Below are 57,671 nucleotides of genomic sequence, written 5' to 3'. Positions count from 1 at the left end.
TGGAATAATTGTTGCACCTATACAATATGTAGATGCTATAGAAATAATCCCATCATTCTTCTTCTTCATATCTTGTATTTTTTCTATACCTCTTTCAATATCATTAAGTGCTGATTCAGCATACTTTAAAAATACATCTCCATACTTAGTTATTTTTATGTTGCGCCCTTCTCTTTCAAAAAGTGGCACATTTAATTCCTCTTCTAATTTTGAAATTGCTTTACTTAATGCTGGCTGAGTTACTAATAAAATATTTGATGCTGTAGTAAAGTTTTTTGTTTCTGATATAACTTTAAAATATTCTAATTGTTGCAAATTCATATTTTTCTCTCCTGCTAATAAATTTTATATAAATTCCTTATATCACTTAATTTTTAGTTGAGCTTGTAAAGTTCAAAATAAACCTATAACTTTTAGTTATATATTTATGAATATTATCAATTGGACTTATATTTTTAAGCGATGATATAATCACATTATTATTATCCAATTGCTTCTTTATTAATAAAGAAAATTATAAATTTTATGAATATAAAAGTCAAAAACAATGTTCAATTATAATTATTATTAATATAAAGTACAAAATAATATAAAGTATAATTTTAAATTTATAACTAAGGAGTGTGTGTTTAATGTTTAAAGTAGATAGAGAAAAATGTATAGCTTGTACACAATGTATTCAAGATTGTCCTGTTCGTGTTATTTCATTAAAAGATGGAAAAGCTGATATTAATAATGAAGGTTGCATCAAGTGTGCTCACTGTATTGCAGTCTGTCCTGTAGATGCCGTTTCAAGCGATGATTATAATATGGATGAAGTAAAACCTTATAATAAAGAAACTTTTACAGTTGAAGCTGAAAATCTTTTAAACTTCATTAAGTTTAGAAGAAGTGTTAGACGTTTTAAAAATAAACCTGTATAAAAAGAAAAACTTGAGCAAATTATTGAAGCAGGAAGATTTACTCAAACTTCAACTAACAGTCAAGATGTATCTTATACAGTAGTTACTGATAAATTAGATGAGTTAAAGGAATTAGCTTATTCTAGCCTAAAGAAAAAAGGAGAATATATATTAGCAAATTTAACTCCTGAAACAGAATATTTAAAAAGATATGCTAATATGTGGTTACATAGTTATTCTCAATTTAAAGAAGATCCTATAAAAAATGATAGATTATTCTTTAATGCTCCAGCAGTAATTTTTGTTACTTCTCCTTCACAAATTAATGGTGGATTAGCTTCTTCTAATATGGAGCTTATGACAGATGCTTTAGGCCTTGGTACTTTCTTTAGTGGCTTCTTATTAGTTGCTTCACAAGACAATAAAGAAATTTTAGATTTACTTGGAATAAAAGATGGCAAACAAATAATTTCATGTTTAGTAATTGGATATCCTGACGTTAAATATCAAAGAACTGTTCCAAGAAAGGAAGCTAATATAAACTGGCTTTAATTTTATATTACTTATGTTAACTTTCAAAAAAACTACGACATTTTTTGCCGTAGTTTTTTATTTTTAAATTAATCTTTAATTTTCTGCAAATTGGCTATTATATAATTCCTCATAGAAACCACCTTTAGCCATAAGTTCTTCATGATTGCCTTGCTCAATTATATTTCCGTCTTTAATTACTAAAATTAAATCAGCACTTCTTATAGTAGATAATCTATGAGCTATAACAAAGCTTGTTCTTCCTTTCATTACATTTTGCATTGCTTGTTGAAGCATAAGCTCTACTCTAGTATCAACTGAACTTGTTGCCTCATCTAATATAAGAATCTTAGGATCGGAAATTATTGCTCTTGCTATAGTTAATAATTGTTTTTCACCTTGAGATATATTTGATGCTTCTTCATTTAAGAACATATTATATCCATCAGGAAGTGTTTTTATAAAGTGATGTACATTTGCTATCTTAGCTGCAAGTATAACATCATTCTTTGTAGCCTCAAATCTACCATACTTTATATTATCTTCTATAGTACCATTAAATAACCATGTATCTTGAAGAACCATACCAAACATACTACGTAAATCTTCACGTTTCATATCTCTAGTATCTACTCCATCAATTTTAATTGCTCCACCTTTAAGCTCATAAAACCTCATAAGTAAATTAATTAATGTAGTTTTACCAGCACCTGTTGGTCCTACTATTGCTACCATTTGTCCTGATTTAACTTCTACATTTAAATCTTCAATTAAAATCTTATCATCACTATATCCAAATCTTACATGTTCAAAAGAAACATTTCCTTTTGGCTTATCTAACTTTATAGAATTTTCTTTATCTTCTAATTGTTCTTCTTCATTTAAGAATTCAAATACTCTATCAACAGCAGCAAAAGCTGATTGAATTGCTGATGATAATTGAGTTACTTGAGATAATGGTTGATTTATTTGCCATATATATCTTATAAATGCTTGAAGGTTACCAACTGTAATTCCTCCTGCAATTGATATAATAGCTCCAAATATCCCTATTGCAGCTATTCCTAAATAACATACTAATGAAACTAAAGGTCCCATAGTACTTGATATAAACTGCGCCTTAAAACCTGCAACTTGAAGTTCACCATTTATAGCAGTAAACTCCTCTATTGCATCCTCTTCCTTACCATATAGCTTTATTTCATTAAATCCTGTATACATTTCTTGAACTGTACCATTTAATTTACCTAAAGCATCTTGTTGAGTTTTAAAATATCCTTGCGACTTACTTACTACTACTCTTGAAACTATGTAGCTAAGTGGAATTATAAGTGTTCCTATTAATGCCATTTTAACATTTATAGAGTACATCATAATAAGAGCTAAGGTTACTGATAATACTGAATTTACAACTTGACTCAAACTTTGTTGAAGTGCATTTGAAATAGTATCTATATCATTTGTAATTCTACTTAATACATCACCATAACTATTTTTATCAAAATAACTAACTGGTAATCTTCTTATTTTATCTTGAACTGATCCTCTTAAATCTCTCATACTATTTTGAATAGCATTTGTAAGTAAAAAACTAGCTCCATAAGTTGCTAATGAATTTCCTAAATACACTACAAGCAATAAGATTAAAACTCCTGTAATATATTTAAAATTTACACTTGCCCCTTCTACACCTTTTATTAAATCAAAAGAATCATTAGTAAGTTGAGTTATAATTAAACCTTCAACTCTAGGTGCAAGTGCCGTAAATACAGCTGCTACTATTATAAGTAAAATAGCAGTCAAAAATCCTATTCTATATGGTTTAACAAAAGGAGTAATTTTTTTTATAGAATCTTTAATCTTTGTCATTATGCTAATTCCTCCTCTGTAAGTTGTGATAATGCTATTTCTTTATATATAGAGCATGTCTTTAATAGCTCCTTATGCTTTCCAATGCCAACTACTTCACCTTCATCTAAAACTATTATTTTATCTGCATCCATAATTGAACCTATTCTTTGAGCTACTATTAATACTATTGCATCAGTAGTTTCTTTCTTTAATTCAGCTCTTAAAATAGCATCTGTTTTGAAATCTAATGCTGAAAAACTATCATCAAAAATATAAATTTCTGGTTTTCTAACTAAAGCTCTTGCTATAGATAATCTTTGTTTTTGTCCCCCAGAAACATTTGATCCACCTTCACCTATTGGTTCATCAAATTCTTTTTCCTTCTTAGTTATAAAGTCATAAGCTTGTGCAACTTTTGCACTATGTACTACTTCCTCATGGCTTGCTTCATGTTTACCAAACTTAATATTACTTTTAATACTTCCTGTAAATAATAAAGTTTTTTGTCTTATAAATCCTATTTTTTTACGTAATGATTTTAACTTAAAATCTCTTACATCTACTCCATCTATTTTTATAGAACCACTAGTAACATCATAAAATCTTGGTATAAGATTTATAAGTGTAGATTTACCACTACCAGTACTTCCTATAAATGCTATTGTTTCTCCCTTTTTAGCTTTAAATGAAACATTTTTTATTACAGGTTCTTCTCCATCAGGATATACAAAAGTAACATCATTAAATTCTAATGTACCTTCATTATTTGTTTCTGTAACGCCATTTTCCGGATCTTTAATTAATGATTCTGAAGATAATATTTCTTCTATTCTTTCTGCTGAAACTTGTGCCTTTGGATACATAACAAATACATTAGAAAATAACATTAATGAAAACATTGCATGGAATAAATATTCTATAAATGCTACTAATTGTCCAATTTGTAATGTTCCTACATTAATCATTTTACTTGCTATCCAAAATAGTACTATTATTGCTAAATTAAGTAATAAGAAAAATGATGGTTGTGCTACTGACATTAACTTAAATAATTTCTTTGAAATACTTGCATATTTGTTATTTGCTTTATTAAATCTCTTGCTTTCATAATCATCATTACCAAAAGCTCTTATAACTCTTATACCTGTTAAATTTTCTCTTGATATTCTATTTAGTCTATCTAAGTTCTTTTGTTGAGTTTGTGACCATGGATGTGATGTTTTTGCTATTAGATATACACCCAATACTATAAGCGGTAATGTAACTACTAATATTATTGATAACTTAGCACTTGTTTTTAATATCATAAATAAGCTTATAACAAACATTACTGGACATATCATGGCCATTCTTAATATTGTATTTGTAAATTGCATTACTTGAAACGCATCGTTTGTTGTTCTTGTTATCATTGAAGATATACCAAACTTATCATATTCACTATGAGAAAAACTCTGTGCCTTTTTAAATATATCATTTCTTATATCTCTTACAACTTTTGTTGAAATATTTGCTGATGTATATCCTAAAAGTATACTTCCCATAACTCCTAATATTGAAATTGCTACAATTACAATTCCCATTCTCTTTATATAGCTTATATAATTATAAGCTATACCTTTGTCTATTACATTTGCCATTATTGTAGGTATTCCAAGTTCTACTAATGCAAAACCAAATACCCCTAATAAGTTTAATAAAATAAGACCTTTATAATTTTTTAAGTATCTTAATATTAATTTCACTTATTATCCCTCCTCTTGTAAATATAATCTTGTGTTTAATTTACTTATTTTAACATAATAAAGATTTTAATTTTACCCTCAAAAATATTTTATGTCAATAAAATATTTTCAATCCTCTTTTTTTATCTCTAATAATATAGAACTATATTTATTAATAAAATAAAATTAAATTAACTCTATGTCTAATTGACATAGAGCAGTTATAATTTATATATCTTCATCTTTATTAAGATAATTTATTATTAAATCTTAGAAAGAAGATTATTATATTCATTATATAATAGTGTTATTTCATCATTATATAGTGAATATAGCTGATTATTCATTTTTTCTAAATAATCATAATTTTCTATAACTTTTTTTACAACTTCTCCATCTATTTCACCTTTGTTTGTACAGTTACTTAATATTTCAATAACTTTATCTTTACTAAATCCATCCTTGTAAGACCTTTTTTGTATTAATGCTACAAATATATCCGCTACTGCAACAATTTTTTCACTTAATGTTAAATCTGAAAGTCCTCTAGGATATCCTTTACCATTCAATTTTTCATGATGGTTAGAGGCTATATTTAAAATATGTTCATGTTTTAAATTAGATAAAATTTCATATGTATATACAACATGCTGTTTCATAATTTCAAATTCAGCTTTTGTTAAAGGTCCTTCCTTTTTTAATATTTCATTTGGTATTGCTATTTTACCAATATCATGCAGTAGACTTCCTATTTTAAGATTATAGTATTCATTTTCGCTTAAATTAAAATATTTCCCTAGCATACAGCTAGTATTAGATACTGATAAAGAATGAAAATTTGTGATATCACATTTACAATCAATAATAAATGCTAAGCATAATATAATATCCTCTATAGTAATTACTTTATAGTTTAACAAATCCACTTCTTTCCAAAAATTCTCTTTATAACTTTCATTTAATACATTTTCTATTGCCATTTTAGCATTAGTATCCAAAAATCTATTTAAATAATTTGGGTTATACATATAAGATCTTTCATTTAAGAAGTCAATTACATCATTTACAGATGCTTGTTCATTAAATATATTGTAAATAGAAATATCATCAGCTAATTTAATAATATTACTTTCTAAAGGATTCTCAATATCATTAATTATATGATCCACATCATAGGTATTATGATGATATAAAATAAATTTACATATATCACTTTTGGGTAATAAAAATTTAAATAATAGATATCCTAATATACAATGCTCTTTTACCGCATTACCTTTTTCATATTTATCTAATGAATCACACATATTTGTTTTTTCTGCTGAAAAGTCATGAAAATATGCTGCTATAACTAATGAATTTTTAGTGTCTTCATCTATATCTAGATTTTTACATATCTTTAAAGTTAAATATGCTACTTGTAAACTATGTAAACAAGCATCTTTATCAAATCTTTCATATGCACTATTAACAGTTTTTAGTACATTAGTTATATTTAAACCTTTATTCACATTACCATCCTTCCCCTTTTTTAAACATATCTTTTTTATTATACACTAAACTATTCCATATTTCATCCTATTCAATAATAATTGACTACAAAAAAAAAGACATTCACAACTAAGCAAATGCCTTTTTACTTTGCTACTTATTACTTGTTACATATTCATTGTAAAAATTAGTTAGTATATCATATTCTTCTTGTGCTAAGAATTTACTATTATACTTTTCATCTAAATCTTTTTGTGTAAATCCTATGTATCTTATTTTGTTCTTATATAACTCAATAAGACCTAATCTTACATTATTATTTTCACTCATATATCATATCTCCTTGTCCTTTAATTTAATTTTCTCTATTATACACCACTTTTTTATTTTGTCGCAATTATTTTTAATTTCTAACCTCTTATTGTATCCATACATTAGCACTTTCTATATAGTTAGTGTATTTTATTAATATGGAAATTTTGTTGGAGGCTATTATAATGAAAAAACATATTAGTACTAGAGATATAACTAAAATTGCAATTATGGCTGCATTAGTTTTTGTAGCAACTTTTTTAATTAAAATCCCTTCATTAAATGGATATACACATATAGGTGATTCTATGGTTATTATATCTGCTTTAATTTTAGGAAAGAAAAAAGGAGCTTTAGCTGCTGGTTTAGGAGCTGCATTATGTGATTTGTTAAGTGGATATATGCAATATATCATTCCTACATTTTTAATTAAGGCTATTATGGTATTAATCATTGCTATAATTGCTGAAAATCTAATTAGTAAAACTAAATTTGCTTGGATTATTGGATCTATTATTGGATGTACTTTTCAAGTTATTGGTTACTGTTTAGTTGAAACTGTAATGTACGGATTTGCTGGTGCAATTGCTTCTGTTCCAGGTAACATTATTCAATCAATTGTTGGAATAGTATTAGCCCTTGTTTTAGCTACAGCACTTGAAAAATCTAATATATTAAAAATGTTAAGAAGTGCTTAATATAATAAAAATGCTGCATAAAAATTATGTGGCATTTTTATTATATTATATTTTTTATTTACACTAAAAAAATTCCCTAATAGCATTTTACTACTATTAAGGAATTTCTATATATTTTATTTATTAGAATCCAAATGGTATTCCGAATGCAAAGAATCCTAATAAAAGAATTGTCCAACCAACTAAAAAGCTTACTGAGTAAGGCATCATTAACCTTATCATATCACCAATTGTATATTCTGGCTTGTACTTTCTCATGTATACTAATATAATACCTGCATAAGACATTAATGGAGTTATTATGTTAGTTGATGAGTCAGCAACTCTATAAGCAGCAGCAACAACTTCTGGTGTCATGTTTGAATTTACTTGATATAACATTGGTAAGAATATTGGTCCAAGTAACATCCATTTTGAGGTTAATCCACCAACAAATAAGTTTATTACAGCTGTTATTAATATAAATCCTATTATTAAAAGTATTGGATACTCTGATAAATTCATAGATTTTAATAAGTTACCACCTAAGTAAGTAATATAAGTTCCAAGTCCACTCTTAGTTAATAATGCAAGGAAGTTATATGAGAAGAATGTTAAAACAAGTACTGATCCCATAGAACCCATTTGCTTAGACATACCTTTTACTACATCATTAGCATTTTTAAACTTTCCAACTTTTATACCATAGAATACACCAGGCATAAAGAATAAGAATGTTATTATTAATATAATGTTATCCATAAATGGAGTTACTTTTGAACCTGTTTCTGCATCTACAAATGTCTTTAATGGTCCAAAATATAATCCTACTACACAAGCAACTGAAATTAAAAATCCTAAACCTGCAAACTTAAGAGCTTTATTTTCTACAGGCTTAACTGTAAAATCATCTAAGTTCATATCTTTTGGAATTACATAGCTTTCTTTTTCAAGTCTTGGCTTGATTATTTTTATAGTTACAAAAGCACCTATAGCTGCTAGCATAAAAGTAGAAGCAACTACGAAGTAATAATGCATAGTAGCTGGATTTAATGCTTCTCCAGCAGCATTAGTAAAAGGTATTCCTTGTCCTTCTGCAAATATCTTTGCATTGTTACCAATTATTATATCAATTGGTGTAGCTGGAATTAAGTTAGCACTAAACCCTGCTGAAACCCCTGCAAAAGCTGCAGCCATACCTATAAGTGGATTTTTCTTTAATCCTGCATATAAAAGTCCTGCTAAAGGTATTAAAATTACATAACCTGCATCAGTAGCTATACTACTCATTATTCCTAAAAATACTAAAACTATTGGAAGCATTTTATCTGAAACTTTTAATCCTACTTTTTTAATTAATGTAGATAAAAGTCCTGATTCTTCTGCAAGACCAACTCCTAGCATAACAACTAGAATTGTACCTAGTACCCCTCCACCATATGCTAACCAGTTGTTAAGTAATGCATTTGAAAATATCCATTGAACATTTTCTGCATCAAACATATTTAAAATAGTATGTGTTGTATAAGATCCATCTCCATTCAGAACATCGAATGTTTTTCCCCCTAAGAAGAAAGTAGCAGCTAAAACAACAACATAAAATATTGCAAATATTATAACTGGATCTGGTATTTTCTTCCCTATCTTTTCAATTAAAGATACTTTTCGCTTTTCTTGTAAATCAATCACTTTTCTTTCGTTTCTCTGTTCCATCTTATCCCCCCGCATATAAGTTAATTATTACTATATAACTAAATTTATTATAATATTACTATATTTTTATTAATTTATCAACCTTTTTAATATATTTTTATACTTTTTATAACAAAACATTATTATTTTAAAATATCAATAAAAAAAATAAATTTTAGCAAAATAATTCTTGCATTAAAATATTACTTATATTAAATTGTGTCGATACATGCAAAAAACTAGATTTCAATACCAATGTATGACAAAACAAAAAAATTCTAGACTCAATGCGTCTAGAATTTATAATTAAACAATTGTATAATATATTAAAATATACTACTCTATATATCAAATATTCACTATTTTGCCTTAGTAAAATCTAACATTACTTCTCCATCACTAATAATTATTATTTTATTTTTATTTGTTATTACACCTGCATTACATTTTCTATTACAATTAATATTTTTATATACTATATCATCATTTTCATCTAGTACTATTATGGCTGACTCTTTATCTTTAGTAAGAAATTGATATTGTAGATTATATGACCCAGTATCTTCTTTATTAATCTGATAAATTCCTTCTTTATAAACTTCACTAATTGGGGATATAGGAGTGCTAGCATTTACTTTAACTGTAAAAATAATAAGACATAAAAATATTGAAGATAATAAAATTATAACTTTGTTCTTCATCCGTTTCACCTCAAGAAATATTATCTCCTATAATTTTATAATTATTAAAAAAATCACTTAAAACTTACTTTATTATTTTACATACCTTATCTATTTGTCCAGTTAAATAAAAAACTACATTTTCACAAGAAATTCTTTGTAAATCCTTAATTGAATCTTCTGAATAAAAAGCAGCATGCGGTGTTATTATTACATTTTCTCTATTTAATAACTTATTATTTTCTAAGTCCTGTCCCTCTCCTTTTAATACATCTAATCCAGCTCCACTAATTAAATTGTTATCTAAAGCATAAGCTAAATCATCTTCTATTACTGCATCGCCTCTACCTACATTTATGAAAATAGGCTTTCTCTTCATTTTTTTAAACTTCTCTATTGAAAAGAAGTATGTATTACTACTATTTTGACTCATATGATTACTTATTATATCTGCATTTTCATATATAAAGTCTTCATCAACTAATTTAACTCCTAACTTATCAGCTTCTTCTTTAGATGTATGATGATTAAAAACTAAAATATTTATTCCAAAAATTTGTGCCCTTTTAGCAACTGCCTTTCCTATTTTTCCAAAATCAAAAATACCTAAATTTAATCCACTAAGTCTTTTTAAACTCCCTATTGAATAATATTTCCAAACTCTTTTTTCTTCAATTTCTTTTCCATAATATTTTAAACCTCTAGCTAATGCTAAAATAAGCGCCATTGTATGGTCTGCAACTTCTTCTGTACAATATTCATCTATTGCACAAACTGCTATATTTCTTTTTTTAGCTTCTTCTAAATCTACTATATTATAACCTGTTGCATTTATTGATATTACTTTTAAATTCTTAGCTCTACTTAATACTTCCTTATATAATTTTATATAGGCAGTAATTATTGAATCTGCATCTTCTATTACACTAATAAACTCCTCTTTATTACCTGTATACTCATATATAACAACTTCAGCATCTTTAATTTTTTTCAATGTAGATATTTCATACTCTAAATCTCTATCCATTATATATGAATAATCACTTATTACAATTTTCATTATATTCTCCTTACCCCCAATCCTCATATTACTATACTTATAATCTTCTTTTATAATTAATGCTATTTCTCCCTTAAACACAAAATATAATTTATAATATAAAAATCTGTGCAAACTAAAATTTACACAGATTTCTTAAATTCTTTTAAACTATTAAATTTTTTTAATTCATTAAAGTTACTATCATTTCTTCTACGGTAAAAACATCATTAGTTTCAAATATCTCTGCTAAACTTTCAATATTTTCTTCTAAATGCTCTATATCCTTTGAATAAGTATGAGCTATATCAACTATATCAGCATCTGTGAAATCACCTTCTTCAGTAAATCTTGTTACTGCTAACTCTTTAATCATCAAATAACTTACTATAGCTGTTTTTACTTTTGCTGATACATCATAATCAAAAACAGCTTTCATAAAGTATCTAAATATAAAATAAACTAAAATATGCTCAAATTTATACATTGATTTTTCATAATATTTATTAAAGTCTTTATTCTTAGCTAAGTATATTTCTTTATCATCTTCATTTTGCCAAAAATATCTTATTGCATCATCTAAGCCTAAAGGATCATTTGGATGTATATGCTTTAAATTTTTAAATACTTTAAAATACTCATGCATATTATTATATTTATTATTTTCTTTATTCTTATATTTTTCTAAATCACATAAAAATTCCTTTATAAAACTTTCATTGCTATACTTTTCTCTAATAGATTTAATATCACCTATTTCACTTTCATCTATCTTATCTTGAATTTCTTTAGCAAAAGAAATCACTATTGATGCCCTAGCATTTAATTCTAGATTTCTATCTTGAAGAATATCAAAAACTATCTTTCTACATTGCATAAGCTCTATATAAAGTCTAGCATTAATATCATTATATCCACTAACTTCTTCATCATTTTCACTTAATTCAAATATAGCCTTCTTAGAATCTCTTAATATTATTCTAGCCGCCTCTGGACATGATAAAGAAATTCCCATTTCACGTAAGCTTCCAAACTCCTCTAAATACCTTGGATACTGCCTACATGTATAACAAAGCCCCTCTTCTCCAAGTTCATTATATATATCACATAACTTATTTTCATTTAAAAATGGACAGTCATTTCCTTTTAATACAAATATATTTTCTCCGGCATCATGTACTATTTCACTTTTTAATCTATCACCAAATACTCCATCTACCTTTTGATACTTGGAATAAGTTTCATCATCAATTACTATTCCCCAACCTGCACAACATGTATCTTCACATTCTGATGCTATACATTTAAAATCTTTAAAATATTCTGGTACTCTTATTTTCATTTTCTAACCTCACATCTTACGTTATTAAACCTAAATATCTTTCAGATTTCATTTTAATATTTATTAATTATAGTATCAAGTTTCTAAATTCATATATTTATTAACTAAATCTACTATTTATTTTCTACACTTATTAAACTCAACATAAATATTAGCAAGAGTTCTATTGATAAAATCATTTGTAACATAAGCATTATCTGAAAATAATAATCCATAATCACTATTAAACCTACTAAGCATAAGAATAATATAAAAATTAGTAATACTTATATCTATGGTACCAGTAAAAAGTGCAATTACTGCATTAGAATTTGAAATTACATATGTTAAAGCTGGAACAAAAGAACTGTCTAAATCATAATTATTCTCCATAACTTTTTTTATAAATTCATCTGCCTTTTCATCATCATGAATCTTTACATTGCTATCAAAATTTATATTTCCTTTTTCTACTTCATTAATATATAGACCTATAATAAAACAATATAAATCTATTTGTAAATTTGCATTTGCATTTACATTAAATGTGGCTGGATTTATAGGGTTATAATTTTGATTATTAAATTTTGAATAGTTATATGTTAAAAAGAAATATAATCTATTAAGATTTCTATATAAAATTTGACCATCTTTTACCAACGGATTAGGACTTCCTAAAAATTTAGCACATGGAGGAAGCTCAAAATTTTCTAATGGATCACAATTGCAATTATTTTTGCACTTTTTCCTTCTTTTTTTCTTCAATAATTTTTCCTCTTAAATTGCTATATATTATCCTATGATTCTTTATATTTCTATTCCACTTATTTTTAACTATTCAATTTTATTAAGAATAATTTATCTCTTAAATTTAAAATTTTCACTCTAATATCATAAAAATAAATACTCCCTTAGGTATAAAGAATCTATTTCCTTAACCTTACGGGAGCATCTATTTTCTAATTTCTATTTTCTCTTTTTAAATAAACTTGCTCCTATTGCAGATATTATTGCGCCGAAAACTCCAATTACTCCAGCTGAACTTCCACCTGTTTTAGGTAAATTTCCTTTATTAGTATTACCATTAGTCTTATCATTACTATTTCCACTACTATTGTTATCTTCATTACTACTATTACTTGAGCTATTATTATCATTGCTTGAATTATTATCCTCTGGCTTATTTGTACTATTTTCAACTAACCTTCCTAATGCTAACTCTAAAGCACCCTTAGCATTATGAACTTCCTCTTCAGTTGCCTCTTCATTAGCAAGTACTAATTTTGCCATTTCTAATGCATTAACTACATTACTAAAACTATCCTCTGTATACTTACTTGAATCCAAAGCTTCTGCTTTATTAATTAAGTCTTGTAATTTATCTTTATTTGGTTTTAATCTTAATTCAAGATAAGCTTTTATTAATTTATTATATCCTTCTTTTACTTCATTTTCTAAAGCATTTTCATCATCAATGATAATATTAACCTCTCCTAGAACGCTTTCTAAGTTATTCCAAGTTGATGGTATAAACTCATCTTTATTTAATTTACTAATTCTATCTCTTAGATTAATTAATTGCTCCTTATCGCCTTTATAGAATGATAATTTTTGCATTGCAGCAGCTAGTCTATCAAAGGCAGCATCGACTTCCTCTTGATTTGAATTAGAATTATTTAAAACCTCTATTGCTTTAGCTAGTGATTCTTTAAATTCTTCTACAACTATAGGAACAACATTTTCTAGCTCTTCATCAGTAATTTCATTTGCCATATCAATAGCTATTTGTAAATGCTCTTTAAATACATCTTCATCCACTTCAGTATTTTCATTTACTATTATTTCATAAATTTTTGGTGATGGATTATTAATATCAAATTCTATCTTAACTTCTAAAATATCATCATTAACTTCTATGTCACTTAATTGTTTTCCTAATATTCCAACTTTCTTCCAAACACCATTTGTATTTTTAACACTTACAGTAGCTTTACTTATATTATCTTTATCTTGCAAGAATAATATATCTCCTACATTTGTTACTCTTGTCATCTTATAAACTAATGATTGAGTAGTCTTATTAATTTCGGCTTCAAATGCAGTAGATAAATCACCGTCATATAAATAATCTACCCTACCTTCTAAATCACCTGTTACTAATTCTACATAATTATCACCAGCATCAGGAACTGTTTTATTAACTTCTACTTCAAATAATTGAACCCAATATCCTGAGTTATCTCCATTAGCTTGTATTCTAATATATCTTGCTATTTGACCATTAGCATTTATAGTTGCAACTTTCTTGTCTCCTTCAGAGGTATATTGTAATTCTCCTAATGAAGTCCAATTAATTCCATCTTCAGATATTAAATATTCTGAATTTCTCATATAATCTGTAGCACCAAAATATGCACTTACATCATAAAGAGGTACTTTATTACCTAAGTCTATTTGTATATAATGGCCTGAAGATGTTGCTTTATCTGACCAATATTTAGTTGATCTATCTCCATCTAATGCTTTGTCAATATTATAGCTTTGATAAGTTCCTATATTTTCAGATATAGTTGGTGTCATCTTATAAACAGGCTTTGCCTCAAAACTATTAATATCTATAGTCTTTTTATTATCACCTTTATTTACTATTCTAACAAATGTTGCAGCTATGCTGTTATTACTATTTATTACTCCATCAGTAATATTTGTTTCAGCTTCAGACCATTCTATTCCATTTAATGAGTATTCAAGCACTAGTCCTTCATAGTCACTTGCATTAATTATAACTTCTGATAATTTATTTGCCTTAGGAAGTGCTATTCCAATATATTCATCTTTATTGAGCTCTAAAGCTGTAATTTCACCTATAGAATATTCTCCATTTTCAAACTTTACATCAATATTTAAATCTTTTTTCGATGATATGACTTCAGGCTTTATTTCTTTAAATATAGTTTTAGAAATTATATCTCTTGAAACAGTTATAACTTCATTAATAATTGGTTTAAGTCTCTTTTCTCCTACAGCTACTGTATAAGGTGTTATAGTATCATTTTCTAATCTATCAACAGTAAATGTATTCATTAACTCTAACTTTTCATTAGCTAAATTACTATTATCAAGCCATTCTTCTATTTTTCCTTCTTCTGAGGCAATTAATGACTTCATTGCCGCTACTCCTGCTTCCCCTAAAGCTTTATATGAATTTAAAAACGGTTCAATTTCTGAAAGCAAATTATCATTATTTATATTCTCTTTAATAACATCATAATCTGATACAATAATATTAAACTCAGTTAATAAATCATTTGCTTTATCAACTAATGGTTCATTATTAGAAATTGCACTCTTTAATGCATCTATTTTTTCAGCCAAATACCAAGACTCATCATATTCAAAAGCACCACTTGCTCCACCATCATCCTTTAAGTAACATGTATTACTTGCAAATCTCATAAATTCTTCTTTTATCTCTGGAACAAGCTTTTCTATTGAAGTTTCCCAACTCTTCATATAATCAAATTCATCAGTATTCCAAGTATAATCAGCTATACTATATAAAGCAACCTTAGAAGCTTCAGCTTGATTCATAGGATTTGAGAAGAATCCACTAACATTATTTAAATCTGTACTTAAATTGTGTAATGGTGCCATAAGAATTCTTGAATCACAGTAATCATTAACTGGATAGTTCCACCAAACTGCTAAATCTTTATATACTCCAGTTTGTGTCTTTGGCCATTCCATTACACCCTTAGATATATTAGACATTGTTGCATGCCCTGTCCACATTACTTGAATATCTGAATGTAAAGTTTCCATAAATGGCTTAAAGTATCTATCCATATTTGGTCCCCATGCAGAGTTATACCTTGCTGAAATAACTATCATAGGGGCAACATCACCTTTAGCCTTTACAAATTCAGTATCAATTCTATTTATCCATTCAGCTTGTTTTTTACCATTAGTCCAATCATCTGTATCATCAAATAATACACCAAATTGTCTTACTCCTAAGTCGTATAATTGTTCATATTTTGCTATAAGAGCATCAAAATCATCCTCAGTAAATTTCAATGTTGCCCCTGGATGGATTGTCCAACAGAAATTAATATTATTTTCAGTTCCTGCTTGGGCAAGCTCTTGTATTTGCTTAGCTTCTTCTTCTGGATATAAATCCTTCCAATTACTTCTGTGATAAGGATCATCTTTTGGTGCATAAATATAAGTGTTCATCTTATATTCACTAGTATCTTTCATAAGACTTATTCTATCTTCATGACTCCATGGTGTTCCATAGAATCCTTCAATAAATCCTCTAAATTCGATTTCTGGATAATCACTAATAACAACTTCTACAATCTTATTATTTGATTCTTTCTCTAAAATTTGTCCTAAAGTTAATACTCCATAATATGCCCCTTCACTATCAGATGCAACTATAGATATATTTCCTTTCTCATTTTCATCATTACTAGTTTTAATTACATATCCTTCTTTATTATTTAAAGCTTCATCTTCTAATAAATCACTATCTACGCAATTCTCGCAATGATTTTTATCTGATGTTAATACTATATTTGCCTTATCATTTGCAACCTCTTCTGAAATATTATATTTTATATTATTTTCTTTTAATATTTCTTCTAACTTTCCTACTGTTGCTTCTTCTTGATCACCATGAATTACAACATTAACCTCTCCTACCAGCTCCATACCATCATCTGATAAATAAGTAGTTTCTTGAGGTACTGGATAAACTATAGGCTCTTTTTCTTCACCTGGAACTACATATATAGGCGGTAATTCAATATCCCCTTCTACTCCCATTACTTCTACTTCATAAATTCTTGCTGCATTATCACTACCTTGAGTAGGCTTCTCTACAATCAACTTAACATATCTAGCTTTAGTTACAGGAATTTTATCTGTAGTAATACCAGCTGTATTGTTAGTAACATTTATTATCTCTTTATAATTTTCTCCATCTGTACTAACCTCAATTCTATAAGCCTTGGTATTCATAGAGGCTGCTTCTCCACCTGCTTCTGAATGCTTTATAACCACATCTGTTATTGTATCTACTTTTCCTAAATCTATAGTTAAAGTATGAGTATTTCCCTTATTAGCACACCATTTAGTATTTGTTTTTCCATCAACAGCCATTTCTGCTGCTTCTGATGTAGCTACTGAACTTGATGCAGTTACTGATTTTCCTAAAGCAAGATTAGTCTTTTCAGTATTTGCAGAATTTGAAACTGTAATTAACCCCTCTTTAACAATAACATCATTACCTAATGTATTTTTAGCCTTTAATGTTACTGAATATATTCCTTCTTTTTCATAAACTACTGTTGGATTTTCCTCAGTACTACTTTCAATATTAGCTCCTTTAAATGTCCACTCAAATTCTGATGATGCCATTGAGCTTAAATTTGTAAATTTAACTTCTTCTCCTGGTGCTACAAAAGTACTTGAAACATCAAAGTTTGCTTTTGCATTAAAATCACTTTCTAAAGCTTCAGTTATAAATGCTAATGCAGTTTTTTCTGAAAGTTTCTTACCACTATTTAAACTTGATAAATTGTCATTTAATAAAGCTTCTAATCTTTCTATCTCTTCAGTATTTTTATCTCTCTTAGCTATTAAATAATCTAAAGCTAACTTATCATTCTCCCCTAAAAGTTTTAACTTGTCTAAGTTTTCACTACAATGGGATAGAACATTATCAGGCAGCTTTTCCTTTAATACATCAGCAGCCTCAATCATATCGTTAAATTCTTTATTTAATATTTCAATTTCAGCAGTAACATCTTGTCCCTTAACTATTTTTCTAAGTAAGTCATCCATAGTTTGTCTTACTTCTGGTGCATCTCCTCTACCAGTAGAAGCCCAACTTGCTTCCATCCTTGATGAATGATTTGCAAAAGTTATCATATATGGAGCTAAGTCTCCATACATCATTTCTATAGCTTTCTTCCAAGATTCTTGATAATCATATTCAGATGTATTCCAAGAATAGTCAGCTCCTGTTGCTAATGTTATTTTTGAAAGTTCTGCATGTTCCATTGGGTTCATAGTAAAGAAATCTATATTTCCTTCTAAGGCCTTATCTGCATTATATATTGGACCTAAAGCTAGTTTTTCTTTCATATAATCAGTAACAGGATAATTCCACCATATACCCATTCTCTCTCCATACACTGAATTTACAAAGTTAGCATTTTCTAAATCTATTCCTTCTGATACAACTACAGGACCTGTCCACATAACCATTATGTCACTACTTAATGTACTTGAGAAATCCCTTGTATATTGACTTACTTCATCAATTGATCCTCCCATAGCATGAGTATCATATTCTGTTGGAACAGTTATAAGAGGTTTAACATCTCCTTTTACTTTAATAAATTCCTCATTAAATCTATTTAATAACTCTGCTTGTTTAACACCATCTTTATTACTTATATCATCAAATAATATGGCAAAACTTCTGACTCCCATATCATATAATGATTCACATTTACTTACTAAAGCCTTGAAATCTTCTTCCCCTTCTTCTCCATCAAATCTAATATCTATACCTGGTGAAATTGCAAAAACAAAATCAACTTTATTTTCATTTGAAGTTTGAATAAGCTCATTCATTCTTGCCATTTCACTTTCTGGATATGGTTCTCTCCAATTGTCTCTATGATATGGGTCATCCTTTGGTGCATAAATATAAGTGTTCATTTTATTTTCGCCATAAAATCTTATTTGATCTAATCTCTCTTCATGTGTCCATGGTGTTCCATAAAATCCTTCAACAATACCCCTTGTTTTCATAGTTGGCTCATCAGTTATAAGAACATCATTAGAATACACCTTACTTCCTGTATTAGTAACTAACTGAGTCAATGTTTTAACACCATAGAAAGTACCATCTTCATCTTTACCTTCAATTAAAATAGTTCCATTATTACCATCACTAGAATCAACAGCAAGTACATACCCCTCATCTTTTAATTCCTCAGCACCTGAAACTCCAATTCTTTCCTTAGCTTCATCCATTTCTTGTATATCATCTTCTACCTCACCAATTATTAACGTAGTTGATGATTCATCATATGATTCATTAATTACAATATTATTTTCACTAAAAAACTCTTTTAAAACTCTTATTGCATCTTCATCTGCTAAATCTTCTCCTTGTAGATTAACTGTTGATGTAATTGTTAATATCCCTTCATTAACTTCTATGTTTTCAGGAACTGGATTTAATTTAGGCAATGATATACTAACTTCATTATTTTTATCAGTAAATGCATCAACCTTAGTTATAGTTAAACCATTGATAATAAATACACTAGCCATTGTTGTTGCTAGCAACCTTTTTAACATCTCTCTTCTCATTTTTCCCCCTATTATTTTCACATAATAATTTAAAAGTTAACTTATAAATAATACTTTTTACCATATAATGTAATTATACGGTTTCTGGTAAACATTTACAACCATTTCTATATGTAAATCTTCTTAAATAAATTAATTTTTTTTTAATTTAATAGATTTTGATTTTCTAATACTTTAAATAAAAATAAATATTAATGCATAAAAAATAAAAACCACCACAAAACATAGCTTTGTGACAGTTTTTATATTAAAATTTTTAATCAATAGACTTTCTACATTTGTATTGTAAATCTACTATTCCATTATAATTTCTAGTATTAATTAATTCTAACTTAATTTCTTTATTATGTTCTTCAAATAGACGAATACCACTTCCTAAAATTGTAGGTATAATTGATATATAAAACTCATCTATTAAATTAAGTTCTAATAATTGATTTGCAATTGAAGCTCCCCCACAAATCCAAATATCTTTTCCTTCTTGATTCTTTAAATTAGAAATTAAGTCAACTAAATTTTCATTTGTAAAAATAATTTCATCTGTACTTTCTATCTTTTTACTTGTAACAACATAGCTTTTCATCCCAGAATAAACCCAAGAATCTGGCGATAATTCTGTTGTTACTTGATAATAAGTCTTATAACCCAATATAACAGTATCTACAGTTTTAATAAATTCTGGATAACTTCCTGGATCAGTATTTTCTTCATCCTGACCAGTTAACCAATCCACACCTCCATTAGAATCTGCTATATATCCATCTAAACTTTTTGCAATATATAATACTACTTTTCTCATTTGTACCTCACTTCCAAAGGCTTAACTATTTAGCCACTAAAGATAATGCTAATACTACAATTAATTATATACCATTTCTATCATTTTTCTTTTTAAGCAATTCACTAGTGTTAAGAGTTTTAGCCTTAGGCTTTTCTTCCTTCTTCTTTTTTATCTTAGGCTTTTTATCTTTTTTCTTAACTTTATCCTTTATATTATCATCATCGAATATATCAGTAGTCCTTATATCATTTCTTTCCTTTTCTACTATTATCTCTTCCTTAAGAAAACTCTTTTCATTAACCTTCTTTTTCTTATTTCTAGTATTTATCTTAATATACTTAGAAAAGTCTAAATTCAATCTTCTATAAGCTATATCAAATAAGAATAATATTAATGCTAATATAAGAAGTAAATTAGTTAAATTAATTTTCTTATATTCCTTTTCAAGTTTTCCTTCAAAAACTTCTTCAGGCTTATTTATAAAAGATCCATCAGTTTCATTTATAAGAGAATCTAACTTAACTGAATTAGTATTAAACTTATATTCATCAGAATATTTAAGTGCAAAGGCTCCTTTATAAGTACTAGTTATATTTTCTCCATCTTGTTGTCTAATATTAAAATTATAAAATCCTAGCTCACTTAGTGGAACATTAGCTTCAAATTTCCCTGGTTCACTTTGAGTTAATGTAAACTCTCCTTGTGTACCATCCTCTCCATTATAAACACCTGTTACTTTAGTGTTAGAATCAACATTATCATTATAGTACTCAACCTTAGCTTCATTTCCATCCTGAGTTATAGATAAATTCCCCTCTTCACCATAAGATGGTATTGCATAATAAACTATATTTTTAATTAATTGAGGTCCATATTCCCAAGTTAAATAATTTTTACTCCAACTTCCATCAATATCACTTGTAAAGCTTACAGTTTTCCCTATTCCATATTGTCTTACTGCAAGTATTGGCTCATCTCTATTAGAACTTAATATTTCAATTGCATCATCCTTTAAAGATGTACCTATATATCCAAGCAATGATGGAATTCCTTCTGAAGTTTGTACACCTGCTAATACTTCATTGTTACTTACTATACTTGGAGTAAATTCTTCATTTATTATATAAGTTCCTACAGACATTAAAACTTCTTGAGCAAATATTCTTGGAATATCTGTATAAATATCAGTATAATAGCTTCTACCATTTCCAGCTGTTGCTAAGTCACTTAAAAGATTTGAATTAGAATCATTTCCTACTGCAACTGTTGATAATGTTATATTTTCATTATTAAATTTACTTAAAAGTTCTTCATATGTTGAATAAGGAATTGAATCCTGTCCATCAGTTAGTAAAATAGTATGCTTTATTTTTGCATCACTTTCTAATTGAAGATTATATCCTTTTTCCAGTGCTGGATATATTGATGTTCCACCTCTTATTTGTATTCCTGATATAAGTTCCTTTATATAATCCTTATCAGTAACCTTTTGAGTTGGAACTACAACATCAAAAGTATCATCAAAAGCTATTACTGATATATAATCTATCTCTCTTAAATTATCTATAGCCTTCATTGCAGCTTCCTTTGCAAGAGTTAATTTACTAACCCCTCCACCTTCTGTACTCATACTTCCGGACTTGTCTATAATTAAATTAATACTTATAGAAGGTACTTCATTTTTGCCCTTCTTATCCATATTTACAGGAAGTATAGTTTCTAATGCTGTATCTTTATATCCTCCAAGAGCATAAGAATCTTCTCCTCCAAAGGTTACAACTCCACCACCATAGTCTTTAACATAACTTTCTATATTGTCCATAAATCCATTAGTTAGATCATCCTTATAAACATTATTTAAAACTATTGCCTTATATTCTAAAAGTTCATTTAATGTGCTTGGTGATGAATTTGGAGAAATAGTTTTTATATTAGCTCCACCATTTTTTAATATTTCTTCTAGAGCTGTTGCATCCCCCTTTACTCCATTTATTATTAAAATATTAGGTTTATCAACTACATTAGTATAAGCACTATATTCGTTATTTACCTTATTAGTATCCCCCTCTGCTTCTACTGTAACTCTATAACTTTTAAAACCTCCGCTATTTTGAACATCTCTAAATATAAATGAATTACTACCTTTTTTTACTTCAACTAATTGTTCTCCAACCTTTTCTCTTCCACTAAAAAGAGTAAGTTTTGCTGATGTAGAATAATTAGATTGTAAATCTATTTGTACAGAAAATTCTTCTCCAATGGCAATATTATCTGGAATAGTTACATTGTCCACATAAATTTCATTACCACTTTCTCCACTAACCTTATATACTTTTAAATCTATGTTTTCCGCATTAATTAATGGAATTGATTTTAATATATCACCTTTATTTTCTTCTCCATCAGTTATAAGAACTATCCTTTTAGATGTACCATCCTCAAATAATGTTATTGCTGTTTCTACTGCACTTTGAATATTTGTTGCTGTAGAAACTGGACTTGAATTTAAGCTCTTATAGGAAGCTTTGTTATCTATAATCTTATCTACTTTTGCATTATCACCAAATAATATTACTCCAGCTTTATTTCCTTTAGGCATTATCTCTAATGCACTATTTATAAAACTTTCCCCACTATCTTTAAAAGAACTAATACTTTCTGATACATCTAATAAAAATACTGTTGAAATATTTTTTCCCTTAATACTTATTGTTATATTTGCAAATGATAGCAATAATAAGGTGAAAATTACTATTCTACTTATTAATATTAAAGTATCATTTTTACTGCTACTTCTAAACTTTTTCACACTATAGTAAATAAAGAAGATAAGTATTGGAATTAATATTAAAAAGTATAAATTTCCTATATCTAATTTCATTTATTATCTCCTCCTAATTACCTTTCTTGTATAATATCCATTCAAAAGCAACTACTAACATAGCTAATAATATAAATATTGGTGTTAAATTAAATCCACTTTTTAAATTGCTTTTACCATGAACTATATTATCATTTTCTCCAATTGTTTCTACTGAAGTATCACTTTCACTTGAAGTTGGGAAGTTTACTGAGAAACTTTCATTATTATTATTTTGATTTATTTTATATATACCTAAAGCTAATTCCCCATTTACTTCTTCACCTGATTTTAAGCCTTTAATATCTCCATTTGGATAAGTTACATTTATTTCATTTTCAAAGTCTGAAGATTTAACTACTATTTTTTCTCCGGCCTTAAAGTTATTACTATATACCATTCCAGTAGAAATTAATTCTTCTCCAAGTTCATATATAAGAATTGGGAATTCCTTTTTAAGAGCAAAATCAGTTGAATGTAAATCAAAAGATAATGCTGCTATTTTTCTATCATTTATTTCACCTTTAAATCCAATAGAATTATCATCTATAGTAAGTATATTAGTACCATAGTATGGAGTTTCTATTATGTTATATTCTGATAATGTAAATTGTGTATCTTCTAAATAAGTAGAAACTGATCCTTTAACAGCTGTAGCCTGACCTATTTCTCCTCCTTCTAATACATTGAAAAATTCATTTGAATTAGGATTTATAAATAATATACTACCCTTTCTTGGCATAACTTCTGGCATTTTATTATCAAATACATAAAGATCATACTCATCACTATCTGTTATATTAGATACATCATTAGTTTTATAAACTTCTGTATTTTCAATACTTCCAAAAGCCTTTTCTAAAAATATATTTTCATCTGTAACTAATAATATTTTCTTCACTTTATTTTCGTTAACAACATGATAATAAGTATTATCCTCCATTAATATATCTTTTCTTGATAATTCACCTTTTAAATAATCAGAATTTAAAGAATCTAACTGGAAAGATAGAGTTTTGCTTTCTCCAACTTGTAAAGTTACTCCTTCTACTGCCACTAATTCTTCACCATTATATAAAGAGAAATCTCCTTCATATAAGCTATCTCCATTATTAGTTACATTAGCTATAACTTTAACTTTATCATCTACAAATTTATGAGAAACATTATCTACAGAAGCATTTAATCCACTATTACCTAAATAAACTATTCTCCCATTTATATCTGAAATAGCCACTTGTTTATCAGTAAAAATTAATGCTTCATACTCTTCTCCAATTCCATCACCTATAGCTTTAACAAATGACACTACATCACTTATATCACCACTGCCATAACTTTTAGTTATTTTATCAATAATAGAGGATGCATTAGACTTATTAAAATCTCCATTTAAAAGTAAATTTGAAGTCCCATCATAAGAAATAATATAAGTATTTGTACCTTCTTTAGTACTATTTAAATACTCTTTAGCAAGTGTTTTCCCTTGCTCTAATCTACTATTGCTATCATCATATATAGTATTCATACTAGCAGTATTATCTATTACCATTATTACATTTTTATAGCTCTTTCCTCCTATGCTAATAAAAGGGCTCATAAGAGCTAAAATAACACTTAAAATAATTATAATCTGTAGTAACAGCATTATATTCTTTTTAAACTTTTCCCACGGTGTATTGGCTCTAGTATTTTTATATACTTCCTTCCATAATAAAGATGAAGATATAACTTCTTCTTTATATTTACGCTTTAATATGTAAAGCATTATTACTGGAGGAATAGTTAATAGTAAAAATAACGGCCATAAATTAGTAAAGCCCATATTCTTTCCCCCTAATACAATACTTTTCGTTTACTAAATTCATTTAATATTATTTCTTCTATATTCATAGATGAATTAACAGTTATAAGCTTTCCACCATACTTTCTTGCTAAAGCTTCAATACTGTCATTGTATTTTTTTAATGTTTCTTTATAATCCTTTATTAATGATGGTGTAACACTAAGCTTTATATTTTCCCCAGTTTCACTATCAATTAAAGTTATTTCATTATTAAACTCTGGATTTATTTCCTCTTCACATAATACTTGTACTAAAATTATTTCTTGCTTTTTATAAGCCAAATATTTTAACCCAGCTTCTAAACTTTCTAATCCTGAATTATTTAAAAAATCTGATACTACAATAGATATTCCTCTTAAATTTAAAGGTCTTTTCTTTATACTTTCACTTAAATCAGTTGTTCCATCAAAAGTTATATTTTCTAAATCTCTTAATATTTTTTGAAAGCCCCTATTACCAGTACCAGTCTTTAAATTTTCTATTACTCCATTATTCATTGTACTTATATTTACTCTATCTAAATTATTTAAAGCAATATAACTTAAAGCTGCTACTATTTTTAAAGCTGTATCTTTTTTATTATTTTTTCCATAATCCATAGATTTGCTTTTATCAATAAAAAAGTTAAATACACCTTCTCTTTCTTCCATAAATACTTTTATAAAAAATTTATCGAATCTTCCATAGGCATTCCAATCTATTCTTCTAAAATCATCACCTGGTGCATATTCTCTATAGTCTGAGAACTCTACTGATACACCTTTTGCTTTTGATTTTCTTCCTCCTTGAGTTCCTCCAATAAGCTTAAAATTTATATACATATTAATTTTATTTAGCTTTTTAAAGAAGTCCTCATTAAACATCTTTTTACTCATTTTTTACACTACCTTTAAGTCTTCTAAAATTTTAGAAATTATAGCTTCTTCATTTAATCCTTCAGTTATAGCATCAAAGTTTAAAATAATTCTATGTCTTAATACTGGGTATGCAAGCTCTTTTATATCTTCAAAAGATACATTTAATCTTCCTTCCATAACTGCTCTTACCTTTGCCCCAGCAATAATACCTTGTGCAGCTCTTGGACCTGCTCCTGCTTCTACATACCTTTTAGCTATATCAGCTCCATTTTCTAGTTCTGGATGTGTTGCAAGTATTAACTTTAAGGCATATTCTTTTACTGGTTCTGCAATTTTAATTTCCTTAATAATATTTCTAAGTTCTATTATTTCATTTCCTTCTAAAACATTAGTAAGTTCAATACTTTTATTAGTTAATGTTAAATCCATGATTTCCTTTAGTTCATCTAAAGTAGGAAATTCTACATTAAGTTTAAATAAAAATCTATCAAGTTGAGCTTCTGGAAGAGGATAAGTACCTTCTTGCTCTATAGGATTTTGAGTTGCTAATACCATAAATGGCTTTGGCATTTCATATGTTGTTTTACCTACAGTTACTGTTTTTTCTCCCATTGCTTCCAAAAGTGCAGATTGAGTTTTTGGAGTAGCTCTATTAATTTCATCTGCTAATAAAAGATTTGTAAATACAGGTCCTTTTTCAAATTTAAATACTGTATTATCATTTTCCTTTACTACAATATTAGTTCCTACAACGTCTGCAGGCATTAAATCAGGAGTAAATTGAATTCTAGAAAAGTTTAAATCTAATACCTTTCCTATTGTTTTAACTAATTGTGTTTTACCCATACCTGGCATACCTTCTAAAAGTACATTTCCTTCTGCAAAAATAGCTATTAGAACATTTCTAATTGTATCTTTTTGACCAATTATTCCTTTACTTATTTCTTCTTCACATCTTTTTATCTTCTTTGAAACCTCTATAATTGATTGTTCATTAATTTCCATCTTTATCACCTCATAATTTTTTCAGTAATTTCTTCAATACTTTTTTAATTTAATCCTTCGAAATAGTTTTTTATAAGATCTTTTAAACTTTGTGGTAAATTGCTATTATTAGCACCTTCTAATGCACTATTGCTATAATCTCCAATTACCTTATCATAATCTACCTTTTCTCCGCCTATGTTAAGTCCATTTTGACTTTCTATTTCTTGTGAATTTCCATTATCATTTTTATTGCCAGTAAGATTTTCATCACTACCTTCATTTCTTCCTGGAATATATATTTGCTCTCCTGTAGAATTTTCTAAATCATTTTCTTTACCTACAGTACTACCAGTATTCCATCCAGACCCTGAACCTGCTCCTGAACCAGAACCTGTTCCTCCTGATCCACCTTGACCTTGACCACTTCCAGAACCAGACCCCTGTCCACTTCCTGAGCCTTGTCCTTGTCCACTACCTTGGCCCTGACTTTGATTTTGCCCAGAACCTGATGATTGTTGACTTGAACTACTAGTATTTTGTCCATTACTATTATTTATGGATTTTGAAATAGCCTTTGATAAACTTTCTCCATCAAGTTTTTTATCTAATACTGAATTTGATGCATTTTTTAAAGCTTCTGCTAATTCTTCATCACTCATATCCAAGGCAGCATTCTTTAAGGCTTCTGATAACTCACTTAATTCCGAGCTACTCATACTTCCTAACTTATTTTGAATCTCTGCTAACTCTTTATTTATAGCATCTTCATCTCCACTTAACATAGCTTCTGCTAAAGGTTTACTTTCTTCCTTCTTCATTAACTCATTTACTAACTTGTTTACATCCTTTTTAGCTGTAGCTTCTTTCTCCTTATTAAAGTCATCTAATAATTTCTTTTTAGACTTTTCTAATGCTTCTTTAGATTTCTCTGATGACAACTTTTCTTTTTTATCTTCTAGCTTTTTCTCTAAACGTTCTAAAGTCTTATTTATTTCAGATTTTTTTTCACTTTCCTTTAACTCTTTTGCTGCATCTTCTAAAAGCTTTTTAACTTCTTCCTTTTCCTCATCTGATAAATCTTCTGACTTTTCTATTTCCTTCTTTTCTTTTTCAACCTTTTCTATTACTGATTTTTGATATTTATCAAAGTCCCTTATTTTTTGTGCTTCCTTTCTTGCTGTACTAGGTACAAGCATTATTAAAATACACATTATTATTAAACCTAAAAATAATAAAACTTGCTTCTTGTCTACACTAATTTTTATTTTTTTAATATCAAACTTTTTAATACTCTCTACTGTATCTTTCTTTTGAGCTATTGATATATTATCTTCACATCCTATAAGTTCTAATGATGTAATAAGTCTTTCATGTAACCCTTTAGAATCTACCATAAGAGCAACTTTATCTTTTTTAGGAGCTTTTATAAAACCATAAACTAAAATAATTATTAATCCTATTACTAATATTCCTATACAAATTTCCTCAATATAAGGAATTGTTATAAAAAGTGATATTAATAGCAAACTAAAGATTAAGCATAGTAGAAGCTTTAATCCCACTATGCTTAAATTTAATAAGAAGTTTGCCTTAATTCTTTTAGAAGCTTTATTTATAAACTCTAATATAGCTTTATCTAAAGAATTCATCTCCCTACTCCTTTACCTTTTTAGATTTAAACCTACTTCTCTTATTTAATGGATTAAGTTTAACTGAAGCTAAGTATATAAATAATCCTGAAAGTACTAATTGTACTACTATTGAAATGTATTCAGAATGCATACTTATTCCAAACTCTGAAAACATACTACTAAACTCTATTCCTAAACCAACTTGATTTAATAATAAACTTACAAAGCCTACTACTGGACTTAAGTACACTATAGGAGATGCCTTAGGCACTGTTGTTAAAGTATTACCACTCATACTCATTTTGTAAACAGTTATCATAAGTATTGCCCAGGTAATAACAATTATTCCTATATAAATAAATAGTACTAATGCATAAGAAAGTGCAGTTGATACTTTTGAAGTCTTAATATATGTTGATACAAAAACACCTATAGAGCTTACAAATATTGTGTTAACAATGAAAAATACTATAAGTGATAAAATATTACTTATCTTAACCACACCAATTATGGCTCCAATTGCATAAAGAGGCATTGTTGAAATTATAAGTATAATTACTCTAAGTGATGAAGCCGAAACTTTTCCTATAATTATTTGAAGGGGAGTTAATTTTGATGATAATAATATATCTAAAGTTTGCTTTTCTCTTTCTGAGCATATTGCCGTTGAACTTAATGCTGGAACTATGAAAAGCAATAATATCGCTTGTCCTAATGCCATTACAACATAGAATAGTTTTGATGACTCTAAATATAATCCATTTGAAAAGATTGCTTCATTTACTGAACTATAGTAAATCATTACTGCTACTGATAAAACTGCTATATAAGCAAATATCATCAAAGTAAACTTAATACTTCTAACGGATATTTTACTTTCATTTCTTAAAACTGGATTCACTCTCATTTTTACGCCTCCTCTTCATCACTATCTGCTGTAATTTGAATAAATACATCTTCTAAGTTTCCAACAGCTCTGCTGTAATTTAACACTGGAATATCTTTTAATACTAAATATTTTAAAAGATTTGCTACATCTTCATCACTACCTATAACATTAGCTGTAATTTTACTTCCATCAATTTTTATATTATCTACATATGGTAACTCTTTTAACAATTTAATTGCTTCTTCTTCCTTTGTTAATACTGTAAATACTATAGGTGATGCCCCTGCAGCTCTTGTCATTATTTCATCTACAGTTCCTTGGCACACAATTACTCCATTTTTAATAATACCTATATTAGTACATACTTCTCCAAGTTCAGGTAATATATGTGAAGAAACTATAATTGTTTTTCCCATTTCCTTTAAGTTTCTTAGTATTCCCTTCATTTCATACCTAGCTCTAGGGTCCATTCCTGAAGCTGGCTCATCTAAAATTAAAAGATCAGGATTATGAACAAGACATCTTGCTAAACATAATCTTTGTTTCATCCCTCTTGATAAACCATCAACATATGCATCATATTTATCTTCTAAATTAACTAATTTAAGTAAATCCATAGATAAATCTCTAGCTTCTTTTCCTACAATTCCATATATTGAAGCATAAAACTCTAAATATTCAATTGCTTTTAAGTTATCATAAACTCCAAAAAAATCTGGCATATATCCAATTTTATCTTTTAATGCCCTATTGTTTTTTATAGCATCTATTCCATCTACATAAACTTCTCCACTATCTGGTGATAAAAGTCCAGAAATAATTTTCATTGTTGTACTTTTTCCAGCACCATTTGGACCTATAAACCCAAATATTTCACCTTTTTTTATTTCTAAGTTTAATCCCTTTACTGCTTTAAAATTTCCATATGATTTTTCAAGATTTTTTATAACTAACACTATTTCTCCACCCCTTTTATCCCTAATTTTGGAGCTGCATTATCTCTATTCTCGCTAGCTACAACTTTTATTTTTATTATGTTATCTAAACTATAGCTTCCATCATTTATTACTTTATAACTTCCTGATGTTAATTTAAACTCTTCATATTGATTAGTATTATAATTGTAAATATAGTAATCTCCATCAAGTCCATATTGATAACCCCACTGGTCTGTAAATGCCTCAATATTTATTTCTTTTATATCTACGTTATCATCAATTTTATAATCTAATACAATTTCACCTTCACCATAAATATAACCGTTATAATAATCGTAATCTACTCTATTATCTAATTCACTTACTGTATAGCTAAAGTATCCTTCTGGAAAACTAATATTTCCATTTTCATCTTTAAAGTCTATATTTGCTTCTTGTATTACTGCTGTTAAATTGTAATTTGAAATTGATTTACTTTCTAAACTTAAACTATAATCTACTGGTAAATCTGTAATTGCAATAATTTTTGTTGTAGTTCCTAAATAGTCTGTATATCCTAATAAATTAAGTAAAGATACATATCTTTGTATATTTTTAAACTTAGGATCTTTTGAATCTATTTCATCATCCCATCTTGATTGATAATATTCATCATTTAAAGAATTTGCATAACCTTGAAGTCCTGAAGAACCCTTACTTCTTAAATCAGTAATTGAAATTTCTTCACCTTTAGCTACTTGTCCTAAATCCCAAACGGTTTTTCCTGAAACTATTACAATCTTTTTAATATCTGCATCTAGGTTATTTTTAATAGTCCCTTCTAAATTTCCATTCTTAATTTTTAAAGTATTTTCTAATTTAGGCATTACAATTTCTTTTCCTGATATTTCAAATTTATTCACTTCTGCCACATTATTATTAGCAACTGTAAAATAAGAATTATCATTTGTATATGTTGTTTTAACTCTTAAAGTTTTAGCATCGTAATTTGTATCACCATAATAGTAGTAATCATTAGACAAGTATTGCATTTGTAAATCTTCTTCTTTTTCTATTTTTATATTTTCTTTATTTTTACTTGCTATACCTATATAGCTATTTATTTGACCTCTTCCATCTTCATCAACAGATATAATATTTGCACTATTTACTATTACATCTTTTATTTTCATTTTACTGCCTAATAAATAAATCATTACTGTGAACACAACTGCAGTTGCAGGTATAAGAACCCATGTTAAATCTCTTTTCTTCATTTTCTTTAATATAAGATATATAACTATTCCAACTAAAATTGCATAAACCCCAAGTACTATTCCTAAAGTTAATGGGCTTACTGCATTCTCTACGGGAATATTACCTAATATATTACTTATTTCATAGGAAGTTGAATAATATCCACCTTGATAATTTTCTTCATATATTTTGTCAAAAGTTTCTATTAATATATTTTGTAACATAATCGCTGCATCATTAGATGAAATAAATGGTTCTAATCCTAAATCAAAGGCAGTTATTAAAATCTTACCTTCTCCTCTATCTAAAGAATATACTAATTCATTTTCATTGCTATTAACTATAACTGTTGAATCCTCTAAACTAATTTGTGATAATATTAAATTTAAGTTTTCTGAACCAGTTTTAACACTTTGCTCCATAGTTCCATTTGAAGCTATATTTAAAAAACTTTTATTTATATTATTAATTGTTTTACTTTCATTAGCACCTGCACCTATTAGTAATGTTCCACCTGAATTAACCCAATTATTTAATGACTTGTACTGATTATCATTTAAATTAGCCATATTATAATTATTAATTATTATTACATCTAATCCATCTATGCTTAATCCATCTTCATCTAACATATCTTCAGTTAGATTAACACAATTCATTTTCCCTGTACTTGAATAATTTGAATCAAAATATGTTATATTTCCTAGATATCCTAATGCTGTAGGATCATCTGTTAATAAACCAGTAAAAGCATTTCCTTCATTAACTCTTCCTGATGAAATTAGTAATTTTTTTCATATAGTACTTTTCCATTTTCTATTATACAAACAGCTCCATTACTATTTCCGTCTAAAAATTTTACTGGTATTGTTACACTTATATTTTCTCCTTTACTTGCACTTACTTCTTTGGAATAGGCATTATAACCACCACTAGAATCACTTGTAACTCTTACCTCTACTTCTCCATTAAAGTCTTTCTCTAAATTATTTATTTGTACAGTAACTGGCATATATTTTAGAGCTTTATATTTACCATCTATACCATAACTTATAGTTAAGTCATACTTAGAGTCATTTTTACTTGCATTTACTTTTACATTTGGAATAACTAAACTCAAAATAAAAATACTTAAAATTACAGTAAATATTCTTTTACTTATTGTTTTTTTCATTAATCTTCCCCCTATTTTACATTATTTTCCCTATTCACTATACTATCATATTTTATCCTATTTATTTTCAAATTTCTTATATTTTACCTTAATAATTTCTTACAAATTCCTTAAAACAGCTTTTTTATAATTAAATATAGCAATAAAAAAGCTGTTACAAATCTCTAATATTTGTAACAGCTTTTAATTATTATAAGTTTTTAATGTTTTTCTATTTAAATTAAATAATTTGAACTAATTATTTTTCTCTCTCGTAAGTTTTAATATTATATCCTTATACTTTGGATATAAATTTAAAAGATATTCCCTTTCAAATAATTCAAATTCCTCATATTCAAATGCTGGTGCAACCATACAACCAACTAAAGAAAAGCCTTCTTTGTTCATGGCAGAACCAAATATATATCCCTTTGGAACTAAGACTTGTGGAGATTCTCCATTCTCTATATCTGTACCAAGTTGTTTTGTTATAAAATCTCCTTCTGGAGTTATCATATAGATTGTAAGTGCTTCACCATCATGATAATACCATAACTCATCAGATTTTAGTCTATGAAAATTAGATACTTCTCCTGTTCTTAAAAGAAAATATATACTGCTCCATAATTTTTTATTTTCTCTTACATTATCTTCTGATAAAAATGATTCTTTAAAATATCCCCCCTCTACATGAGGTATCATTTCTAAATTTTTTATGTAATACTCTGCATTTTTCATTGTATATCTCTCCCTTTAAATTGATTTTTTATTCCCCTATCAATGAATTCTTGTCCAACTCTTACATATCCATAGTTCATATTTTTCCATTCAAAAAAAAGGAATTCAAATTTGAATTCCTTTTTTATAAATAATTTTATTGGAGGCGCCACCCAGATTTGAACTGGGGAATAAAGGTTTTGCAGACCTCTGCCTTACCACTTGGCTATAGCGCCGTATATTTTTATTATATACAACCTATCTTAAAATGTCTACACTTTTTAAAATTTTTTTATATTATTATTTTTTAATACAAAGGAGCCATAAATATGGTCCTTTGAATTATCAATTTATTCTTAAAGAAAAGGTATGAGAAACCTCTTTTCTCATACCCATATTATTTTAATATTAGTCCTATTTTTATACTCTTTCTTTACATACTACCGGTAAATTTATTGTCTTATAATAACTTACCATTCTAACCAGTACTATAATTATTAAAGTTATAAATTGTGCTGATTCTATTCCAATTATAGGATATATAAACCAAAGTAAAGTTACCCCTATAATTCCAGCAACACAATAAACATCATGCTTAAAAATTTGTGGTTTTCTATTAGTTATTATATCTCTTAAAACTCCACCACCAACACCGGTAATACTAGCTGCAAATATAAATAACATAAAATTATAATTGCTATTAATTGCTTTAACTGCTGCTGATACAAAAAAGGCAGCTAGTCCAATTGCATCGATGAATGTAAATAAATTCTTATACTTTAAGTTTCCTTTTAAAAATATAGCTAATAAAGTTCCTGCAATAATAAATGGAATTGTCATATAGCTTGTAAAGAATACTGGTACACCTACATTAGTAACAATATCCCTAAGTACTCCTCCACCCATAGCTGTAATTATAGCTATTATATATATTCCAAAAACGTCAAACTCTTCTTCAATAGCTACTATTGCTCCTGATACGGAAAAAGCAAAAACACCGATATACTCTAAAATTGTAATGTAGTCCAAAAAAATCCTCCCTTTTCATTAATATATAAAGACTAATTATTAAAATAATTGCGCCTCTGTCTTTTTACCTGAAAGATTCTCTTACTACATTTAAGATTGCTTCGTCGGTGCCTTATAGGGCTTTCCAGAGTTTTCTCAAAATTTGGTCCTTTTGCCTGAGAGTTTGCCGCACTTTCCCCTTCGGCTCTGTATTTAAACAGCATCTCCCAAATTCCTCAACGAAATACTTGTAAATTATAATATATCCATTATAGTAATTCAATATCTATAATGGACATACTCTTATCTTTTTTTATTTTTATTGTAAATTTATTAATTCATTCATTGATAATACTCTATTATTACCTAAAATATATTTAGAAATATTAAATAATTCTTTATCTTCTGTTACTAAATTTAAGTCATCATTAATATAACAAGCATATAACTGTAATAAATCATTTTGAGATAAATTGTTACTATTAAACTTATCTTTAGTTTTATAATCAAATACCATATAAAAACCACTTATATTTTCTTTTTCAACTTCCATACTATATGGTAACAGCTTACAAAATCTTTCACTTAAAACTTCTTTTCTTCTATACTCTTTTGTTTCTTTTATAGATAATTCATTTAATACTTCTCTTAATATAAGAATCTTATTTTCTTTTAATAATTTATCTAAACTTTTATCATCTTTTTTATCCCAAAGTTTAATTATTATATTAGTATCTAATAAATATTTTTTCATTTGTCCTTCTCCTTTTATAACATAATCTTATTTTTATTATAATTAAGTATATATAAATATAAAATATGAAGTTTTGCATTCTATATAACTATTCTATTGCATGCTTCATCTCACTAACATACTTAAATAATTCTTCATTAACATTTTCTCCATTCTTTTCAATAATTTTAACTATAGCACTTCCAACAATTACTCCATCAGCTACTTCAGATATTTCCCTTACTTGATTAGGATTATTAATTCCAAAACCAACAGCACAAGGAACATCAGTAACTTCCTTAATAGACTGAACCATTTTCCCTATATCAGTATTAATTTCACTTCTTACACCTGTAACTCCCATTGATGATACAACATAAATAAATCCTTTAGCCTCTTTAGCTATCTTCTTAATTCTATCTTCTGAAGTAGGTGCAATTAATGATATAATATCAATTCCATATTTATTAGCTACATCTTCTATTTCATGTTTTTCTTCAAAAGGTACATCAGGCACTATAATCCCATCTATCCCAACCTCTCTACAACTTTCAAAAAAATTATAATATCCATATTTATAAACTGGATTTATATAAGTTAAAAACACTAAAGGTATATTACTTTTTTCTCTTACCTTTCTAACTATTTCAAAAACTTTATCAGTTGTCATTCCTTCATTTAAAGCTCTTATATTAGCATTTTGTATTACTACTCCTTCAGCAGTAGGATCTGAAAAAGGTATTCCTATCTCAATTAAATCTGCTCCTGCTCTCTCCATTTCTAAAATATACTCTACAGTTTTTTCTGCAGTTGGATCTCCTGCAGTTAAAAATCCTATAAAGGCTTTTTTATTTTCAAAAGCTTTATATATATTACTCATAAATCTCTTCCCCCTTATATCTAGCTATTGCTGCAACATCTTTATCTCCTCTTCCAGAAAGACAAATTATAATACTTTCATCCTTACTAAAATTCTTTGCTATCTTTTTTGCATAAGCTACAGCATGTGCACTTTCTATTGCACAAATAATTCCTTCTGTTTTAGCTAAATACTCAAAAGCATCAACTGCTTCATCATCAGTTATCGGTACATATTTTGCTCTTTTTATATCATTTAAATAAGCATGTTCTGGCCCTATCCCTGGGTAATCTAATCCTGCTGAAATTGAATATACTGGTGCTATTTGTCCATTTTCATCTTGACAGAAATAAGACTTCATTCCATGAAATATTCCAACAGTACCATTAGCTATTGTTGCTGCATTTAATGCTGTATCTACACCTTTTCCTGCTGCTTCACACCCAATAAGCTGTACATCTTTATCTTTTATAAAATTATAGAACATTCCCATAGCATTACTTCCACCCCCAACACAAGCAATAACAGCTGCAGGTAATTTATGTTCTACCTTAAGTATTTGCTCCCTAACCTCCTTACTTATTACACTTTGAAAATCTCTTACTATAGTTGGAAATGGATGTGGTCCCATTACTGAACCTAAAACATAATGAGTGTCTTCAATTCTGCTTACCCACTCTCTCATAGTTTCATTAACAGCATCTTTTAATGTCATGGTTCCACTAGTTACAGCATTAACCTTCGCTCCTAGTAGCTTCATCCTATATACATTTAAAGCTTGTCTATCTGTATCTTCCTTACCCATAAATATCTCACATTCTAATCCTAAAAGTGCTGCAGCTGTTGCTGTTGCCACTCCATGTTGGCCTGCTCCCGTTTCTGCAATTACTCTTGTTTTTCCTAGTTTTTTAGCTAATAACACCTGTCCAAGAACATTATTTATTTTATGAGATCCTGTATGATTTAAATCCTCTCTCTTTAAATAAATCTTTGCTCCACCTAAATCCTTAGTCATTTTTTCTGCATAATACAAAAGAGATGGCCTTCCTGCATATTTATTTAATAGTTTATTTAATTCATCATTAAATTCCTTGTCATTTTTATAATACTCATACTTTTCTTCAAGATTAATAAGTTCATTCATTAGTGTCTCTGATATATATTGACCTCCATACTCTCCAAATCTTCCTTTATTCATCCCTCTCTACCTACCTTTCTAGTATTTTCATTACTTCTTTCATTTTTTCATAATCTTTAACACCATTACTTTCAATTCCACTACTTATATCTATTGCCATAGGAGAAACTTTTTCAATTGCTTCTTTTATATTATCTATAGATAATCCTCCTGCTAAGAAAAATGTTCTATTAAGATTTTTAATATTATTCCAATCAAAGGTTTTTCCTGTTCCTTGTCCATTATCTAATAATAAAAAATCTGCACAAGAATTTTTCCAGCTTTCAATATCTTCATCTACAAATACACCAACAACTTTAATATTAGATTTTAATTTATTTTTTAAACCTATAGCTTTTTCTTTGGTTATTTGTCTTTTACTTTTAGCAAAAACAAAACCTATATAATCAGGATTTAATTTATTTACATATTCAATATCTTCTTCTCTAAATAAACCACAAAACTTTATTTTTATATTATTCATATTTATATCCTCTTAACTGATCTAGCTCTTGCTTTTTATTTTCACTTCTCATTAATGTTTCACCAATTAAAACTGCATCTACATTAAATTTTCTTAAGTCCTTAATATCATTTGCAGTTTTAATACCACTTTCTGATATGAAAATAATATCTTTTGGAACAAACTTTCTTAATCTAGCTGAATTATTAATATCTACTGTAAAATTTTTAAGATTTCTATTATTTACACCAATTATCCTAGCACCCCAACTTAATGCCATCTTGATTTCTTCTTCATCATGTGCTTCAACTAAGATAAATTCTTCTAGCTTCTTTATTGCTTTTCCACTATCAATTATTTCTTCAAAATAAAAACATTACTACTTATCCCTTTAAGAATCTTTAGAGTTTTAATAGGAGTTTTTATATCTGCATATAATTCCATACTTATAGGAACAACTTTATAATCATCATTTTTTATAATTTTTTTACTTCTTCTAAACTTGGATAAATCATATTTCCCTCCTAAAAATTTAATATCTCCTGCCAAAGAAAATAAAAAAGCCCGTCCTTGACAGTTTGATTTACTGTCAAGGACGGGCAGAATATACTACACCCGCGGTGCCACCTTGATTTACGAAATAATCGTACACTTTATTCGGATACTAACATATCCTAGACAACTAACGTATGTCAAACGTCATAGAATACTAAGAATTTAAAATTCTTTTCACCATGCCCTCAATGGTCCATTTAATAGGCTGCGTTCTGCTTGGCTCTCAGCTATCCAAACTCTCTGTAAGTGCACGATCTATTTTTATCTCCACTTCAACGGTTTTTATCTTTATTTTTATTTATATTACCATATATTGTAATATAAATCAATATTTTCCCATTTATTTTTATTAATGGATTTATTTTCATTTTTAATAATTTTAATGGATTTAAAGGTAAATAAAGTATAAAAATATTCATTTTTGATTAATATTCCATATTTGTTTACGTTTCCATAAATATTTAAAATGATATTTATTTAAACTTCTTAAAATAGTACATATATAAACTTAAATTATTATAATACAAAACCAACTCTATGTTTCTTTATTTTCCTTCTTTTTTCGAGTTAATGCATTAATATACTTTATAAAGCTTCAGGATTATAATTAATACGCTATATGAATATTTTATAAATATGGAGGTATTATTATGAAACACAAAATAGGAATATTATGTTTATCTATTATTGTAATGTCACTTGCTGTAGGCTGCTCTTCAAATAGAAGCTCATCTATAAGAACTTATACTACTACTGAAACATTAAAAGAAATGAAATCTGAAGAAGAAAGAAAAGGAAAAGAGGAAAATAATACTTCATCTGATGAGTTTTTATCAATTGGAGATAGTACTATAGTTTCTAAAAATATTATTGATACCAATGATAAAATATCACAAGATAAAGTTACAATTACTTTAGATAATGTTATTAGAGGAGAAAATGCTCAAAAGGTAGTTGATAATTATAATTCAACTAATCCTACATCTAAAATTCCTAAACTAGTAAATGATTCACTTGAATATGTAATCATAGAATATACAACAACACTACCTGATGGCATTAAATATACTAACCAAGGCCAATCATCTCATGTTGGAATTCAAATTTATAACCTAGATGGAAGCACTATTAACACTAGTGATGATAACTACCCTTTAAGAACTATGAACTTTGAACAATCTCAAGGTTTACAATCTAATGATTCTGGAACTACAAAAACAGTTATTACGTTGCCTAAAAATGTTACTGAATTTGTTGTTAAACTAGGGGATAGCTCTTCAGATACATGCTCTTATATCATAAAATAATTAATTTAAAGTATTAAGTAAAAAATAAAAGGTAACTCTATTCACTACTAAGAGTTACCTTTAAATATTAATTATTATGCACAAGAATCTGATTTTTTATCTACTTCTGAATAATAGTTTATTATATTTATTATAAAATTTCTTGTATCAAAATTTAATTTTTTTGTGCTTGAAATCTCCTTGACTGAAAATTGTTTTGTAAAAAAACTGTATGCTAATTCAACTAAAAACCTTGATGTACTTACTATTCTTGTATCATTTAATAGTTCTTTAAACATTATCTTTGTTCCTACTATATATTCCTTAGCCACTATATAAACTTCGTTAATACTTAATAATTTTAATACTATATATAAATCTTTGTTTAATTTTCCCATAAAATTTTGAACTAGTTCAATATAATTTTTCTCATGATATGAATCTACAAATTGTAAACTTTTTTCCATATTAAATCACCTCTATAAATATTTTAATTAATCAATTTGTCAATTTGGTTACAATCTTCTTAATTTATTCTTAAATATTATTAATTTTTCTATTAACATCATAATTTTTTCTAATTTATATTGTTTTTTTATTTTTATTGTACAATATCACCCGCCTCCCTTGTAAACCTTTACTGATTTTTCTTTATAAAACTCTATTCCTAATTAAAAATATTAATTAGGAAATAGAGTTCTAGTATATTTTTTATTTTTTTAACTTTAATCTAAACTTTCCTTTTAATCTTGTCCATATATTTGAATCATCTTCCTCTTCATCATCTATATAGTATTCATCATTTTTCTCATATTTCTCTTTAAGATTGTTAACTTTATAGTTTTCTTCTTGCTTATTATCAGAAATCTCCTCTGTTTTTTCTATGTTTTGAGTTTGAGATTCATCGTCCATTAAATATTTAATATTCAGACCCAATACATAGATAGAACTTTCTAACATATATAATTTTTCTGTATCCTTGCAATATAAACCTTCAACTAATTTATAGTTTTCCTTATCTCTTTCTTTAACCCATGCCTTTAAAGTTATACTTTCTTGGCCTTGCTTTATATCTTTAATAGAATATACTCCATCAAAAACCTTATATGAAACATTCTTAATTTTATCTATTATTCTACCTCTTAAAATTGTATCTAATCCATTGAATAATTTCTTATTATCTATTATTTTCATTAAAACTGTTTCTTTTACTTGCTGATATATAGAATACTCTTTTTCTTCTATTAACATAATTAATAAATTTATTTCATTAATATCCGAATAATAAAATTCATTTATTACTTCACTTTTTTTAAGTAGCTCCTCTAATTTATTGTAGAAATACCCTAAATACAACAGTAATATTTTTTCTTCATCTGTTATATTATTTTCTATAAACTTTATGTTACCTAATATTTCATTTAAAATCTCTATAGACTTATAATTATTATTTTCTATAAACACTAATTTTAAATTTTCTATTAATATTAACTTATCTTCAGTCTTTTCCTTGTCTTCAATACTATTCACTACTAATTCTTCAGCTAGTATTTCATTAGTATTCTGTTTCTCTTTATAATTTTCTACTTCATCCATGATCTTATTTATAGATTCTTCTAAAAATTTCTCTTCATCTATAGGATCATTTCCATATATCTGTTTATTTTCTTCTACTTCAACAAGCTCTATAGAAATATTATTCTCTTTTTCATTAATCCTTCTAAAAGTATTACTCTTTTTTTCTTCTAATTGATTATCAACTCTATCTATAATAGAAGCACTAATATCTTTTTTTAATTCTTTTAGCTCTATTTTTATTTTTTCTATTTCTTCATTAGCTAATTGTAGTTTTAGTTTTTGATCTTCTATCTGAATTTCTTTTTCTGCAATTATCTTTAACAATTCTTTTTTATTTCTTACTATTTCATCTAATTTAAACTTTTCTCTCTCCATGCTTTATCCTACTATCTTTTTTTAGATTAATATATTTATAAATATATTATACCACTAAACTCTGCTATAAAGTTACAAAATAGTTACATAATTCTTATATTTCTTTTAAGTAAATATTTTATATTATTTTTTCAAAAGCTATTCTTTCACTTCCATCTTCTAAATATATTATTCCACAATATTTAAAGTCATTTTTCTTAAGTAACTTTTGCATCGAAATATTATCTTTATGAGTATCTACCTTTATACTCTTTACTTTATTTTCTTTACATAAATTTTCTACTTTTTTAATTATCGTAGATGCAATCCCATTTCCTTTAGAACTTTCACTAACAGCGATTCTATGTATAACAGCATAATCTCCATTATTTAACCATTCTCCATTATATATATTCTTATATGTTTTATCCTCTTCAAATGAAACCATTGCTGTTGCTAATATCTTATTTTCACTTTCTAATATATAACTGCTATTATTTTTAATATCTGTATGTATAGTATCACTATTTGGATATCCATTTTGCCATTGATCTATTCTGTTTTTTCTGAAGTATTCCTTTGCTTCATTTATTATATTCATTACATTATTTATATCTTCTATAGTTGTCTTTCTAAACTTCATATATACTCCTTAATAAATAATATTAATTTTTTTACTATATATTTACTCTTTTATTATATAACAAAAGAGGGATTAAAGTATCCCCCTTAAATAAATTTTAAAATACAAAATCTTTTAAACTATTATTGATTCCTTGTAAGGTATTAGGTACTATTCTAACTATGCTTGGTAAAAATATAGAAACTATAAATCCTATACCACAAGCAACAAAAATATTATATTCCCTAGCTACTTGTCCTATATAAATTCGATAACCATGAATAGCTGCAATAGCAATAGCTCCAACTATTATAACCTTTGATACTAACCAAGATGAAATGCTTATTATTTTACATATAAAAATTAATATAGATAATATCACTATTACAGGTAAAACTAATATTTTCAATGGTATTAATAATAAACTTGAATTTTTTTCTTTTTTAACTACAACTTTCTTATTTTTTTCTTTATATTCATTGTTAGCAATGTTGTCTCTGTCTCTATCTCTGTCTCTAGAATTATACTCTTTATTATTTTTATTTATACTATTTCTTTTAATAGAACTACTATTTTTATTCTTCTTATAAGGATTTTTTTGCTTTATCTTTTTTATAATTTTTTCTTCAAAATCTTCTTCCTCATCATCATCATCAAAAAAAACATCACACTCCTCAAAATCTTCCTTTGATTTAAATATAATTCTTTCTTCTTCAGGTTCATGATGTTGGATTAAAGACTCTTTCAATATTTCTTCTCTACTCATTAAAACAGTAGCTGCATAACTATTTTCTATATTTTGATTTGCGACTTTAACTTCATCTTTATTTAACGATATATCAACTGGTTTTTCTTCAATTTTATTCTTCTTAAATAAAGCACTGACTTCTTCATCGAATATTTCTTCCATTTGATTTTGTACTATACTTTCTTCATAATTTAATGCATCATATGCTTCTTTAAACAAATCTAGGAATTTTTCTAATCTTTTTTCATCTTTTACTTCTTCTTTAAATGTTTGAACTTGTCTATTATACGCTTCTTTAATCTCTTCTTGAGTAGCATTTTCTTCAATACCTAAAACTTTATAGTAATTCACTAGCTATCCTCCCATCATTGCATATTTATATATTGTTTGCTACTTATATATAAATCTTCATATTCTATACACATTAATGATTATATCAATTTTATTATAAACCCTCAAATAGTACATATATCCAAGAAATTGAAGTAAAAAATAATTATAAAAAACATTTCTTTTATCAATAATTCATATTGCAATTTTCGACTTTTTAAAATATATTATTACATTTATTCTTTTTTTTGTTATTTTTATGTATATTATGGTTGATTTCTATTTTTTAGATGTATATAATATATATCAAATAATAATAATTATTCCTTATATATATAATATATTTTTCAAAATAGAAAATACTATATATATTAAATAAACGAGGTGAAGTTATGAGTAAAATATCAATAATTGGTGCAGGTGCAATTGGTGCTACAACAGCATTTGCCTTACTACAAAAAGGAATAGCACGAGAAATTGTAATTAATGATATAAATCAAGAAAAGGCATTAGGGGAAGTTCTAGACTTAATGCATGGTAGTTCTTTATGTAGACCTTGTAATGTTACTTTAGGTACTTTAGAAGATACTAAAGATTCAGATATAATTATAATAACTGCTGGTTCACCACAAAAACCTGGTGAAACTAGATTAGATTTAGTAGATAAAAACTATGCAATATTTAAAAGCTTTATTCCAAAACTTGCGCAATTAAGTCCAAATTCAATATTATTAGTTGTATCTAACCCTGTAGATGTTCTTTCATATATGACATATAAACTTTCTGGTTTCCCTAAAGAAAGAGTAATAGGATCAGGTACAGTACTAGATACAGCAAGACTTAGAAGCTTACTTGGTAAATATTTTGGAATTGACGGAAGAAACGTAGAAGGTTATGTTCTAGGTGAACATGGTGATAGTGAGTTTGTAACTTGGTCATCATTAATGATTGGTAGCATACCAGTAAAAAGCTTTTCTGAACAAAACTCTATAACTTGGGATAAAGAAACTGAAACTGTTATAGCTGAAGATGTTAAAAATTGTGCTTATGAAGTTATTAAAAGAAAGGGCGCTACTGCTTTTGCTGTTGCAATAACTCTTGAAAGAATTGTTGAAGCTATTATTAGAGATGAAAAAACTATTCTAACTGTTTCAACTTTATTAAATGACTATTATGGTGTTAATGATGCTTATTTAAGTGTTCCTACTATACTTGGAAGAAATGGTATAGAAAAAGTATTAAATATTCAATTATCACCTACTGAACAAGAAAAATTTGTGTCATCAGCCAATTTAATGAAAGAATATATCGATAGAATTAATGATAAATAAAAACAATAAAAAACTGTATCAAATTTAGATACAGTTTTTTATTAATTTAAGTTATTATATTAATACTAAGATAATACTTTTTTTAATAACTAAATAAATTTTATAAAACTCTTCTAGCTCTTCCTATTGAACTCCATGGAACATTAGTTATTCTTATAGTTTTACCAGAATTCGGAGATTCTATCCATTGATCATTTCCTATATACATACCAACATGTCCTAAATTGCTATAGAATAATAAGTCTCCTGGTTGTACACTATCTAATGATACTTCTACTCCACTTTTTATTTGGTCATAAGTTGTTCTTCCAATGCTTATATTAGCTTTACTAAATCCCCATTGCATAAATCCAGAGCAATCAAACATTCTTACTCCACTATCAACGTATTGATATAAAGTATCATACTTACCTGCAGAAGCATAATCTGGGAACCTATTCTTTAATGTTTGTATTGATGCATTAGTAACTAACTCTCCTGAACCACCATAAGCATATGGAGACCCAATATGAGATTTTAATTCTTCTAAAACAATGTTATATGCATTAGAAACTGAAGTATTACTATTGCTTCCACTACTACTATTGCTTCCACTAGTATTATCACTTCCAGTAGATATTTTTATATAATCTGCACTTACATATCCTACTGATCCTTTAAAGTTAATTTTATACCAATTTCCTTCTTTTCCAGTTATATTAACATTTTCATTATTAAGTAAATATCCTAATACTACTGCACTTGAAGAAGGCTGCTTTCTTACTCTTAGATTAGAAGAAACATTTGTAACAACTCCTACAGTATTCATTGCTTGAGATGAATTATTACTATCAGGTGTTGAACTACTATTTCCAGTATTTGAACTTGATTCTGAAGATGGTTTATTTTCAGTTATATAGTCCTTATGAACATAAGCATATGATGAATTATACTTAATTTTATACCAACTTCCTGTTTCACCTACTATATTTACAGAATTACCTGAATATAAAGTTCCTAAAACAGTTGAACTAGTAGATGCTTCTTTACGAACTCTAAGTCCTCCACTACTTACATTATAAACGTACCCAGTCTTATTAATTTCAGTTTCTGAAGAACTAGTATTTCCAGTATTATTACTTCCTGTATTATTACTTGAATTTACATTAGTTGTGATATATTCCTTACTTACATAACCGTATCCGCTGTTATATTGTATTTTATACCATTCACCTTCTGAGCCAACTATAGTTACTTCCGTATTGTTAGTAAGATACCCTAATATTGATGAACTTGTAGAAGCTCCACTTCTTACTCTTAAATTAGTAGATACGTTATAGACTTTACCTTTTGTTGATATTGACGAAGATGCTGCAATCTCTTTTACATAATCTCCATGAACATAACCAGTTATTCCATTGTACTTAATTTGATACCAACTTCCACTTTTAGAAATGATATCAAATGTGCTACCATTTCTCATAGTTCCTAATACTGATGAGCTTGTACTTGCTGACTCTCTAATTCTTAGAGTTGAAGTTACATTGACAACTTGTCCTTTGCTTATGGAAGCTACTGATATTCCACTATTTACTTCTGTAGCACTAGCTGGTACAGTTTTTACAGCTAAAATAGTTCCAACAACACCAGAAATAGCAATTATCTTTTTCAGCTTTTTTCTCTGCATTTTTTTTTACATCCCCCGCCTATTTTAAAATATATTTTTACATAATAAATTATATATTTTTTCACTGTAATTTGCCATATATTTTAACATATTATTCTTATTTTTTTATTATTTCTTACAAATTTTAATTTATTCTATTGACTTTTTTATACTTATATGAAAAATATATAAAATTTAAGAGCAATCTGTTTATTAATAAATAAATTTAAATTAGATTGCTCTTAATTATTTTCAAATATAAACATTTTTATAATATTTTAATAAATTTAATCTATTTTATCTGAAATTTTTTATCATATCATTTTTTAGATTCCATAACTTTTCTGATAAATCAACATAATATCCCTGTGGATTATTAAACCTCTTTACTTCATCCCACAATGATTCAACTTGTTCTAAGGAATATTTTCTAATATCATCTAACTTTGGTGTTTTATAAACACATTTTCCTTGAATAAAAATTGGCACTTGTATCTTTTTTGCATAATAATTTGTTACAACTTTTCTCTTCCATGTATATATAGGATCAAATATCTCATAGTCCTTTGAATCATCTATTATCTCATTTCCTAATGTTAATACATCTGCTATAGCCTTATTATTATCCTTATCAAATAGCCTCCAAACTGTTTTATAACCTGGATTTGTGACCTTTTCTATATTTTCTGATAACTTAATTCTAGGAACTATATTGCCCTCCTCCTCAACTGCAACTAACTTATATACCCCTCCAAACACCGGTTCTGATTTTGCAGTTATTAATCTTTCTCCAACTCCGAATATATCAATACAAGCTCCTTGATTCATAAGATCTGATATTATATATTCATCTAAACTATTAGATGCAAGTATTTTGCAATTTTCTAGTCCATTTATATTTAATATTTTCCTTACTTCTTTTGAAAGATATGCTAGATCCCCACTATCTAATCTAACACCTTTAAGGGTATTTCCTTGTGGCTCTAATACATCTTTAGAAACTTTAATAGCATTAATTATACCTGATTTTAAAACATTATAAGTATCTATTAATAAAACACAATTGTCCGGATATGTTTTGGCATAAGTCTCAAAAGCTTTATACTCATCACCAAATAATTGTATCCATGAATGAGCCATAGTTCCTACAGCCTTAACTCCAAATATCTCATCTGCAATAGTATTGGCAGTTCCATCTACACCACCTATATAGGCGGCTCTAGCACCATATATAGCCGCATCATATCCCTGACTACGCCTTGCTCCAAGTTCTAATACTTCTTTTCCACCTGCAGCTCTTCGTATTCTATTTGCCTTTGTAGCTATTAGACTTTGATGATTAATTGTTAAGAGTAACATTGTTTCTATTAACTGTGCTTCTATAACTTTTGCTTTAACAGTTATTAAGGGTTCATTTGGAAATACAGGAGTTCCTTCTTCTATAGCATAAATATCACCTGTAAACTTAAAGTTTAATAAATACTCCAGAAACTCTTCACTAAATAGCTTTCTTTCTCTTAAATATTCAATATCATTTTTAGTAAAATTTAAACCTTTTATGTATTCAATTACTTGCTCTAAACCAGCTACAATTGCAAATCCTGCATTATCAGGATTTTTTCTAAAGAACATATCAAAATAAACTATTTTATCTTTTAAATTATTTTTAAAATATCCATTTGCCATGGTAAATTCATAAAAATCTACTAACATACTTAAATTTCTTTCATCTTCTAAGCTTATTTTTATCATATTAATGCTCCTTTAAATTATAAAACTCCTCAGTTTAAATTAATTTTTATAATCACATTTTTATTATTTTTTGCTATATCATAAACTTTTACTCATACTTGTCTATAAAATATAAAAAATGCTTAAAAAAAGATAAACTATCTTCTTTTAAGCATTAATCTTAAATTATCTTTGCTAAAACATATCTTCTCAATCCACCATATTTTAACTTATCCTTTTTAATTTCATAACCTAAACTCTTAAATGTATTTACGCTAAATTCATTATATGGCGATGCTGTAGCACATAACATCTTAGTATCTTGTTTTACAGCAATTTTTTCTAACTCTTTGCATATTATTTTTTGAAGCTTATTCCCTCTATACTCTTCCTTAACTACAGTAGATTCTATTTGTCCCACTTTTAATACTTCTTCATCATCTAATCCTATGTCATATCCATAGTTTGATTTATCCTGCCCCTTCTTGGCATAAACTCCCATTGCAATAAGCTCGTCACCTTCTGTAACACATCCAATTATCTTTCCATTTTTCTTTATATACTCTTCAAACTCTTCTCTTTCTGTATCGGCATATAACTCTTTATTTTCAAGTCCATCTATTATTATTTTTTGTAATTCCATAATTTTATCTAAATAAGACATATTTAATTCTTTTAACTCAGCTTGAACTTCTACTCCATCTTTTCTTTTTAATTTCAATATATTACTCAAATCTATACCTCCAAACTTTTCTTCTACCTAATAAAAATTTTACTTTGTATATACGTAGAATTACAATATTATTTTCTTATAAATTCTAACATACCCTTGACTATCAATGCAGCTCCAACAAAAATAGCTCCAAAAATTAATATTGCTTTAAGAAGAGAAATTGGTAATAAACTCATTTTTAAAGAAAGAAATATTGAAAGTACTATACTTATTATTCCTACAAATATTAAAATTGCTCCCAATATATGTTTTCTTTTAAATACTATTATTATCATCCCAATAAACAATAATATTGTACTTGCTGCAAAACTTACTCCTCCTTTACTTGCTCCAAAAAATTTAAGAGGAGAATATACAATTGTATATTTAAATATATTTATAATACCTATAGCCATTACTATTATTCCTAATATAATTAACACTCTACTCAATATATTATTTTTTTTACTATAATTATTTCTTAAATTATAGCCATGTGTTTTTTTATAATTATTAGCTTTATGTTCCCTTGATTTATAATTTCTTAATCCTGGAATGTATCGTATTTGTTTTTTTCTACTACTCAAAATACCAACCTCAGAAATTAATTATATTTAATATATGCATTTAAATTCATTACGGAACTTATTCATAAAAACTATTATAAAAGAATTTAAGCTGCCTCATTATAAGGCAGCTTACTTTACTAAAAGATGTTGTGTATTAAATTCATTATAAAACCTGTATGCTCATTAAAAATATTTATACCTATAAGAATAAGAATAATTCCACCTATAAGTTCAGCATAATCTTTAAATATTCCACCAATTTTTTTACCTGCAATAACACCAATAAAACAGACTATAAATGTTATTAACCCAATAATTAATGATGAAGAAACTATGTTAACATTTAAAAATGCAAAACTTATTCCAACAGCTAAAGCATCTATACTTGTAGCAATGGCAAGAGTTGTTAATTCTTTATTTGATAATTCCCCTTTACTTTTTTCTTCCTCTTCTAAAGTAGTACTTGCTTCATTTACAGCCTCTTCTTTTTCTGTAGCTGCTTCTTTTCGATTCTCATAAAACTCATAAATCATTTTGCCACCTAAAATTGATAGTAATATTAAAGCAATCCAATGATCTATAGCTTTTATATACCCTTGAAAACTTATTCCTAACATCCATCCAATTAATGGCATTGCAGCTTGAAAAACTCCAAAGAATAAAGCTATTTTTATAGCTATTCCCTTAGTTAAATTTTTTAAAGTCATTCCTTTAGTAACTGATACAGCAAATGCATCCATTGCTAAAGCAAATGCTGTAAGTACAATTGTAATAATGTTCATAATCATTCTCCTCACTATTATTTTCTCTTAAAATTTTACTTATATGCAAAAAAATAACGAGATTCATGGATGCAAAAAAAGCATCCATGAGTCTCGTTATTTAAGATTAAGCCAGGTTTCATTCAAAACCATTATGTTGACATAACCACATTTACATGCTAACTACTCCCTCACAGGACCAACATATTATACTATTATATTATTTATGTGTCAATCATTTGCTTATATCCTATTTCTCTTCAAATACCTTCCATATCCCTTTTCTCCTACAAACTCTCCATCTTTAGAAATTATCTTTCCTCTTAATATTGTAAATATAGGATATCCTTTAAGTCTAAATCCTTCATAAGCTGTATAATCTACATTAGAATGAAGTTTATCAGTAGTCAAAGTAACTTCCTTGTTAGGATCTATTATGGCAATATCTGCATCACTTCCAACTGCTATTGTTCCTTTTTTAGGATATAACCCAAATATTTTAGCAGGATTTGTGCAGCATACCTCTACAAATTTATTTATACTTATTCTCTCTTTCATTACACCCTCGGAAAAAATTAATGCCATTCTTTCTTCAACTCCTGGTGCACCATTAGGACATTTAGTAAAATCTGATTTTCCTAACTGCTTATCTCTATTAAATGAAAATGGACAATGGTCTGTTGCTATAGTTTGTATATATCCATCACTAATACCTTGCCATAGAGCCTCACAGTTCTCAGCACTTCTAAGTGGTGGACTCATTATATATTTTAACCCTTCATTATTTTCTAATTCATATTTACTTTCATCTAGCAATAAATATTGTGGGCATGTTTCTGCATAAACATTTTGTCCACTTTCTCTTGCTTTTTTTATATGCTCTAATCCATCCTTGGTTGATAAATGAACAACATATAACCCTTCATAATTAGCTATTTTAGCTAATTTAATCATTCTATTTACAGCTTCTCCTTCAGCTTCTACTGGTCTACTTAAACAATGATATTTAGGACTTGTGAAGCCTTTATCTACAAACTTCTTTCTTAAATATTGAATACTTCCATGATTTTCACAATGTATTGTTGTTATTCCACCCAATTCTTTTAATCTTTCAAAAACCCTTATCATTTTATCATCATCTATTTTATAATCATAAGTTAAGTATCCCTTAAAACTTTGGATTCCACACTCATCAATAATTTCCTTCATTTCATTTAGTATTTCATCATCAACATGTTGTATAACTCCATGGAACCCATAATCTACTACAGCATTATTATCTGCATATTCATGATATACGTAAACTTGATGTTTTAAATTACATCCTTCTGGTCCAAATCCCATATGGTCAACAATTGTTGTTGTTCCTCCACAAGCAGCTGCAATAGTTCCAGTATAAAAATCATCATTAGCAACAGCATTGCCTACATGTAAATTAAAATGCGTGTGTATGTCTATTCCACCTGGAATAACATACTTCCCCTTAGCATCAATTATTTCATCCGCTACTCTAGTAATATTTAAACCTATTTCCTTTATAATTTCATTTTCAATAAAAATATCACCCATATATTTATCACTAGCAGTAACTATAACTCCATTTTTTATTAATAATGACATCTAATCCAACCCCTCTTTTTTTATACCTATTCTATATAAAATATCTTCTATATCATTATCTGATATTCCTTTTATAAATAAAACTTTTTTTAAAGTCTATAATTTAAATGCTTTTATATTCCTTTAATAGTGAACTCAAGACTCATATCATTATTTGAAGGTATTAAATATTCATCGTGCGGCATAGCTCCCCAGCTATCATCTCCTCCAACACCTATGTTTTTTAATGATACTCTTATAACAGTATGATAAACTGGTGGTAACTCATAGTGATGATATGCATTTTCTAACTCATGTGGAGTATATGGAAGTGCACTAAATTCAAAATTATTACCAGCTATCACCAATCCATTACCTGTATTATCCGTAACTTTAGCCCATTTTAAATCAGTTTTGTTACCACACTCCTGTGGAATAACATATTTTGATAGATTATCAATGACCTTATTCTTATGAACACCTAATCTTGCCCCCTTATTTCTATCAGAATAATTTTCTTCACTTCCTCTACCAAACCAAGTTAAGTTATCATATACACAAGGTATTTTAATCATCATTCCAAAATCTAGCATATTAGGTAATCCTTCTACTCCCTTATAATCCATTTTTACCTTTACACTTCCATCTCCTAATGTAGTATATGTTACATTACACTTACTTTCTGGAGTCGTTGGTAATGCATATGTGTAAGTTATACTTGCTTTATATTCATCACAAGAAATTTTTATATCTATAGCTTTAGCATAAAGACTAGCTATTTTCCATGTTGCACATCTAAATGCCATTGAATTTCCTCTATCATTATCCGTTGGTGCATGCCAAAAGTTAGGCTTAGGAATTTCATTAATATATTCTCTTCCATTAAACTTATATGATATTAATCCGCCATAATTCTTTGAATAAATTACTTCAAAATTTCGTCCTCTTACTCCAAAATTAACATCACAATCATTTACAATTATTTTTCCATCATATTCTTCATTATTATCTAAAATTTCATAGTAATCTTGTCCAAAAGCTACTTCATAACCTTTTTGTGCCCATAAAGTATCATTCTTCAATACAGCTTTTACATCTATTGTGTAATTACCTGAATTACTTTTCTTAGATATTGGTAACTTTATCTCAATTTCATTACCTGCTTCAAGGTATATATTTAACTTTCCATATTCTATAACATTTCCTTCTCTTAAATATTCCCAAATAATATCATATTGATCTAAATTTATAAATAAATTATTGTTTTTTATCTTTACAGAATTGAAATTAACATCTATCTTTATATTTTGATAATTAAACTTTACTTCTTGCATTTTGGTTGATTCTTTTCTATCCGCATAAATAATGCCATTCATACAGAAGTTATAATCTGTAGGCCTATCTCCAAAATCACCACCAAAGGCTAGATAGTCTTTTCCATAAATATCTTTAGTCATTAATCCTTGATCAATAAAATCCCAAATAAATCCACCTTGATACATTGGATACTTCTCTTCAAGCTCTATATATTTATACATTGCGCCATTAGAATTTCCCATAGCATGAGTATATTCACATAACATAAATGGCTTTTCTGGATTGTTGTTTAAATATTCTTCTATATCCTTTACTTTTGCATACATTCTACTTTCCATATCCGAAGAGTTATTATATCTTCTATCATTAAATACCCCTTCATAATGTACTAATCTACTACTATCAGTATTTCTAAAATATTCAGACATTAAATAAATATTTTCTCCACCAAATGCTTCATTCCCACAAGACCAAATAATTATAGATGGATGGTTTTTGTCTCTTTCTAGCATAGATTTTGCTCTATCTAAAACACATTCTCTCCACTCTTTCTTTGAATCTGGAACAACACATTTAGAATCTATTTTCCCCATCTTTTGCCATGTACCATGACTTTCTAAGTTTGTTTCATCAATAACATAAAGCCCATACTCATCACATAATTCATAGAAATAACTTTGATTTGGATAATGAGAAGTTCTAACTGCATTAATATTGTTCCTCTTCATTGTTTTAACATCCCAAAGCATTTCCTCTTTACTAACACATCTTCCTGTATAACAACTAAACTCATGTCTATTTACGCCTTTAAAAATAATTCTTTTCCCATTAATATGCATTATATTATTAATCATTTCAAAAGCCCTAAATCCAACCTTTTGTTGTATAACTTCTATTATATTGTTGCTTTTATCTAAAACCTCTATTAGCAAAGTATAAAGATTTGGTTCTTCTGCACTCCATAGCTTTATATCTGTTACCTCTTCTTTTATGCTTAATGTACTACTTTCAATACTTTGAGTTTTTTCTAAAATTTTATTATTGCTATTATCTATTAATGTAGCTTTAATAACTGAATCTAAATTTCCTTCAATTTTTAAATCAACATCTAAGTCACATTTTTTATAGTTATCTTTAAGATTTGTATGGACAAAAATATCATTTATATGTGTTTCCGGCTTTGTATATAAATACACATCTCTAAATATTCCTGAAAACCTCCAAAAATCTTGATCTTCTAGCCAGCTTCCACTACAAAACTTAACTACCATCACAGCTAATTTATTTTTACCTTGTTTGTATAAACTACTTAAATCAAAATCAGCTGGAGTAAAACTATCCTCACTATATCCAACAAATTTACCATTTAACCATAAATAGAAAGCACTTTCAACCCCCTCAAAAGAAACATGTAATGGTTTACCAAAAAATTCTGAAGATATATCAAACTCTTTTACATAACATCCAACAGGATTATATCTTTTTGGAACTAATGGAGGTAGAATATCATCATGTCCATCCCAAGAATACATAGTATTTACATAATGTGGTTTATCATATCCTTGAAGTTGAATATGTCCTGGGACTTTTATATTATCCCAACTTTCGGTATTGTAATCCTCTTCATAAAAATTATTAATTATCCCATCCAAGTTCTTACTATAATGAAATTTCCAATCTCCATTTAATTCTATTTTAAAAGAAGAATTATCTTCTAATAGTTCATCTAAATTTCTATAAAATTTATGATCAGATTTAGATTCTAGTCTATTAACTTCATAAATCTCTGAATTCTCTAAATAACTTAAATCAAACTTTCTCATTTCCCTTCCCCCTCTTTTCTCTAATTTTTTATAATGATATTTTTACTTATCCTTTATATTTTATCACAATATTTATCTTATAATATACTTATTTGTTTAAATATATATATATTGTTAATATTTTAAATTTGTTTATTATTTATAAAACTTACAATATATAAACATTTATATATTGTAAGCTCTTTACATACCTTATTAATCTACTACTTCTTCATTTTTTTCTTTTGTTGCATTGTTTATTGCCTCATTAACTTCATCTAAAACTTCATCTAAAACTTTGTCTAGTTCATCTTTATCAGCAGTATTATTCTCTGCATCATTATCCCCATAATTATTTCCACTATTATTACCGCAATAGATACCTTTTTTAATAGGTGATATTAAAAAACCTACTACTGCCCCCGCAAAAAAACATGCCGTTCCTAATAGAATTTTTTCATTCTTATCCATTTAAACTTACCTCCAATATAATTTATTTGCTTATGCATATACCTTAGTTATATGTTTAATATTTTAATAATATTATTTACTTATGATTATTTAATAATATTTATAAAAATTAAAACCCTATGGAATATTAGTAATTTAAATATTCCATAGGGCTTATAAGTTATATTATTTTTTATTTAAATATGGCATTACATCTTGAGTATATGCTCTTAATACTTCTGCAACACTCCACGCTTGAGAATAGCAACCTCTTCCAGTAGATGCAAAATCTCCATCAAAAATTTCGGCTATACCATTTATACATCCATCTCTCATAGTATCCTCGAATACTTTACACATATAATTTGCTTTATCTATAGATTCCTTAGAATAATCATTTACCTTACAGTAAGCTGTTATAAATCCACCTATTAAGAATCCCCATGTTGTTCCCATATGATAAGCACAATCTCTATCAAATAGTTTTCCTATATACTTTTTCTTATAATCTTTATCCATAAATGAAAGTGAACGCAATCCATAAGTAGCATATAAATGCTTATACACAGTATTAACTATCATTTTTTCTTTTTCTCTATCTAAAATAGAAAATGGTAATGATACTGCCCAAATTTGATTTGGTCTTATTTTATCATCATTTTCATCTACAACATCATAAAGACAACTCTTTTCCTCATTCCAGAATCTATCATTAAATGATTTTTTAACTTTTTCAGAAAGCTCTATATATTCACTATTATCATCACCAAACTTACTAGCTAAATCCTCCATTATCTTTAGTGCATTATACCATAAAGCATTTATTTCAACTGGCTTTCCATGTCTTGGTGTTACAACATAATCACCAACTCTAACATCCATCCAAGTAACTTGATCGAGTCCTCCACCAGCAAAAACTAATCCATCACTATCCATACCGATTGAAAAGTCTGTCTTACTTGCATAAGCTTTATATATTTCTTTTAATTTTGGATATATTTTTTCCTCTATGAACCTATAATCACTTAAATCACCAGTATACTTCAAGTATTTATAAACAGCTTGGAAATACCATAATGAAGCATCTACAGTATTATATCCTGGCTCAGTATTAGCATCTGGAAATACATTAGGAACTAATCCATTTTTTATATATTTAGCAAATGACTCTAATATTTCTCTAGCATCACTAAATCTTTTTGTTACTAAAGTCAAACCTTCGAATGCAATCATTGTATCTCTACCCCAATCTGTAAACCAAGGTAGTCCTGCTAATATAGTTTTTAATCCTGTACTTTCTCTATTTACAATAAAATGATCTCCTGCTTTAACTAAATTGTTAGCAAAATCATCTTTTAAATCTGCATTTTCAACTAATTCTTCTGCTCTTACTTTATATTCTTTTACAATATCAAATCCTGATTTTTCATCTAATCCTTCTATTGTACACTTAATATAAAACTTTTTCTTTTCAAAAGGTTTTAATTCAATATGAACTTCATATGGTGTGTAATGATTATCTACACCTAAGAATCCGGTTCTATGATCAATCATATAAAAATGATTTTCCTCTATTAAATAATTTGGTGTTGCCATACTTGTAGGTATTAAACTTCTATCATAATAATTTCCTTCTGATGTATAAAACTCTATTTTTATATCTTTATTGTTATCTGGTATTAATGTTAAAGTTTTTTCATCTACCTTAACATTAAATTTTAATTCTGATCTTTCGCTTGTTTCTCCAGCTTCCCTATAATTAAATAACGGAACTAAATTTAATTTAGCTTCCTCACTCCCATTTTCAATTTCATAACATACAGCAACAGTATTATGTCCATACTCCATAGCTATAGTTTTATTTATAGAAACATCTTCAACTCTATATCTATACTCTGGAACCGTATCCAAAATAAACTGTTCTAAATACTCTTGTCCATTTTTTGAAGTTCCTATATATTGTTGAGATGTTAAATCATACTCTCTATCTTTAATAATAATTTGCTCTTGTACTCTTGTAAGTATAAGCTTTCTATTTACAGGCGCATTTAATGAAGCTATTAAATATCCATGAAAAGCCTGTGCAGCTCCACCAGCAACAGTATGGTTAGCATATCCACCAATTCCATTACCAACTACCCATGATAATTCATTACCATCTTCTATTGTTTTCCACATTCCTCTTCCATACTTATACATATATTCTTCCCCTTCTTTTACTAAGTTATATTCCGATAATGAAATTATACATAAGTTTTTTTTTACAAACAATAAAACATATCTGCTACTTTTACACTAAAACTGCTAAATTGTTCGTTACGTGGAAGCGAAAAAATGAAATATTTATTTTCCAGTAACCGTGAAATTTTCACCTAGAATTTATATAATTGATTCCGTAAAGTTTGCTAAAGTTTTTAAACTCGCTATTCGCTCAAACAGTAAAAACTTCTTTACGCAACTTTACTCCATCAATTATTAAATTCTACGGCTTAATTTCAATGGCCCTTCCAAATTAATATTTCATTTTTTCT

At 27.3% G+C, this 57,671-nt stretch carries 44 protein-coding genes, 1 tRNA gene, 1 pseudogene, 2 riboswitches and 1 other annotated feature (1 of these 49 running past the window's edge); of the genes and pseudogenes, 4 read left to right on the top strand and 42 right to left on the bottom strand.

Annotated elements, in window-relative coordinates:
• Positions 1–321, bottom strand: partial view of a LysR family transcriptional regulator gene (locus EJJ37_RS13240; RefSeq protein ID WP_133016056.1) — the 5' end (the start) only. Its footprint begins 564 nt before the window's first position; only the first 321 of its 885 coding nucleotides appear in the window; its start codon is at positions 319–321; the stop codon falls past the left edge of the window.
• 311 nt (positions 322–632) lie between these two features.
• Here EJJ37_RS13240 and EJJ37_RS13235 point away from each other — a divergent pair.
• Positions 633–1,454, top strand: a pseudogene (locus EJJ37_RS13235) (nitroreductase family protein).
• A gap of 75 nt (positions 1,455–1,529) precedes the next feature.
• Here EJJ37_RS13235 and EJJ37_RS13230 read toward each other — a convergent pair.
• From EJJ37_RS13230 to EJJ37_RS20285, 4 genes are all read right to left on the bottom strand, one after another.
• A complete protein-coding gene (locus EJJ37_RS13230; RefSeq protein WP_133016055.1) occupies positions 1,530–3,302 on the bottom strand; it encodes an ABC transporter ATP-binding protein in 1,773 nt (590 codons plus the stop codon).
• Positions 3,302–5,029, bottom strand: coding sequence for an ABC transporter ATP-binding protein (locus tag EJJ37_RS13225; RefSeq protein ID WP_133016054.1), 1,728 nt, complete (start codon positions 5,027–5,029; stop codon positions 3,302–3,304). The genes EJJ37_RS13230 and EJJ37_RS13225 overlap by 1 nt, the downstream gene beginning before the upstream one ends.
• A gap of 242 nt (positions 5,030–5,271) precedes the next feature.
• On the bottom strand, positions 5,272–6,519 hold the full coding sequence (locus tag EJJ37_RS13220) for an HD domain-containing phosphohydrolase (RefSeq protein WP_133016053.1): 1,248 nt from the start codon (positions 6,517–6,519) through the stop codon (positions 5,272–5,274).
• Positions 6,520–6,652: 133 nt separating this feature from the next.
• Positions 6,653–6,829 (bottom strand): hypothetical protein, encoded by a 177-nt coding sequence (locus tag EJJ37_RS20285; protein WP_166484764.1) that lies wholly within the window; start codon positions 6,827–6,829, stop codon positions 6,653–6,655.
• 167 nt (positions 6,830–6,996) lie between these two features.
• Between EJJ37_RS20285 and EJJ37_RS13215 the strand changes: the two genes are divergently transcribed.
• On the top strand, positions 6,997–7,509 hold the full coding sequence (locus EJJ37_RS13215; RefSeq protein WP_243124892.1) for an ECF transporter S component: 513 nt from the start codon (positions 6,997–6,999) through the stop codon (positions 7,507–7,509).
• A gap of 123 nt (positions 7,510–7,632) precedes the next feature.
• Here EJJ37_RS13215 and EJJ37_RS13210 read toward each other — a convergent pair whose 3' ends face one another.
• From EJJ37_RS13210 to EJJ37_RS13095, 24 genes are all read right to left on the bottom strand, one after another.
• Positions 7,633–9,201 carry an AbgT family transporter gene (locus EJJ37_RS13210; protein WP_133016052.1) on the bottom strand — a complete coding sequence of 523 codons (1,569 nt, stop codon included), beginning with the start codon at positions 9,199–9,201 and terminating at the stop codon, positions 7,633–7,635.
• Between the two features lie 338 nt (positions 9,202–9,539).
• The gene (locus tag EJJ37_RS13205; RefSeq protein ID WP_133016051.1) at positions 9,540–9,881 is read right to left on the bottom strand and encodes a hypothetical protein; all 342 of its coding nucleotides are present in this window, start codon (positions 9,879–9,881) and stop codon (positions 9,540–9,542) included.
• A 64-nt stretch (positions 9,882–9,945) separates the two neighbouring features.
• Positions 9,946–10,920, bottom strand: coding sequence for an NAD(P)-dependent oxidoreductase (locus EJJ37_RS13200; protein WP_133016050.1), 975 nt, complete (start codon positions 10,918–10,920; stop codon positions 9,946–9,948).
• 163 nt (positions 10,921–11,083) lie between these two features.
• Positions 11,084–12,241, bottom strand: coding sequence for a flagellin lysine-N-methylase (gene fliB / locus EJJ37_RS13195; RefSeq protein ID WP_133016049.1), 1,158 nt, complete (start codon positions 12,239–12,241; stop codon positions 11,084–11,086).
• Positions 12,242–12,358: 117 nt separating this feature from the next.
• Positions 12,359–12,985 (bottom strand): hypothetical protein, encoded by a 627-nt coding sequence (locus EJJ37_RS13190; RefSeq protein ID WP_133016048.1) that lies wholly within the window; start codon positions 12,983–12,985, stop codon positions 12,359–12,361.
• 201 nt (positions 12,986–13,186) lie between these two features.
• On the bottom strand, positions 13,187–19,615 hold the full coding sequence (locus tag EJJ37_RS13185; RefSeq protein WP_133016047.1) for a beta-N-acetylglucosaminidase domain-containing protein: 6,429 nt from the start codon (positions 19,613–19,615) through the stop codon (positions 13,187–13,189).
• Positions 19,616–19,871: 256 nt separating this feature from the next.
• Positions 19,872–20,414, bottom strand: a complete 543-nt coding sequence (locus EJJ37_RS13180) for a dihydrofolate reductase family protein (RefSeq protein ID WP_133016046.1) — start codon at positions 20,412–20,414, stop codon at positions 19,872–19,874.
• Positions 20,415–20,478: 64 nt separating this feature from the next.
• Positions 20,479–23,277: a VWA domain-containing protein gene (locus tag EJJ37_RS13175; RefSeq protein ID WP_133016045.1), complete on the bottom strand. Its 2,799-nt coding sequence runs from the start codon at positions 23,275–23,277 to the stop codon at positions 20,479–20,481.
• A 13-nt stretch (positions 23,278–23,290) separates the two neighbouring features.
• On the bottom strand, positions 23,291–25,081 hold the full coding sequence (locus EJJ37_RS13170; protein WP_133016044.1) for a vWA domain-containing protein: 1,791 nt from the start codon (positions 25,079–25,081) through the stop codon (positions 23,291–23,293).
• A gap of 11 nt (positions 25,082–25,092) precedes the next feature.
• Positions 25,093–25,977, bottom strand: a complete 885-nt coding sequence (locus EJJ37_RS13165; RefSeq protein ID WP_133016043.1) for a DUF58 domain-containing protein — start codon at positions 25,975–25,977, stop codon at positions 25,093–25,095.
• A gap of 3 nt (positions 25,978–25,980) precedes the next feature.
• Positions 25,981–26,964, bottom strand: a complete 984-nt coding sequence (locus EJJ37_RS13160) for an AAA family ATPase (protein ID WP_133016042.1) — start codon at positions 26,962–26,964, stop codon at positions 25,981–25,983.
• Positions 26,965–27,008: 44 nt separating this feature from the next.
• Positions 27,009–28,595, bottom strand: coding sequence for a pectinesterase (locus tag EJJ37_RS13155; protein ID WP_133016041.1), 1,587 nt, complete (start codon positions 28,593–28,595; stop codon positions 27,009–27,011).
• 4 nt (positions 28,596–28,599) lie between these two features.
• Positions 28,600–29,484 (bottom strand): ABC transporter permease, encoded by an 885-nt coding sequence (locus EJJ37_RS13150; RefSeq protein ID WP_133016040.1) that lies wholly within the window; start codon positions 29,482–29,484, stop codon positions 28,600–28,602.
• A gap of 2 nt (positions 29,485–29,486) precedes the next feature.
• Positions 29,487–30,422 carry an ABC transporter ATP-binding protein gene (locus tag EJJ37_RS13145; RefSeq protein ID WP_133016039.1) on the bottom strand — a complete coding sequence of 312 codons (936 nt, stop codon included), beginning with the start codon at positions 30,420–30,422 and terminating at the stop codon, positions 29,487–29,489.
• The gene (locus tag EJJ37_RS13140) at positions 30,422–32,299 is read right to left on the bottom strand and encodes a hypothetical protein (RefSeq protein WP_133016038.1); all 1,878 of its coding nucleotides are present in this window, start codon (positions 32,297–32,299) and stop codon (positions 30,422–30,424) included. Before EJJ37_RS13140 ends, EJJ37_RS13145 begins: the two co-directional genes overlap by 1 nt.
• A gap of 122 nt (positions 32,300–32,421) precedes the next feature.
• The gene (locus tag EJJ37_RS13135) at positions 32,422–32,814 is read right to left on the bottom strand and encodes a hypothetical protein (protein WP_133016037.1); all 393 of its coding nucleotides are present in this window, start codon (positions 32,812–32,814) and stop codon (positions 32,422–32,424) included.
• A 234-nt stretch (positions 32,815–33,048) separates the two neighbouring features.
• Positions 33,049–33,531 (bottom strand): cupin domain-containing protein, encoded by a 483-nt coding sequence (locus EJJ37_RS13130; protein WP_133016036.1) that lies wholly within the window; start codon positions 33,529–33,531, stop codon positions 33,049–33,051.
• Positions 33,532–33,671: 140 nt separating this feature from the next.
• Positions 33,672–33,746: transfer RNA gene (locus EJJ37_RS13125), tRNA-Cys, on the bottom strand.
• Between the two features lie 184 nt (positions 33,747–33,930).
• Positions 33,931–34,539, bottom strand: coding sequence for a trimeric intracellular cation channel family protein (locus EJJ37_RS13120; RefSeq protein ID WP_133016035.1), 609 nt, complete (start codon positions 34,537–34,539; stop codon positions 33,931–33,933).
• 54 nt (positions 34,540–34,593) lie between these two features.
• Positions 34,594–34,669, bottom strand: a riboswitch (glycine riboswitch).
• A 3-nt stretch (positions 34,670–34,672) separates the two neighbouring features.
• Positions 34,673–34,758: riboswitch (glycine riboswitch) on the bottom strand.
• A gap of 79 nt (positions 34,759–34,837) precedes the next feature.
• A complete protein-coding gene (locus EJJ37_RS13115) occupies positions 34,838–35,272 on the bottom strand; it encodes a PIN domain-containing protein (protein WP_133016034.1) in 435 nt (144 codons plus the stop codon).
• 88 nt (positions 35,273–35,360) lie between these two features.
• Positions 35,361–36,131, bottom strand: coding sequence for a tryptophan synthase subunit alpha (gene trpA / locus EJJ37_RS13110; RefSeq protein ID WP_133016033.1), 771 nt, complete (start codon positions 36,129–36,131; stop codon positions 35,361–35,363).
• Positions 36,124–37,308, bottom strand: coding sequence for a tryptophan synthase subunit beta (trpB, locus tag EJJ37_RS13105; RefSeq protein WP_133016032.1), 1,185 nt, complete (start codon positions 37,306–37,308; stop codon positions 36,124–36,126). The genes trpA and trpB overlap by 8 nt, the downstream gene beginning before the upstream one ends.
• 10 nt (positions 37,309–37,318) lie before the next feature.
• The gene (locus tag EJJ37_RS13100; RefSeq protein WP_133016031.1) at positions 37,319–37,771 is read right to left on the bottom strand and encodes a phosphoribosylanthranilate isomerase; all 453 of its coding nucleotides are present in this window, start codon (positions 37,769–37,771) and stop codon (positions 37,319–37,321) included.
• Positions 37,764–38,066 carry a hypothetical protein gene (locus EJJ37_RS13095; protein ID WP_420808544.1) on the bottom strand — a complete coding sequence of 101 codons (303 nt, stop codon included), beginning with the start codon at positions 38,064–38,066 and terminating at the stop codon, positions 37,764–37,766. Before EJJ37_RS13095 ends, EJJ37_RS13100 begins: the two co-directional genes overlap by 8 nt.
• Before the next feature lie 272 nt (positions 38,067–38,338).
• Positions 38,339–38,590, bottom strand: a binding site (T-box leader).
• Between the two features lie 365 nt (positions 38,591–38,955).
• Here EJJ37_RS13095 and EJJ37_RS13090 point away from each other — a divergent pair.
• Positions 38,956–39,612, top strand: a complete 657-nt coding sequence (locus tag EJJ37_RS13090) for a hypothetical protein (RefSeq protein WP_133016029.1) — start codon at positions 38,956–38,958, stop codon at positions 39,610–39,612.
• 74 nt (positions 39,613–39,686) lie between these two features.
• Here the strand turns inward: EJJ37_RS13090 and EJJ37_RS13085 are convergent, their stop codons facing one another.
• The 4 genes from EJJ37_RS13085 to EJJ37_RS13070 form a co-directional block, all read right to left on the bottom strand.
• Entirely contained in the window at positions 39,687–40,058 is a 372-nt protein-coding gene (locus tag EJJ37_RS13085; protein WP_133016028.1) for a hypothetical protein, read from the bottom strand.
• 244 nt (positions 40,059–40,302) lie between these two features.
• A complete protein-coding gene (locus tag EJJ37_RS13080) occupies positions 40,303–41,544 on the bottom strand; it encodes a hypothetical protein (protein ID WP_133016027.1) in 1,242 nt (413 codons plus the stop codon).
• A 118-nt stretch (positions 41,545–41,662) separates the two neighbouring features.
• Entirely contained in the window at positions 41,663–42,166 is a 504-nt protein-coding gene (locus EJJ37_RS13075; protein WP_133016026.1) for a GNAT family N-acetyltransferase, read from the bottom strand.
• Between the two features lie 97 nt (positions 42,167–42,263).
• Positions 42,264–43,244, bottom strand: coding sequence for a J domain-containing protein (locus tag EJJ37_RS13070; protein ID WP_133016025.1), 981 nt, complete (start codon positions 43,242–43,244; stop codon positions 42,264–42,266).
• Between the two features lie 371 nt (positions 43,245–43,615).
• Here EJJ37_RS13070 and EJJ37_RS13065 point away from each other — a divergent pair, with 371 nt between their 5' ends.
• A complete protein-coding gene (locus EJJ37_RS13065; protein ID WP_133016024.1) occupies positions 43,616–44,554 on the top strand; it encodes an L-lactate dehydrogenase in 939 nt (312 codons plus the stop codon).
• A 100-nt stretch (positions 44,555–44,654) separates the two neighbouring features.
• Here EJJ37_RS13065 and EJJ37_RS13060 read toward each other — a convergent pair whose 3' ends face one another.
• The 9 genes from EJJ37_RS13060 to EJJ37_RS13020 all read right to left on the bottom strand — a co-directional run bounded on the left by EJJ37_RS13060 (position 44,655) and on the right by EJJ37_RS13020 (position 57,339).
• A complete protein-coding gene (locus tag EJJ37_RS13060; protein WP_133016023.1) occupies positions 44,655–46,220 on the bottom strand; it encodes a C40 family peptidase in 1,566 nt (521 codons plus the stop codon).
• Positions 46,221–46,496: 276 nt separating this feature from the next.
• Positions 46,497–47,951: a nicotinate phosphoribosyltransferase gene (locus EJJ37_RS13055; protein ID WP_133016022.1), complete on the bottom strand. Its 1,455-nt coding sequence runs from the start codon at positions 47,949–47,951 to the stop codon at positions 46,497–46,499.
• A gap of 160 nt (positions 47,952–48,111) precedes the next feature.
• On the bottom strand, positions 48,112–48,663 hold the full coding sequence (locus EJJ37_RS13050; protein WP_133016021.1) for a GNAT family N-acetyltransferase: 552 nt from the start codon (positions 48,661–48,663) through the stop codon (positions 48,112–48,114).
• 68 nt (positions 48,664–48,731) lie between these two features.
• Positions 48,732–49,229: a hypothetical protein gene (locus EJJ37_RS13045; RefSeq protein WP_133016020.1), complete on the bottom strand. Its 498-nt coding sequence runs from the start codon at positions 49,227–49,229 to the stop codon at positions 48,732–48,734.
• A gap of 119 nt (positions 49,230–49,348) precedes the next feature.
• Positions 49,349–49,993, bottom strand: a complete 645-nt coding sequence (locus tag EJJ37_RS13040; RefSeq protein WP_133016019.1) for a manganese efflux pump MntP — start codon at positions 49,991–49,993, stop codon at positions 49,349–49,351.
• 222 nt (positions 49,994–50,215) lie between these two features.
• The gene (hydA, locus tag EJJ37_RS13035) at positions 50,216–51,592 is read right to left on the bottom strand and encodes a dihydropyrimidinase (RefSeq protein WP_133016018.1); all 1,377 of its coding nucleotides are present in this window, start codon (positions 51,590–51,592) and stop codon (positions 50,216–50,218) included.
• A 113-nt stretch (positions 51,593–51,705) separates the two neighbouring features.
• Positions 51,706–54,711: a beta-galactosidase, LacZ type gene (gene lacZ / locus EJJ37_RS13030; RefSeq protein ID WP_133016017.1), complete on the bottom strand. Its 3,006-nt coding sequence runs from the start codon at positions 54,709–54,711 to the stop codon at positions 51,706–51,708.
• A gap of 195 nt (positions 54,712–54,906) precedes the next feature.
• Positions 54,907–55,161, bottom strand: a complete 255-nt coding sequence (locus EJJ37_RS13025; RefSeq protein ID WP_133016016.1) for a hypothetical protein — start codon at positions 55,159–55,161, stop codon at positions 54,907–54,909.
• 165 nt (positions 55,162–55,326) lie between these two features.
• On the bottom strand, positions 55,327–57,339 hold the full coding sequence (locus tag EJJ37_RS13020) for an amylo-alpha-1,6-glucosidase (RefSeq protein WP_133016015.1): 2,013 nt from the start codon (positions 57,337–57,339) through the stop codon (positions 55,327–55,329).
• Positions 57,340–57,671: the final 332 nt, after the last annotated feature.

The sequence above is a fragment of the Clostridium cuniculi genome (assembly GCF_004353185.1).
In the GTDB taxonomy this organism is placed as follows: Bacteria; Bacillota; Clostridia; order Clostridiales; family Clostridiaceae; genus Clostridium; species Clostridium cuniculi.
The sequence above is the reverse complement of the archived record's forward strand: the minus strand, read 5'-3'. Positions and strand labels throughout refer to the sequence as shown.

Excerpts from the sequence above, each read along its gene's own strand:
- EJJ37_RS13100 (WP_133016031.1), bottom strand. The coding sequence starts at position 37,771 with ATGAATAATATAAAAATAAAGTTTTGTGGTTTATTTAGAGAAGAAGAT.
- EJJ37_RS13215 (WP_243124892.1), top strand. The coding sequence starts at position 6,997 with ATGAAAAAACATATTAGTACTAGAGATATAACTAAAATTGCAATTATG.
- EJJ37_RS13170 (WP_133016044.1), bottom strand. The coding sequence starts at position 25,081 with ATGGGCTTTACTAATTTATGGCCGTTATTTTTACTATTAACTATTCCT.
- EJJ37_RS13020 (WP_133016015.1), bottom strand. The coding sequence starts at position 57,339 with ATGTATAAGTATGGAAGAGGAATGTGGAAAACAATAGAAGATGGTAAT.
- EJJ37_RS13135 (WP_133016037.1), bottom strand. The coding sequence starts at position 32,814 with ATGAAAAAAACAATAAGTAAAAGAATATTTACTGTAATTTTAAGTATT.
- EJJ37_RS13025 (WP_133016016.1), bottom strand. The coding sequence starts at position 55,161 with ATGGATAAGAATGAAAAAATTCTATTAGGAACGGCATGTTTTTTTGCG.
- fliB (WP_133016049.1), bottom strand. The coding sequence starts at position 12,241 with ATGAAAATAAGAGTACCAGAATATTTTAAAGATTTTAAATGTATAGCA.
- EJJ37_RS13055 (WP_133016022.1), bottom strand. The coding sequence starts at position 47,951 with ATGATAAAAATAAGCTTAGAAGATGAAAGAAATTTAAGTATGTTAGTA.
- EJJ37_RS13165 (WP_133016043.1), bottom strand. The coding sequence starts at position 25,977 with ATGAGTAAAAAGATGTTTAATGAGGACTTCTTTAAAAAGCTAAATAAA.
- EJJ37_RS13060 (WP_133016023.1), bottom strand. The coding sequence starts at position 46,220 with ATGCAGAGAAAAAAGCTGAAAAAGATAATTGCTATTTCTGGTGTTGTT.
- EJJ37_RS13185 (WP_133016047.1), bottom strand. The coding sequence starts at position 19,615 with ATGAGAAGAGAGATGTTAAAAAGGTTGCTAGCAACAACAATGGCTAGT.
- hydA (WP_133016018.1), bottom strand. The coding sequence starts at position 51,592 with ATGTCATTATTAATAAAAAATGGAGTTATAGTTACTGCTAGTGATAAA.
- EJJ37_RS13130 (WP_133016036.1), bottom strand. The coding sequence starts at position 33,531 with ATGAAAAATGCAGAGTATTACATAAAAAATTTAGAAATGATACCTCAT.
- EJJ37_RS13155 (WP_133016041.1), bottom strand. The coding sequence starts at position 28,595 with ATGAATTCTTTAGATAAAGCTATATTAGAGTTTATAAATAAAGCTTCT.
- EJJ37_RS13180 (WP_133016046.1), bottom strand. The coding sequence starts at position 20,414 with ATGAGAAAAGTAGTATTATATATTGCAAAAAGTTTAGATGGATATATA.
- EJJ37_RS13085 (WP_133016028.1), bottom strand. The coding sequence starts at position 40,058 with ATGGAAAAAAGTTTACAATTTGTAGATTCATATCATGAGAAAAATTAT.
- EJJ37_RS13115 (WP_133016034.1), bottom strand. The coding sequence starts at position 35,272 with ATGAAAAAATATTTATTAGATACTAATATAATAATTAAACTTTGGGAT.
- EJJ37_RS13075 (WP_133016026.1), bottom strand. The coding sequence starts at position 42,166 with ATGAAGTTTAGAAAGACAACTATAGAAGATATAAATAATGTAATGAAT.
- EJJ37_RS13210 (WP_133016052.1), bottom strand. The coding sequence starts at position 9,201 with ATGGAACAGAGAAACGAAAGAAAAGTGATTGATTTACAAGAAAAGCGA.
- EJJ37_RS13200 (WP_133016050.1), bottom strand. The coding sequence starts at position 10,920 with ATGAAAATTGTAATAAGTGATTATTCATATATAATGGATAGAGATTTA.
- EJJ37_RS13230 (WP_133016055.1), bottom strand. The coding sequence starts at position 3,302 with ATGACAAAGATTAAAGATTCTATAAAAAAAATTACTCCTTTTGTTAAA.
- EJJ37_RS20285 (WP_166484764.1), bottom strand. The coding sequence starts at position 6,829 with ATGAGTGAAAATAATAATGTAAGATTAGGTCTTATTGAGTTATATAAG.
- lacZ (WP_133016017.1), bottom strand. The coding sequence starts at position 54,711 with ATGAGAAAGTTTGATTTAAGTTATTTAGAGAATTCAGAGATTTATGAA.
- EJJ37_RS13090 (WP_133016029.1), top strand. The coding sequence starts at position 38,956 with ATGAAACACAAAATAGGAATATTATGTTTATCTATTATTGTAATGTCA.
- EJJ37_RS13175 (WP_133016045.1), bottom strand. The coding sequence starts at position 23,277 with ATGAAATTAGATATAGGAAATTTATACTTTTTAATATTAATTCCAATA.
- EJJ37_RS13140 (WP_133016038.1), bottom strand. The coding sequence starts at position 32,299 with ATGAATTGTGTTAATCTAACTGAAGATATGTTAGATGAAGATGGATTA.
- EJJ37_RS13080 (WP_133016027.1), bottom strand. The coding sequence starts at position 41,544 with ATGGAGAGAGAAAAGTTTAAATTAGATGAAATAGTAAGAAATAAAAAA.
- EJJ37_RS13040 (WP_133016019.1), bottom strand. The coding sequence starts at position 49,993 with ATGAACATTATTACAATTGTACTTACAGCATTTGCTTTAGCAATGGAT.
- EJJ37_RS13065 (WP_133016024.1), top strand. The coding sequence starts at position 43,616 with ATGAGTAAAATATCAATAATTGGTGCAGGTGCAATTGGTGCTACAACA.
- EJJ37_RS13205 (WP_133016051.1), bottom strand. The coding sequence starts at position 9,881 with ATGAAGAACAAAGTTATAATTTTATTATCTTCAATATTTTTATGTCTT.
- EJJ37_RS13160 (WP_133016042.1), bottom strand. The coding sequence starts at position 26,964 with ATGGAAATTAATGAACAATCAATTATAGAGGTTTCAAAGAAGATAAAA.
- EJJ37_RS13150 (WP_133016040.1), bottom strand. The coding sequence starts at position 29,484 with ATGAGAGTGAATCCAGTTTTAAGAAATGAAAGTAAAATATCCGTTAGA.
- trpB (WP_133016032.1), bottom strand. The coding sequence starts at position 37,308 with ATGAATAAAGGAAGATTTGGAGAGTATGGAGGTCAATATATATCAGAG.
- trpA (WP_133016033.1), bottom strand. The coding sequence starts at position 36,131 with ATGAGTAATATATATAAAGCTTTTGAAAATAAAAAAGCCTTTATAGGA.